The organism is Gillisella terrae (genome assembly GCF_004801395.1).
GTDB lineage: Bacteria > Pseudomonadota > Alphaproteobacteria > Rhizobiales > Rhizobiaceae > Allorhizobium > Allorhizobium terrae.
The window spans coordinates 1-57,671 of record NZ_SSOA01000015.1 but is presented as its reverse complement, the minus strand read 5'-3'; the positions used below and the strand labels follow the sequence as shown (position 1 = coordinate 57,671).

The 57,671-nt window shown below is 55.2% G+C and carries 52 protein-coding genes and 1 other RNA gene (1 of these 53 running past the window's edge); 37 read left to right on the top strand and 16 right to left on the bottom strand.

Annotation, left to right across the window (positions count from 1 at the left end; all coding sequences use genetic code 11):
- The 5 genes in view from E6C51_RS18905 to E6C51_RS18885 are tightly spaced (at most 53 nt apart) and all read right to left on the bottom strand, a layout consistent with a single transcriptional unit that may run on beyond the window.
- A protein-coding gene (locus E6C51_RS18905; RefSeq protein WP_190237144.1) for a glycosyltransferase crosses the window boundary here: on the bottom strand, window positions 1-466 show its 5' portion. 470 nt of this gene lie to the left of the window's left edge; only the first 466 of its 936 coding nucleotides appear in the window; it begins with the start codon at window positions 464-466; the stop codon falls past the left edge of the window.
- A complete protein-coding gene (locus E6C51_RS18900) occupies window positions 463-1,488 on the bottom strand; it encodes a glycosyltransferase family 2 protein (RefSeq protein ID WP_190237143.1) in 1,026 nt (341 codons plus the stop codon). The genes E6C51_RS18905 and E6C51_RS18900 overlap by 4 nt, the downstream gene beginning before the upstream one ends.
- On the bottom strand, window positions 1,478-2,728 hold the full coding sequence (locus tag E6C51_RS18895) for a glycosyltransferase family protein (protein ID WP_230987461.1): 1,251 nt from the start codon (window positions 2,726-2,728) through the stop codon (window positions 1,478-1,480). The genes E6C51_RS18900 and E6C51_RS18895 overlap by 11 nt, the downstream gene beginning before the upstream one ends.
- Window positions 2,729-2,781: 53 nt before the next feature.
- Window positions 2,782-3,576, bottom strand: coding sequence for an endo-1,3-1,4-beta-glycanase ExoK (gene exoK / locus E6C51_RS18890; protein ID WP_190237142.1), 795 nt, complete (start codon window positions 3,574-3,576; stop codon window positions 2,782-2,784).
- Between the two features lies 1 nt (window position 3,577).
- Entirely contained in the window at window positions 3,578-4,705 is a 1,128-nt protein-coding gene (locus E6C51_RS18885; RefSeq protein WP_230987459.1) for an acyltransferase family protein, read from the bottom strand.
- A 672-nt stretch (window positions 4,706-5,377) separates the two neighbouring features.
- Here E6C51_RS18885 and E6C51_RS18880 point away from each other — a divergent pair.
- The 4 genes from E6C51_RS18880 (at window position 5,378) to E6C51_RS18865 (ending at window position 9,788) form a co-directional block, all read left to right on the top strand.
- Complete coding sequence (locus E6C51_RS18880) at window positions 5,378-6,856, top strand: lipopolysaccharide biosynthesis protein (RefSeq protein WP_146937929.1); 1,479 nt, start codon at window positions 5,378-5,380, stop codon at window positions 6,854-6,856.
- An 85-nt stretch (window positions 6,857-6,941) separates the two neighbouring features.
- Complete coding sequence (locus E6C51_RS18875; RefSeq protein WP_190237152.1) at window positions 6,942-7,775, top strand: glycosyltransferase family A protein; 834 nt, start codon at window positions 6,942-6,944, stop codon at window positions 7,773-7,775.
- Between the two features lie 36 nt (window positions 7,776-7,811).
- Window positions 7,812-8,771, top strand: a complete 960-nt coding sequence (locus E6C51_RS18870) for a glycosyltransferase family 2 protein (RefSeq protein WP_190237141.1) — start codon at window positions 7,812-7,814, stop codon at window positions 8,769-8,771.
- Between the two features lie 57 nt (window positions 8,772-8,828).
- Window positions 8,829-9,788: a polysaccharide pyruvyl transferase family protein gene (locus tag E6C51_RS18865; protein WP_146937883.1), complete on the top strand. Its 960-nt coding sequence runs from the start codon at window positions 8,829-8,831 to the stop codon at window positions 9,786-9,788.
- A gap of 155 nt (window positions 9,789-9,943) precedes the next feature.
- On the opposite strand, the gene E6C51_RS18860 is transcribed toward E6C51_RS18865, so the two are convergent.
- Both E6C51_RS18860 and E6C51_RS18855 read right to left on the bottom strand, forming a co-directional pair.
- Window positions 9,944-10,957 carry a glycosyltransferase family 2 protein gene (locus tag E6C51_RS18860; protein ID WP_190237140.1) on the bottom strand — a complete coding sequence of 338 codons (1,014 nt, stop codon included), beginning with the start codon at window positions 10,955-10,957 and terminating at the stop codon, window positions 9,944-9,946.
- Between the two features lie 280 nt (window positions 10,958-11,237).
- Entirely contained in the window at window positions 11,238-11,525 is a 288-nt protein-coding gene (locus E6C51_RS18855; RefSeq protein ID WP_190237139.1) for an exopolysaccharide production repressor protein, read from the bottom strand.
- A 915-nt stretch (window positions 11,526-12,440) separates the two neighbouring features.
- Between E6C51_RS18855 and E6C51_RS18850 the strand changes: the two genes are divergently transcribed.
- The 3 genes from E6C51_RS18850 to E6C51_RS18840 all read left to right on the top strand — a co-directional run bounded on the left by E6C51_RS18850 (window position 12,441) and on the right by E6C51_RS18840 (window position 15,755).
- Entirely contained in the window at window positions 12,441-13,118 is a 678-nt protein-coding gene (locus tag E6C51_RS18850; RefSeq protein WP_190237138.1) for a sugar transferase, read from the top strand.
- A 65-nt stretch (window positions 13,119-13,183) separates the two neighbouring features.
- Window positions 13,184-14,461, top strand: coding sequence for a polysaccharide biosynthesis/export family protein (locus E6C51_RS18845; RefSeq protein WP_190237137.1), 1,278 nt, complete (start codon window positions 13,184-13,186; stop codon window positions 14,459-14,461).
- Between the two features lie 7 nt (window positions 14,462-14,468).
- Complete coding sequence (locus E6C51_RS18840) at window positions 14,469-15,755, top strand: O-antigen ligase family protein (protein ID WP_190237136.1); 1,287 nt, start codon at window positions 14,469-14,471, stop codon at window positions 15,753-15,755.
- An 80-nt stretch (window positions 15,756-15,835) separates the two neighbouring features.
- On the opposite strand, the gene iolG is transcribed toward E6C51_RS18840, so the two are convergent.
- Window positions 15,836-16,825, bottom strand: coding sequence for an inositol 2-dehydrogenase (gene iolG, locus E6C51_RS18835; RefSeq protein ID WP_190237135.1), 990 nt, complete (start codon window positions 16,823-16,825; stop codon window positions 15,836-15,838).
- A gap of 235 nt (window positions 16,826-17,060) precedes the next feature.
- Here iolG and E6C51_RS18830 point away from each other — a divergent pair, with 235 nt between their 5' ends.
- From E6C51_RS18830 to iolB, 6 genes are all read left to right on the top strand, one after another.
- The gene (locus E6C51_RS18830; protein WP_190237151.1) at window positions 17,061-17,885 is read left to right on the top strand and encodes a MurR/RpiR family transcriptional regulator; all 825 of its coding nucleotides are present in this window, start codon (window positions 17,061-17,063) and stop codon (window positions 17,883-17,885) included.
- Between the two features lie 131 nt (window positions 17,886-18,016).
- Complete coding sequence (locus E6C51_RS18825; protein WP_190237134.1) at window positions 18,017-19,921, top strand: bifunctional 5-dehydro-2-deoxygluconokinase/5-dehydro-2-deoxyphosphogluconate aldolase; 1,905 nt, start codon at window positions 18,017-18,019, stop codon at window positions 19,919-19,921.
- Window positions 19,922-19,949: 28 nt separating this feature from the next.
- Complete coding sequence (gene iolD, locus E6C51_RS18820; protein WP_190237133.1) at window positions 19,950-21,773, top strand: 3D-(3,5/4)-trihydroxycyclohexane-1,2-dione acylhydrolase (decyclizing); 1,824 nt, start codon at window positions 19,950-19,952, stop codon at window positions 21,771-21,773.
- Between the two features lies 1 nt (window position 21,774).
- Window positions 21,775-22,677, top strand: coding sequence for a myo-inosose-2 dehydratase (iolE, locus tag E6C51_RS18815; RefSeq protein ID WP_190237132.1), 903 nt, complete (start codon window positions 21,775-21,777; stop codon window positions 22,675-22,677).
- Between the two features lie 277 nt (window positions 22,678-22,954).
- Window positions 22,955-23,161, top strand: a complete 207-nt coding sequence (locus E6C51_RS18810; RefSeq protein ID WP_146937902.1) for a hypothetical protein — start codon at window positions 22,955-22,957, stop codon at window positions 23,159-23,161.
- On the top strand, window positions 23,158-23,967 hold the full coding sequence (gene iolB / locus E6C51_RS18805; protein WP_190237131.1) for a 5-deoxy-glucuronate isomerase: 810 nt from the start codon (window positions 23,158-23,160) through the stop codon (window positions 23,965-23,967). Before E6C51_RS18810 ends, iolB begins: the two co-directional genes overlap by 4 nt.
- A 5-nt stretch (window positions 23,968-23,972) precedes the next feature.
- Here the strand turns inward: iolB and E6C51_RS18800 are convergent, their stop codons facing one another.
- Entirely contained in the window at window positions 23,973-24,392 is a 420-nt protein-coding gene (locus E6C51_RS18800; protein ID WP_190237130.1) for a hypothetical protein, read from the bottom strand.
- Window positions 24,393-24,513: 121 nt separating this feature from the next.
- Here E6C51_RS18800 and E6C51_RS18795 point away from each other — a divergent pair, with 121 nt between their 5' ends.
- The 3 genes from E6C51_RS18795 to E6C51_RS18785 all read left to right on the top strand — a co-directional run bounded on the left by E6C51_RS18795 (window position 24,514) and on the right by E6C51_RS18785 (window position 26,590).
- Window positions 24,514-25,209 (top strand): SDR family NAD(P)-dependent oxidoreductase, encoded by a 696-nt coding sequence (locus E6C51_RS18795; RefSeq protein WP_190237150.1) that lies wholly within the window; start codon window positions 24,514-24,516, stop codon window positions 25,207-25,209.
- A gap of 65 nt (window positions 25,210-25,274) precedes the next feature.
- A complete protein-coding gene (locus E6C51_RS18790; RefSeq protein ID WP_146937905.1) occupies window positions 25,275-25,823 on the top strand; it encodes a DUF3833 family protein in 549 nt (182 codons plus the stop codon).
- The gene (locus E6C51_RS18785) at window positions 25,823-26,590 is read left to right on the top strand and encodes an SDR family NAD(P)-dependent oxidoreductase (RefSeq protein ID WP_190237129.1); all 768 of its coding nucleotides are present in this window, start codon (window positions 25,823-25,825) and stop codon (window positions 26,588-26,590) included. Before E6C51_RS18790 ends, E6C51_RS18785 begins: the two co-directional genes overlap by 1 nt.
- A gap of 233 nt (window positions 26,591-26,823) precedes the next feature.
- Here the strand turns inward: E6C51_RS18785 and E6C51_RS18780 are convergent, their stop codons facing one another.
- The 3 genes from E6C51_RS18780 to E6C51_RS18770 are packed head-to-tail and all read right to left on the bottom strand — an operon-like array spanning window position 26,824 to window position 30,187.
- Window positions 26,824-28,038 carry an SAM-dependent methyltransferase gene (locus E6C51_RS18780; protein ID WP_190237128.1) on the bottom strand — a complete coding sequence of 405 codons (1,215 nt, stop codon included), beginning with the start codon at window positions 28,036-28,038 and terminating at the stop codon, window positions 26,824-26,826.
- Entirely contained in the window at window positions 28,035-28,838 is an 804-nt protein-coding gene (locus tag E6C51_RS18775) for a DUF1365 domain-containing protein (protein ID WP_190237127.1), read from the bottom strand. The genes E6C51_RS18780 and E6C51_RS18775 overlap by 4 nt, the downstream gene beginning before the upstream one ends.
- Window positions 28,835-30,187 carry an NAD(P)/FAD-dependent oxidoreductase gene (locus E6C51_RS18770; protein WP_190237126.1) on the bottom strand — a complete coding sequence of 451 codons (1,353 nt, stop codon included), beginning with the start codon at window positions 30,185-30,187 and terminating at the stop codon, window positions 28,835-28,837. Before E6C51_RS18770 ends, E6C51_RS18775 begins: the two co-directional genes overlap by 4 nt.
- 264 nt (window positions 30,188-30,451) lie before the next feature.
- Between E6C51_RS18770 and E6C51_RS18765 the strand changes: the two genes are divergently transcribed.
- From E6C51_RS18765 to E6C51_RS18690, 16 genes are all read left to right on the top strand, one after another.
- On the top strand, window positions 30,452-31,036 hold the full coding sequence (locus E6C51_RS18765; protein ID WP_407920833.1) for a sigma-70 family RNA polymerase sigma factor: 585 nt from the start codon (window positions 30,452-30,454) through the stop codon (window positions 31,034-31,036).
- Window positions 31,033-31,719, top strand: coding sequence for a ChrR family anti-sigma-E factor (locus E6C51_RS18760; RefSeq protein WP_190237125.1), 687 nt, complete (start codon window positions 31,033-31,035; stop codon window positions 31,717-31,719). Before E6C51_RS18765 ends, E6C51_RS18760 begins: the two co-directional genes overlap by 4 nt.
- A gap of 15 nt (window positions 31,720-31,734) precedes the next feature.
- Window positions 31,735-32,136 (top strand): DUF2177 family protein, encoded by a 402-nt coding sequence (locus E6C51_RS18755; protein WP_146937939.1) that lies wholly within the window; start codon window positions 31,735-31,737, stop codon window positions 32,134-32,136.
- Window positions 32,137-32,327: 191 nt separating this feature from the next.
- Window positions 32,328-33,860, top strand: coding sequence for an acyl-CoA carboxylase subunit beta (locus E6C51_RS18750; protein WP_190237124.1), 1,533 nt, complete (start codon window positions 32,328-32,330; stop codon window positions 33,858-33,860).
- 83 nt (window positions 33,861-33,943) lie between these two features.
- Window positions 33,944-34,837 (top strand): glutathione-dependent disulfide-bond oxidoreductase, encoded by an 894-nt coding sequence (gene yghU, locus E6C51_RS18745; RefSeq protein ID WP_190237123.1) that lies wholly within the window; start codon window positions 33,944-33,946, stop codon window positions 34,835-34,837.
- Between the two features lie 131 nt (window positions 34,838-34,968).
- Entirely contained in the window at window positions 34,969-35,346 is a 378-nt protein-coding gene (locus E6C51_RS18740; protein WP_146937923.1) for a hypothetical protein, read from the top strand.
- 4 nt (window positions 35,347-35,350) lie between these two features.
- Entirely contained in the window at window positions 35,351-37,348 is a 1,998-nt protein-coding gene (locus tag E6C51_RS18735) for an acetyl-CoA carboxylase biotin carboxylase subunit (protein ID WP_190237122.1), read from the top strand.
- A 205-nt stretch (window positions 37,349-37,553) separates the two neighbouring features.
- A complete protein-coding gene (scpA, locus tag E6C51_RS18730) occupies window positions 37,554-39,692 on the top strand; it encodes a methylmalonyl-CoA mutase (protein ID WP_190237121.1) in 2,139 nt (712 codons plus the stop codon).
- Between the two features lie 78 nt (window positions 39,693-39,770).
- Window positions 39,771-40,535, top strand: a complete 765-nt coding sequence (locus E6C51_RS18725) for a DeoR/GlpR family DNA-binding transcription regulator (RefSeq protein ID WP_190237120.1) — start codon at window positions 39,771-39,773, stop codon at window positions 40,533-40,535.
- Window positions 40,536-40,658: 123 nt separating this feature from the next.
- The gene (gene glpD, locus E6C51_RS18720) at window positions 40,659-42,170 is read left to right on the top strand and encodes a glycerol-3-phosphate dehydrogenase (RefSeq protein WP_190237119.1); all 1,512 of its coding nucleotides are present in this window, start codon (window positions 40,659-40,661) and stop codon (window positions 42,168-42,170) included.
- Window positions 42,171-42,358: 188 nt separating this feature from the next.
- Window positions 42,359-43,444: an ABC transporter ATP-binding protein gene (locus E6C51_RS18715; RefSeq protein WP_190237118.1), complete on the top strand. Its 1,086-nt coding sequence runs from the start codon at window positions 42,359-42,361 to the stop codon at window positions 43,442-43,444.
- A gap of 4 nt (window positions 43,445-43,448) precedes the next feature.
- Window positions 43,449-44,534 (top strand): ABC transporter ATP-binding protein, encoded by a 1,086-nt coding sequence (locus E6C51_RS18710; RefSeq protein WP_190237117.1) that lies wholly within the window; start codon window positions 43,449-43,451, stop codon window positions 44,532-44,534.
- A gap of 4 nt (window positions 44,535-44,538) precedes the next feature.
- Window positions 44,539-45,426: a carbohydrate ABC transporter permease gene (locus E6C51_RS18705; protein ID WP_146932660.1), complete on the top strand. Its 888-nt coding sequence runs from the start codon at window positions 44,539-44,541 to the stop codon at window positions 45,424-45,426.
- 2 nt (window positions 45,427-45,428) lie between these two features.
- Window positions 45,429-46,241 carry a carbohydrate ABC transporter permease gene (locus E6C51_RS18700; RefSeq protein WP_230987457.1) on the top strand — a complete coding sequence of 271 codons (813 nt, stop codon included), beginning with the start codon at window positions 45,429-45,431 and terminating at the stop codon, window positions 46,239-46,241.
- Window positions 46,242-46,256: 15 nt separating this feature from the next.
- Window positions 46,257-46,538: a DUF2160 domain-containing protein gene (locus E6C51_RS18695; RefSeq protein WP_146932656.1), complete on the top strand. Its 282-nt coding sequence runs from the start codon at window positions 46,257-46,259 to the stop codon at window positions 46,536-46,538.
- Between the two features lie 51 nt (window positions 46,539-46,589).
- Window positions 46,590-48,314, top strand: coding sequence for an ABC transporter substrate-binding protein (locus E6C51_RS18690; RefSeq protein ID WP_190237115.1), 1,725 nt, complete (start codon window positions 46,590-46,592; stop codon window positions 48,312-48,314).
- 529 nt (window positions 48,315-48,843) lie between these two features.
- On the opposite strand, the gene E6C51_RS18685 is transcribed toward E6C51_RS18690, so the two are convergent.
- Window positions 48,844-49,395 carry a c-type cytochrome gene (locus E6C51_RS18685; RefSeq protein WP_146932652.1) on the bottom strand — a complete coding sequence of 184 codons (552 nt, stop codon included), beginning with the start codon at window positions 49,393-49,395 and terminating at the stop codon, window positions 48,844-48,846.
- A gap of 157 nt (window positions 49,396-49,552) precedes the next feature.
- On the opposite strand from E6C51_RS18685, the gene E6C51_RS18680 reads away from it, so the two are divergent.
- Window positions 49,553-50,323, top strand: a complete 771-nt coding sequence (locus tag E6C51_RS18680; protein ID WP_190237114.1) for a 3-deoxy-manno-octulosonate cytidylyltransferase — start codon at window positions 49,553-49,555, stop codon at window positions 50,321-50,323.
- An 8-nt stretch (window positions 50,324-50,331) separates the two neighbouring features.
- Window positions 50,332-51,183: a prephenate dehydratase gene (locus tag E6C51_RS18675; protein ID WP_186827689.1), complete on the top strand. Its 852-nt coding sequence runs from the start codon at window positions 50,332-50,334 to the stop codon at window positions 51,181-51,183.
- Window positions 51,184-51,324: 141 nt separating this feature from the next.
- Here the strand turns inward: E6C51_RS18675 and E6C51_RS18670 are convergent, their stop codons facing one another.
- From E6C51_RS18670 to E6C51_RS18660, 3 genes are all read right to left on the bottom strand, one after another.
- Window positions 51,325-53,295, bottom strand: coding sequence for a glycoside hydrolase family 3 protein (locus tag E6C51_RS18670; RefSeq protein WP_190237113.1), 1,971 nt, complete (start codon window positions 53,293-53,295; stop codon window positions 51,325-51,327).
- Between the two features lie 233 nt (window positions 53,296-53,528).
- Window positions 53,529-54,494, bottom strand: coding sequence for an NAD(+) diphosphatase (gene nudC, locus E6C51_RS18665; protein ID WP_190237112.1), 966 nt, complete (start codon window positions 54,492-54,494; stop codon window positions 53,529-53,531).
- Entirely contained in the window at window positions 54,472-54,897 is a 426-nt protein-coding gene (locus tag E6C51_RS18660) for an HIT family protein (RefSeq protein ID WP_190237111.1), read from the bottom strand. Before E6C51_RS18660 ends, nudC begins: the two co-directional genes overlap by 23 nt.
- A 197-nt stretch (window positions 54,898-55,094) precedes the next feature.
- Here E6C51_RS18660 and ffs point away from each other — a divergent pair.
- The 3 genes from ffs (at window position 55,095) to E6C51_RS18645 (ending at window position 57,485) form a co-directional block, all read left to right on the top strand.
- An RNA gene (gene ffs / locus E6C51_RS18655) (signal recognition particle sRNA small type) lies at window positions 55,095-55,191 on the top strand.
- Window positions 55,192-55,267: 76 nt separating this feature from the next.
- On the top strand, window positions 55,268-57,136 hold the full coding sequence (locus tag E6C51_RS18650) for a DNA polymerase III subunit gamma/tau (RefSeq protein ID WP_190237110.1): 1,869 nt from the start codon (window positions 55,268-55,270) through the stop codon (window positions 57,134-57,136).
- 25 nt (window positions 57,137-57,161) lie between these two features.
- A complete protein-coding gene (locus E6C51_RS18645) occupies window positions 57,162-57,485 on the top strand; it encodes a YbaB/EbfC family nucleoid-associated protein (RefSeq protein WP_190237109.1) in 324 nt (107 codons plus the stop codon).
- Window positions 57,486-57,671 lie beyond the last annotated feature (186 nt).

Sequence of the window (57,671 nt, the reverse complement as noted above, 5' to 3'; positions counted from 1 at the left end):
TTTCTCCCTTCACAAACACCGGAAAGGTCGAGTGGAAATCACCCTTGCGCATCCATTCGGGTGCGCTGTCCTGATAACCGGCCCGCACGGGCCCAAGCACAGCATCGGCCTTTGTCTGTTGGGCGATTGTCAAAAGCTGTGCAAGCCAGCTTTCAGTCGCCGTCTCATCATCATCGATAAAGGCCAGAAAATCGGCATCGCTGGTATCGAGACATGCATTGCGGGCTATGGAAATATTGCCAGCCGGGCAGTGCACGTAAGTCACCGGCCATGGCAGATTTGGCAAAAGGGCATTGACCAGCGGTTGGGCGCTTGGGGTTTGGTCATTATCGGCAATGATCACGCGCAGGCGCACATTCTGAGGCACATCCACCATGGCCAAAGACAACAAGGCCGCCTTCAACTCGGGCCGTCGAAAGGTGCAAATGCCAATATCGATCCGCAAGCTCGAGGTTGTTTGAGTCAAGATGTCACCTCCTGACGCGGGTGAAGAGACTGGGATTTGCGTGAGCGTACATCCAGCACCTCGCGCCAAAAGCCCGCCGACCAGGCAAAATGCATGATCATGGCTGACACAGAGGCCAAAAGCCCCAGCGGTTTTTGCGCGCCAAACGTCAGCCACGCGCCATAGGCGATACAGGCAAAGGCCCACAGGATGAAGGGAACGACGGCAAGCCAGCTGATCAGGCCCAGCAGGGCAAACAGCGTCACGGGTGCTACCGTCAGCGGAATAAGCTGGCGCAGGCTTGGGCGGGAATTGTGCTTGAGAAAATTCTTGGCGCGGCCCCGGCCGTAGCCAAAATATTGCCGAAACAGTGGCAGCGGACTGGAGCGCGGATAATAAGTCATCGAGGTTTCCGCCGTCATCCAGACGCGAAAGCCAGCCTTGTTCAACCGATAGTCAAACTCGGCGTCTTCATTGTGGCGAAAGGTTTCATCATAGCCATTGATGGCTTTGAAAGCTGAAATCCGCACCAGCGCATGATGCCCATGGTCTGTCCAATGACTTTTTGCGCCGACGCGATGACGTGAACCGCCATTGCCCAGCTTGGAATTTTGCGCAAGCGCCGTGGCTTTCTGGAAGGTACCAAAGCCCACCGTCAACATGCCCACCACCACGGAATCCGCGCTGGTTTCCAGCGCCTCTGAAATCAGCGTCTGGCAATAGTCTTGCGGGTAGGTGCCATGGGCGTCAATGCGGATCAGATAATCATAGCCATCACCAAATTGGGCAACAGCGAGATTGACCGCAGCACTCTGGATTTTAGCCGGATTGTTGATCAGATGAACCTTGGCATTGCGCGAAACGATTTTTGAAACAATCGCTTGCGTGCCATCCTTGCTGCCGCCATCAGCGACAACGATGTCGGCGTCCAGCTCAACAAGGGCGCGCTCCAGATTGGCAATCACGCCTTCTATGTGCTTTTCTTCATTGAGGCATGGGATCACAATAAGGCATCGTACGGATTTAAGCTTGTCAGCCATCATGAACGTTCACCTTTGTTGCTGGGGGTGTCGAGGTTGAACCTGTTGCCGGTCCGGAGCGGGTTGGCTTTTGCCGCGCCATGACCGAGCGTGAGGGCGAGGCAGGAAGGGCCGCAAGCCGGGCGACAAAATTCTCGCAATCGCTTTTGTTTAATGTGAAATGTCGCGGGTTCTGAGTATTGAGATGCTCGACTGCCTGGCGGTAGCGCTCGCTCGTCATGCTTTCAAACAGCGAGGTCAAGGCCGCAACGCTTGCATCGCCAATTTCAAAACCAATGGCTTTTCCATCGAGATAACGTGCGGTTTCCGTGCCTTTCAGCGCAATCGGAATGCCTGCGTGGCGGCAACCTTCGTACAATCGATTGGGCAACAGCCAAGAGGAGTTCTGACCCTCTTCATAGAAGTCAATCGCCCAGACAAAGTGGATCTGGCTGTAGATTTCGGCCAGATCCTCTGGATTGCGATAGGCACCATGAAAGGAAATATAAGGCTCGCGCGCAATCAGTGCGTCGAAATCGTCAAATTCACTATGCGCCGGACGACCGCGCATATCCACCACCACGCGCCCATCCATGGCGCGGGTAAATTCGGACAAAAGCTTGAGCGATTTTGCACAGCGCAATGCGCCGAACCAGCCGATTTTCCAGGGCTGTTCAGAGGTTGGCGGCCTATGTGAAACCGGCGCGGGATTTTGCGTGTTTTCAAGATCAAGCACTTTGTTTTCCAACAGCATGACCGGAAGATCCACTTCGGACAGAGGCTTGAAATAGTGCTCGACAAAAGCTGGTGAACTGGTGATCAGCAGGCTGGCATCGCGGCTGAAGCGCCCTTCAAGGCTGCGCAGGGCAGAGCCGATCACATCCTTGCGCAGCATCAGCCGATGAATGTCGAGACATTCATACACCATGGGCACCGCTGCTCCAAAGATATGGCGTGCCCGGTGCGCGACACTCAACATTTCCAGATTGCGGGCAATGATAACATCGGGTCTGGGCAGATGACCGAGCTTTGATTTCACCAACAGGCTGGCTTTGATGACGGAGGCCGCCCGTTGCACAAATTGCCCGTCAGATGTGGTGCCCAGTTCGATCGGCTGAACGCCTTCCACGGCGGCCAGCGCGTTTTCATCCCGGCGAAACCCGGCCAGCATGACCTCTGCACCACCGGCGCGCAGCATCAGCACCCGGCGGCGAATGGCCGGGTCTGCAAGGTCATGGGCTAGGTAAAGGACACGCAGGGTCATAAATCCTCTAAGTCAGTTTGGAAGCAGAGTGGCCGTCAGGCCCATGGCATGGCTTATTGCAGCTTGCAGGCAACCGAGGTCGGGAACTGGCATTTGTCGCCCAAGGCCGTAAATGCCACGCGCTCAACCGTCATGGTCTGGGGCGATGTGTAGGAAAACGGCCCCATCCAGTCGGTGAGGGTATCGGTGCCCCACAGGCTCAGGAAGATCTTCTGGCTATGGGAGGGAAGCTTGGCCGGATCGGTGACGTCCTGCACCATTTTGCCATTGACGTAAAAACGCAAACGGTCTTTTTCCCACACGAAGGCATAGTCATTGAAAGCTTTGTTGGCACCCCCCGGCACAGGCACCAGCTTTTCGTTGTCGCCCTTGGCAGAGATATATTGATTGACCTGCACCTCGTTCAGGTTCTTGCCCAAAATCTCAAAATCGATTTCATCGTGAGGCGATTTATCGACCGGGCCGATGAAGCTGAAAAAGGCAGAGTTCAAACCGGAAATATCGGCGGCTTTCATGCGCACTTCATAGGTGCCATAGCCAAACCGCTGTTTGGTCTGAATTTCGGCGCAGGAAAACTTGCGCTCTTTAAGGGGTGTATTGTTGAAGGTCAGTTGCAGATGACCATCCTCAACCTTGATATTGTTTTTGGTCCATGTGCAATTCTGATGTGCGCCATTGTTCCAGCCGTCGGAAATATACCAACGGGCCGAATCCAGCGTCTTGAAGGTGTCTACGAACGATTGTCCGGTCGGACCCTGCTGGGCGTGCGCAACAGAGAAGCTCATCGTGGCGGCGAAGACGCCGAGGATTGAGCGCGAAATGCTCCGAAAATGTGGGGTGTAGGTCATATTAGTCTCCTTTTCCGAGAACTAAACGCGCACGCTCAGTCATTTGGGGGCTTGTTGCAGATGATCGAGACGTGGTGCGCTGTCCTGTGGTGACGGCATAAAGGCGTGGGGCAAACTGTTGCACGAGGTAGTGCGAGGTCAGCGCTAGCGAAAAGGTGAGTGGAACGACTGCCACATAGAACAGCGGATAAAAATCGATGTTGATCTTGCCCCACACCAACCAGGCCATCATCATGATTGGATAGTGGGTGCAAAATATCCAGAAACTCAAGCCGTTTGGTGCCTGTACCAAGGCCTGTCCAAAGCGGGTATTCAGCAACAGCCGGGTCATGGTCCATGCCCCGAGGCCGCCTATGACCGCCACCAGCTTTTCGAAAGATTGAAGCCAGACAGGCCTGTCCTCCATGCCATTGCTGTAGAGGGCAATGAACAGGAGCAGCGCGCACACCCCGATGGCAGAGATCATCGGAAGCGCAAAGCGATCCAGCTTTTTGATGTTGATGCCATGCAGCGCAATGGCGGCTCCGGTTGAAAATCCAAAGACAATGGATTTCTTCAGGAAAATCAGATTTGGAACCGGCAGCACCGCATAGAGCAACAGCAGCGACAAAGTGATGATCGGATAGCGCTTGACCAACAGGCCGATCAAGGGTGCCATGACAATGCACAGCAGCAAATCACGCAGGAAATACAAAGGCAGGTTTATGGGCATGGTTTCTGTGGCAAAAACCAGATTAATCAGCTCCCGCAGGGATGTATCCGACATGTCCGGGAAATAGCCGAGCCCGAAATCCCAGATTTGCAAAAGAGCGATACCGGCCAGAAACACGGCATTCCAGAGCAAAAAGGGCAGAAACAGGCTGCTCAATTTGGACTTGAGGATTTTGCGATAACTCAGCGTCTCAAGCCCCTTGCGAAACAACAGAAGACCGGAAATCGCGCTCAGGCACGGCACACCAATACGAAAGAGCACGTCGTTCAGAAAAACCCGCATGCCATCAAATGCACCATATTGGCCGAGGTAGGCATTGGACTCCGGATCAAAAGGAACATGCACGAAGACAATACCGGCAATCAGCAAAAGCCGTGCAATATTGATTCGGGCAGATAACTCTTGATCGATCTTCACGATGCGGGTCTCTCCTGTCCTGACAGTCTCAAGGGCGATCCCAGAGCGGATGCGGCGGCGAGGTGATTTGAGGCACCTGCTCTTCGCATCAAGGGCGACCTTCCCATTGTGGTAATGTGAACTAAAAAATGTGGCAGCGCAGCAAAAAAATCACCTTGGACGGCGCAAAGCTGCATAAAAATCTGCACCCTTGGTTTCACCGCAAGCGGCATGACTGCGACGGTTTTCTGCAAATATGCCGTGATTTCAATCGTTTAAATGAAAATTGATGGCTTGAGCCTGCTATGCAAATAAGAGGTGATATTTCTGCAAATTTTCGCAAAATAAGCGCTAATCCATGCATTTAACGCGAGCCTCGTGCCATGGATGACAAAATATCGCCCAATTGATGCCGCCGTTGGGGAAGGGCGCTCCGAAAAACTCAAAGTGAGCAGGTGCAACAATTTTGCTTGCCAATTGAGCGACCATTCCCCTAAGTTCACTCAAACATTACCATCATGGTAAACTGAGATGGGAAACGGAAAAGCGCCTCATTGATTGTCCCCGATCGGATTTTCAGTGTGCAGCGGCGGCGGTGAAGTCACCAGCATTATGAACCGCTTTGAATGAGAAGTGAGTTGCTTTGGACAGGATTGATCTGTGAAAATCTGGCGACCTGACGAACAAGAGCAAATGTCCGATACCGATGAGGTGGTGTTTGCACATCTGACAGAAAACCGCTCGCGCGCCGCTGTGCGCGGCGCGTTCTGGTCGGCGCTTGATACGTTGATTCCCAATGCGTTGAACAGCGCGGTGTTCATCATCACCTCGCGTTATCTGGCTCCCCATGATTTTGGTTTGGTGGCCTTGGCCATGAGCGTTGTCAGCTTTGTGGCCAATATCGGCCCCACAGCTTTTGGCGAAGCGTTGATTCAGCAGCAAACCATTCGCAAAAGTCATCTTGATACGGTGTTCTGGCTGGCGCTGCTGTCCGCTGCCATTCTGTATGCAGTGTTGGCGCTCAGCGCGCCGTTTATCTCAAACGCTCTGGGGCAGGAATCCATTACCGCTTTGGTGATGGTGGTCGGTTTGAAAATATTTTTCGATATGACCGCCATTGTGCCCAATGCTCTGATTGGACGCACCATGTCCTTTCATCTGGCGGCCGTGCGCACCGCCATTGCCACGCTGATTTCCGGAACCATTTGCATAAGCTTGATCTTTGCCGGTTTTGGTCTTTGGTCACTGGCGATTGCCCAGGTTGCGGCTCCGATTGCCAGCTGCACGGCGGCTTTTTGGGGCGCTGGCTGGTTGCCGGGGTTTCGCATCAAGCTTGCGAGCCTGAAAGAGCTGCTGCATTACGGGCTTTTCGCCTCGGCCAATCGGTTTTTGACGGCCATGAGCCTTGATCAGCTGATTATTGGCTCTCTGATCAATCCGGCGGCGCTGGGGCTTTACAATTTCTCACGCCGTTTGTTCGAGATGATCAACGGCGTTGTGGCGGGCGGTCTGACACCAGTCACCCATGTGCTGTTGTCGTCCTTGCAACATGACCGCTCGAAGGTGCGCGATGCCTTCCTGATGGCTACATTTGGCTGCTCTTTGATTTCGTTTCCGGCCTTCATGGGTCTGGCGGCAGTGGCCGATGATGCCATTCCGCTGGTGTTTGGTGATCATTGGGCACCTGCCATCTGGCCAGTTCGTGCCTTTTGCGTGATTGGGCTGATGAGTGGTATCGGTGTTATTCAGGCCTCCCTGATCACCAGTCAGGGCAAGTCAAACTGGTGGTTCTACTATCAACTGCTGCGCAATGTCGTCACCATCGCAACGGTGCTCTGCCTCTACACCTACGGCATTACGGTGATCGCCATCGGCCTGATGCTGGGCACGCTTTGCCTTTGGCCCATCACATTGTGGATGGTGACGCGCATTATCAATATGAGCATCGCGGTCTATTTTGGTCAGTTTTTGCGGCCTGCGGCGGCCTATCTCGTCATGCTGGCGGCGGTGCTGGGCGTGGGGCATCTGCTTCAAGACTGGTCGGTGGTTGCACGGCTGCTGATCGAGATCGGCGTTGGGGCGGTGGTTTATCTGTCAATCATTGCGGTGTTGTGCGGTGACAGGATGATGTTTTTGGCCAAGACAATTCTGCGTCGTCGCCAAAGCGCATGAAACCTGTCTATGCGCTTGCATCCGGCCAGGATGCCGCAGCTCTCACGGGGCGTGGCAGCCGGAAACAACCAACTTGGGTGAGATTATCATGCTGTTGACCTTTATCATTCCCGTTCGACACCCGGATAACGCCCGTGACTGGGGGGCGTTGTGCGCGCGCCTGTCGCAGACCATTGCGTCCATTGCAGCACAAACCCATGATGATTGGCGCTGCGTTATTGTTGCAAACGAAGGGGCAAGCCTGCCGCCGATGCCAGAGCGGTTTTTTGTAGAGCGCGTCACTTTTGGGCCAAATCCGCATTATGATCTGCAACGTGATAATCTGGAAGCCGGCTATGATGCCGTGCGGCTGGACAAGGGGCGGCGCATTCTGTCCGGCATGCTGGCAGCCTCCGATAGCGATTATTTCATGGTGGTCGATGACGACGATTTTGTCAGTGCGCGGCTGGTGGAACATGTCGCGCAACATCGCGGTGCGAACGGATGGAAAATCAACCTCGGTTTTCTTTGGAATGAAGACGGCCAGATGATGATGGGCTATGACAATTTTGCCCATTTTTGCGGAACATCTCTGATTATCCGCTCTGATCTTTACGAGTTGCCGCAACGTTTTGAAGATTGCTCTGAGGCATTTATCAAATCCATGCTGGGAAGCCACAAGCGCATTGCCGATGCGCTGGCCGAGCGCGGCAAGCCGCTTTCGCCGTTGCCGTTTCGGGGCGCGGTCTATCGCATCGGCCACGCCGGTGCCCACAGCAAATCGGGCAGTATTTTGCGCGCCCATATCTTTTGTCGTGAGACACTGAAAGACGTGCGCAAGCTGGTGCACAATCTGCGGCGATTGCGCGTGGTGGATAGTGCCATGCGCCGGGAATTTGGCTTGCCGGGGCGCAAACGGTCTACGGCCCATGTCGGATAACAATTCAAAATCAGTTCATAGAGGCCAGGAGCGGATATGGCGAAAATAACGGTTATTATTCCCTTCTACCAAAAACAGCCGGGCATTTTGCGCCGGGCGCTGCAATCGGTGTTTGCTCAAAGTTTTCAGGACTTTGACATTGTGGTGGTGGATGACGAATCCCCCTACGCGATTGATCTGGAACTGGAGCCGCTGGGCGCTGAACAGCGCTCACGCATTCACGTGATCCGCCAGAAAAATGGTGGTCCCGGAGGGGCCAGAAACACCGGCCTCGACGCTGTGCCCGCCACCAGTGAATTTGCGGCTTTTCTGGATTCGGATGATGAGTGGACGCCTGATCATCTCAAAAATGCCTACGAGGCCATGACGCAATTTGGCGCGGATTGCTATTGGGCGTCTATTCGCGGTGGGGATGATTTTTATTATCATTTCGGCATGGCCGAGCTGCAAAAGACCGAGCAAAACACGATGCTGCAAGACAATCCCTTGGTGATTGAATTGCCTGAGATGTCCAGTGTCATGCTGAAAAACTGGAGCTTTCTGCATCTGTCATGCATGGTGATTGGCAGACCGCTGTTTGAGAACATTCGCTTTGAAGCCGAGCTGCGGCTGGCGGCAGAAGATGTTCTGTTTTTCTGTGATTGTGTTCTGGAGGCCAAGCGCGTCATTCTATGCGATGCTGCCGGTGCCGTACGCGGCGAGGGCGTCAACATCTTTCACAGCATTGATGCCGCATCACCGCAATTTCTCCAGCAACAATTCAATACCTGGGTGGCGCTTGATACATTGGAGCGTCGCTTTGCCAACAGGCCCGCCGAAATTGCTTCAATCCGTGATTATAAGACCGTGGCGCGAAAGCAGGCGCTCTGGAGCCAGGCCGGTCGGGCCAAAAGAGGCAAAATGCCTCAGTTTTCGGTGCTTTTTCGATGGTTCCGGCGTGATCCGGCCCTGATGCAAAGCGCTTTCTCTCTCGCCGTGGGTAAGTTTTCGCGCTGATACGCCAAGACTTTACCGTGCAGCCCTCTTTTGACCAATCGCCACAAAGGACCAGTCATGCAGCCTTATTATTGGGAATCCGCCCATGGAAACTTCGGTGACGATTTGAATCTTTGGCTTTGGGATTTTCTCCTGCCGGGTTTGCGCGATGTTCATCCTGAAACCCTGCTGGTCGGGGTCGGTACGGTTCTAAACCGTGCTCTTTTGCCCGAAGGCCAGCATAAGCTGGTGATCGGCAGCGGCTTCGGATACGGCAGCCTGCCGGATATGAGCGTCAAGCAGGAATGGGACATCCGCTGTGTGCGCGGACCATTGACGGCGCAAAAGCTTGGTCTTGAGCCGGATAAAGGTATTATTGACCCGGCCGTGATGCTGGCCGAGATGCCGGAATTTCAAAACCTTCCAAAACGCTATAAGAAGAGCTTTGTGCCCCATTGGGAATCGGCCATTGTTGGCATGTGGCCATCGGTTGCCGCTCAGGCAGGCCTCAACTATATTGATCCCTGCGGTGAGGCAAAAGCCGTGATCCGCCAGATTGCCCAGTCCGAATTGATCGTCGCCGAATCGATGCATGGTGCCATTTTGGCCGATGCGTTTCGGGTGCCGTGGGTTGCTGTCAGCACCTCAGCCAGCATCAACAGCTTTAAATGGAATGATTGGGCCTCGACTCTTGATGTGCGCTATCGACCCTTGCAGATCCCGATTTCCAGCCGGGCTGAGGCGAAAATGAAGAATGCCAATTTTTGGGGCATGCGCTTTGAAGCCTATGCACCTGCACCGGAAAATCCCAACGCGCGCGTGGTCGATGAGGCCGCTGTGCAAGAGGCACGAGGCCCACGCCAAACGCCATTGCGCCGGCTGATCAAGCATTCTTTGGCGCTGCCCTCTATGCTTTGTCTCCAAAAGGCCAGCCGCGCTACACCGCAACTGAGCCGCGATTCGGTACTCGCAGAGCGCAAGGCCCGTTTCATGGATGTGATTGAAGGCGTACGCCGCGATTACGGCCTGACGTCATAAGCTACTGCATAATTCCTTAAATCGGAGTGGATTTAAGGAGAAAATTATGCAGCAGCTTAAAAGTGCTACAGCGTCCTTTGTGCGCCATATTTGGCGCACGGCGCTGTCGGTGTTGTTTGTCAGATGTCGTATCCCGCCTATAAGGCGGGATATTTTTATGACCGTTCGGTTTCTGGCGATGCGGGCAGAAGATAGCGAAGGGTTGCCGGTGCGCTGGTATGTTTGGGCGCAGGCTTTGCCTTAAGTGCCGCAGTTTTATCAGCGGCAATGCCGCCAACAATGGCGGGAACCGCCAGCGGGTTTTTCACGGCATAGGCCAGCGCGGATAGCGGGCCGCGTTGATTTTTCAAATCCAGAAAGTGACGCAATTCATAGCGGTCGCGCACGTGCTTTTCGTGGCGCTCCAAAAGTCGGCGCTGGGCGTTGGTCAAAGCATGACTGGCGAGAATCGCCTGATCGGCCTCGTAAAGCCGCTTCAAATCATCCGTTCTGTGCTTGCCGCTTAAGGAATCGTGACGCACAACGGCACCATAGCCGCAGCTATGGATGACTTTATAGCGGGCACCGGCCACCAGTGCGCGGGCATAGAGGTCATAATCCTCTCCGAGGCGCAGGTCTTCCTTGTAGCGCAAGTGATGGCGGTCGAGAAATTCGCGACGCATCACCGGTTTGAGAAAACCGATCTCGCCGCGCTGTTTGCCGCGCTGTGAAATATTGCCGGTGATAAAAGCTTCGAGATCCAGCAGCCGCGCCTGCCGTTGAAATTTTTGCACGCCATTGCGGATCTGGCCCACACTTTCTTCTTTGACGAACACAATGTTGTCGGCAATGAAATCCCATTGATCCTCGGCCAGAATGTGGGTGAAGCGGCCGGGAAGAAAGAAATCGTCGGCATCCAGAATGGCGATAAGAGGGGCCGTCGAGGCCTCAATGGCATGATTGCGCGCAGCCGCCGGGCCACGGTTGCGGTCAAAGCGGATGAGCTTCAGTCGGCCAGTGCCGTCATCGGCAGATAAAACCTCTGCGCCTGTGGTATCCGTCGAGCCATCGTCAACAACGACAACCTCTGTTACCGCCTGTTCTGCCAGGGCCGAACGAACGGCTCTCGCAATTGTCGCTGCCGCATTTTTTGCAGCGATGATAACGCATACGGTGGAATTGGGCGTCATCACGGTCTCCCGTATTCTGGTCTCCTGAGCTTTAGGCCCCATCGGTGACTTTTCAGCTGAGGGCGCATCAAGGCCCGCGAATTTCGCTTGATCGAGAAAGTTAAATTCGAATTTTCACGTGCATCATTTCTGTTGATTTTCATGGGTTATCGCGTTGCATCGCGACCAACTTATGACATCCCAACAGACGAGGCAGACACACGGGAGCAAATCGCTCCGTGCGCTCTAACGCCTACATGGCTATATTGGCTGAAAAGAGACAAGGTGCAAACAGATTATCTCAACCGTTGCGAATGACGGTGTGATTGGTCTCGGGAAGGCCGGGAGCTTTGTTCGCGTCCTGCGGCGATGGGCGTGGCTGCTCCTGCTTGCCAAGCGCTGCTTTTCTCGCCTTTGCTTCCTTGGCAACATAATAAACAATCACCGCAAAATATCCCACCTGCACAACGATGGCAGCAATGATCGTTTTGATGATTGTGTCGGAGAGGGAACCAGACAGATAATAAGTTGTGGCCGCAAAAACCAGCAGCGCTCCAATCATACTGAAGAAGACTTTAGGCGCATGCATGGTTCAGAGCCTCCCCCAAAATGTTCGTCTGTCAATCATTGTTTGCGCTTTCTCCTCAAGGCCACTTTACCATAGTGGTCTTGTCTGTGTCTTACAATATTGAAGCGTTCTCTTCAGTGGTTCTGCGCATAGATTGCTTTCCATAGCGCAAGAGACTTTCCATACCGTTACACAGATGATTCAATTTATCTTGAATTTGAATGGATGCTCTGCGGATTTTATATCAGACTGACCAATGTCCAAGGGCAAACGGCAGATTGTAACACGCTCAATCTGCTATCTAATTTGGGTGCCTTGCCTTTTTGATGGTGTGACGACGGGAGACGAAATTCATCGGTTTTCCCGCGCGCAACAGATCTGATCCGTTTCCGTAAAAGCTGATTCCTGCCGGACTTTTCTTGGTTTTTGGCATTGTTAGGGCATGGCTTGGGGGCATGGTTTCGCTGATCGCGCCTGGCATAGGGGCGGTGTTCGGGCATGCGGAAGTTATCACAAATTGTTACAATATTAGACATAGGTAATTTTAAATGTGCGACGCAATATAATGATGCGATGCAACAGTTGTCTGAACTTTGCTCGCTGCCAGATATCGATCTATGAAAGTTCTATCAAATTTATGTGAAGCCATGAACAAGGCGGAAATTTTTGAATAACAAAGGTTACCAATTGGGAAAGGTTAATGATATTATCAATTCAAATTTACGAAGTTTATAATTCAGAGCGACAGAAATACTTATATTAGGATTTTTTTTACTATAATCTCAAACATATGGCAATCTCTATGATTCCTATCGTTGGAATGTTTTGTGGAGGGGGGATTGCGAAGGACAAATTCTCACCACACACTGTGGCAATGAATACGGACGCGCCCCGCCGGGGCCCGACCCAATCGCCCACGTAAATGGAGGCTCCTCTATGAAGTCCGCGACACGATCGGCCAATTCGCCGTTTTTTAATGCCGCCACATCGGCTTCCCAACCGATTGGTGGTGCAGCGAAACGAAGTCTGGATATTTTTATCGCCTGCATTGCATTGGTTGTTTTCTCCCCGCTCTTTCTGATGATTGCTGCCATGGTGAAGTTCACCGATGGTGGGAGTGTGTTTTATGGTCATCGCCGCATAGGCCACAATGGCCAGGAATTTCGCTGCATGAAGTTTCGCACCATGGTGCAAAATGGCGAAAAAGTTCTGCAAGATTACTTGCGCAACAACCCCGAAGCCTATGAAGAATGGCGCACAACACGCAAGTTGCAAAATGATCCACGCGTGACCGCCGTGGGTTCCGTGTTGCGCAAACTCAGCCTTGATGAATTGCCCCAGCTTCTCAATATCATAAAGGGCGAGATGAGCATTGTCGGACCCCGTCCGGTGGTTGAAGATGAGCTGGAAATGTACGAGGCATCAGCGTTTTATTATCTGCAAACGCGCCCCGGCCTCACAGGTCTTTGGCAGGTTAGCGGTCGCAATGATGTGTCATACGAAACCCGTGTTGCCATGGATACCATGTATGTCAAGAATTGGTCGATCACCAAGGATCTTCTGATCATCATGCGGACCGTTCCAGCGGTGTGCATGTCTCGCGGCAGCTATTAACACTGCGGTATGGGCAGAGCATCACGCTCTGCTTTCTTCGACAAAAACAGTGCTTAGGATTTGCCATGAAGGCTGAAATGATTGCCGGAGGAGGAAAGTCCTCCAGGCGTAGATTGAACGTATCTTCTCTTGCCCTCGCGGGCTTTTTATCTGTCCTGTCGCCCGCCTTTGCGTTTGCGGATGCTTATCATCTTGGGGTGATGGACAAGATCCGTGTGCGGGTTGCAGAGTGGCAAACGGCAGAAGGTGCCGTGCGTGATTGGAGCGCTGTCAGCGGAGATTACTCTGTCAGCGCCTCTGGCACTGTATCGCTGCCGTTTATTGGTGAATTGCCAGCATCGGGCAAAACCACAGCAGAGGTTGCCAGTGAAATTGGCCTCAAGATGCAGCAGTTGTTTGGTCTGAGTGACCGTCCATCGGCATCGGTGGAAATTTCGCAATATCGCCCGGTTTATATGGCCGGTGCCGTGCAAAATCCCGGCGAGTTTCCCTATGCGCCGGGCATGACGGTGTTGAAAGCGTTGAGTGTTGCTGGCGGATTGAAGCGCGCGGAAACCGGACAGTTTGCCCGCAATTTCATTCAGGCGCAGGGCGAAGGCTCTGTGCTGGTGTCCAACCGCAATCGCCTGTTGGTGCGGCGGGCGCGCATTCTGGCCCAGATCAACAACAAGCCAGAAATCGAGATCACCGACGATCTTAAAAAAATCCCGGATATCAAACAGCTTGTCGAATCGGAAACCGCCTTGATGAATTCGCAGCGCACCAATCTCAAGGTGACGCTATCGTCTCTTGCTGATTTGAAGACGTTGTTGACGGCGCAAATCGACGCCTTGGGCAAGAAGCTCGAAACCCAGACTCGCCAGCTTGCGATGGTGGAAGAAGACCGTGACAAGGTCAATAACCTCAGCGAGCAGGGGTTGGCGCTGAGTTCGCGGCGCCTGGCGGTTGAGCAGCAGGTGTCTGATCTCCAGTCAGGGCTTCTTGACATTGATACCGCCACCTTGAAGGCCAAGCAGGATCTCAATAAAGCCCAGCAGGACGAGACAACCACGCGCAATGCCTGGGATGCAAGACTGGCGCAGGAACTGCAAGACACAGAAGCACAGCTTGAAGAGCGGGCGCTCAAACTGGCAACGCAGCAAAGCCTGATGAGTGATGCCTTGCTGCAATCGGCAGAAAGTGCGGCGGCAAAAGATGGCGAGAACGGCTCAAACGTCTCGTACTCTATTGTTCGCGACAAGGACGGCAAGCCAACCGAAATCGCCGCCACCGAAAACACGGTAGTGTTGCCCGGTGATGTGGTGAAAGTGACGGTGAAACTGTCTCAACAAGCCATGCGATGAGGCATTGATGCGAATTGCCAAGGCGCAATTGATAGATCCGGCGCGCAATCAGATTTACGCGATAACGGCAATCACCTTGTCGTTTTTCGTGTTTGCCTATTCGCCTCGGTTTGGGCAGGTCTCCATTCTGCTGTTTTATGGGCTTTGGTTGCCCCTGATTGCGGTGGATTATCGGCGCATCATTGGCAGTCCGCGTGTTTTTCTGCCGATTATGGCGTTTAGCCTGTTTGCAATGCTGTCGGTGTTCTGGTCGGCAGCGCCGTCTGTCACGGCGCGGGCATCCGTTCAGTTCTTTACCCATGTTGTGTGCAGTCTGATTGCCATGCGGGTGGTAAGCAATGATTCCTTTGTCAAAGGGGCGTTGCTGGGCACTATTCTGGTGATGATCTACTCGCTGATGTTTGGCTACTACCTTTTTGATCCGCTGGATGGCACGGTCAGCTTTGTGGGTGCCTTTTCCTCCAAAAACCAGTTGGGGCTTTATGCATCGCTGGGCGTTTATTTCGTCTTCGCCGCCATTGTGATCCTCAAAATGCGTCGGCTGTGGCTGATGGTGGCGTTGGTGACTGCTGTTCTATCGGCCTATTGTTTGAAGCAATCTGAATCCGCCACTTCGGTTCTGACAGTGATTGTGGTGATCGCCGCATCAATGGTTTTGCGCGCTGTTGAGCTGTTGTCGCCCCGCCATCGGATTGTTCTGTTTATTGCTGGCACGGTGCTGGGCAGCCTGTCCATTGCCGCTTTTGTCTACAGCGGCGGGATCGATCTGGTTCTGGGGGCCTTTGGCAAGGATTCAACCCTGACCGGACGCACCTATCTTTGGCAGCAGGGTTTTGCCGCAGCCCTTCAACACCCCATCATTGGGGTTGGCTATCAGGCCTATTGGGTTCAGGGTTTTTCAGAGGCCGAACGGCTTTGGGATGAATTTTACATTCCAACCCGTGCCGGCTTCCATTTTCACAACACCTATATTGAAACAGCGGTTGAAACCGGCGTCATTGGCCTGTTTCTGATGGCTGCCATGCTGTTTACCGCCTTGCTTGGCAGCTTGAAGCGTTTGCTCGTCAATGTGAGAGATCCGGAAGCGGGCGTCTTGTTTGGGCTGGCAATGCTCTTGGTGGAGCGTTCCTTTGTCGAAATTGACGTGTTGTTTGCCTATCAGATTGGCTCGTTCCTGCTGTTCTTTATTCTCGGAAAGCTGGGCCAGCGCAGAAGCACAATCACGGCGGCAGCACCGCGCGTGGTGCGCTATTATGGCAGCGGCTCGATCCAAAGCATGGGTAAGGGGTATTAAGCCCACCTCTTGCACCCTATAAAAAGGCCGGGCATTTTGTGCCCGGCCTTTTTATCGGTTTTGTTGAGTGGGGCTTTTCGTTACAGCGTAACGACCGTCTTTTCCTTGGCGGCCTTGAGGGCTGCATCGGCCAGTTTCAGCGCAATCAAACCATCTTCAATCGACGGTGAAGGTGCCTTGCCGCTCTCGATGCAATCGAGGAAAGCCGAGATTTCAGCGGCATAGGCCGCTGTATAGCGGGTCATGAAGAAATCATGCAGCGGTGGGCGGGTGTAGCCGTCCTTGGTGGCGATTTCGATGGAGACCGGACGCTGGTTTTCTGCGGCCACCGAGCCTTCCGAACCATGCACTTCAATGCGCTGGTCGTAGCCATAGGTGGCGCGGCGGGAGTTGGAGATGATGGCTTGGCGACCGGACGCCGTTGTCAGCACCAGGCTGGCGCTGTCATAATCGCCCAGTTCGCCAATCTTTGGGTCAACCAGAACCGAGGCCGAGGCCATGACCGAGGTGATTTCTTCGCCCAGCAGGAAGCGGGCAATGTCAAAATCATGAATGGTCATGTCGCGGAAAATGCCGCCCGACACCTTGATATATTCTGGCGGCGGTGCGCCCGGGTCGCGGCTGGTGATGGTGACCATCTCGACCTTGCCGATTTTGCCATCATCAATCGCCTTGCGAACCGCCTGGAAATGCGGATCAAAACGGCGGTTGAAGCCAAGCATGACCTTGCCGCCGTTTTTACGCACCACATCTGCGCAAGCCTGCGCGCGGCTCACGTCCAGATCGATCGGCTTTTCGCAGAAAACCGCCTTGCCAGCATTGGTAAAGCGCTCGATCAAATCGGAATGGGTGTTGGTGGGGGTGCAGATCAGCACGGCATCAATCGAGGCATCGGCCTCAATCTCTTCGATTGTTTTGACCTCTGCGCCATAAGCATCGGCAATCGCCTTGGCAGCTTCGGGGAATGCGTCGGCAACGGCGACCAATTGGGCGCGCTTGTCTTCACCAATTGCTTTCGCATGCACTTTGCCAATACGGCCTGCGCCCAGAAGGGCCAGTTTTTTCACCATGATGTTTTCCTCCCGGCTTTGCCCCAGCGGGGCGAAAAGCACATGACACGTTAAAACCACGCAAACCGAACAGCGAAGGGGAGTCTCTCGGCCCTTGCGCCACCCGCGTTTGGAATATACGTTCCATTTTGCTAGAATGGGATCGTGGTGATGTCAAGGCAGGCTTTTGCCCGGTTGAGACAGGTTTCACCTTCACACCAACAGTTAAGGCCCTTTACCCGCCATGTCAGACACAATGTCGCAGGAAATCGCCGCCGCCCCCGATAGTATCAAGGCTTTTGATGAGCGTTTGGTGCAGGTTGCGGATACTCTGCCCAAGCGGCTGAAGCAATGCGCCGATTATGTGGCCAACAACAAGGACCGCATTGCCGTCTCCACCGTTGCCGAAATGGCAGAAGGGGCGGGCGTGCAACCTTCGGCCTTTATGCGCTTTTGCCAAATCCTTGGATTTTCTGGATTTTCTGAAATGCAACGGCTGTTTCGCGACTCATTTGTCGGCGGCTGGCCGGATTATTCCACCCGCCTGCATCATTTGCGCGAAACCGCATCGGGCAGTCCCTCGGCGCTTTTGGCGGAATTTGCTGAGGCTGGGCGCGTGTCGCTGGAAGGCCTGCTGCAAACGGTGGATTCGCAAGCGCTGGAACAGGCGGTGCAGACACTGAGCACGGCAAGAATGATTCATATTGTTGGCATGCGACGCTCCTTTCCCGTTGCCAGCTATATTGCCTATGCCTTTGAAAAAATGGCAGTTCCCGCCATGTTGCATAGCGCGGTTGGCAAGCTGGAAAGCCACCACGCCATCCGCGAGGGTGATGTGATGCTGGCCATTACCTTTTCGCCCTATTCGGCCGAAACCCTTGATCTTGTCGAGCAGGTGGCAGCCCGTGGCATTGAGGTGGTGGCGATAACCGATAAGAATTTCAGTCCCTTACAAAAATTTGGAGCCCTGACGCTCACCGTGTCCGAGGTGGATTTTGGCGCGTTCCGCTCGCTCTCTGCCACGCTCTGTCTGGCCATTGCGCTGTCGGTGGCGGTGGGAACTATGCGACAAGATGACTGAACATTTGTGTTGAAGTCTGAAAAATAGAATATATAGTCCATTTTAATGCAAATTTAGAACGGCCTGCCGGGAGAAAGGCTGTTGTGGCGCGAAGTGCGGATCTGTGCTTCCCGCCATCTAAGGAGGGTGTTGTGCCGAAACTTGATCTGATTACCATCGGCCGTTCCTCGGTCGATCTTTACGGCGCGCAAGTGGGTGGCCGCCTCGAAGATATGGCCTCTTTCAACAAATATATCGGCGGCTCCCCCACCAACATCGCGGCTGGCACGGCGCGTCTTGGCCTGAAATCGGCTCTCATCACCCGCGTCGGCGATGAGCATATGGGCCGCTTTATCCGCGAACAGCTGGTGCGCGAAGGTGTGGATGTGCGCGGCGTCAAGACCGATCCCAAACGGCTGACGGCGCTGGTTTTGCTCGGTATTCGCGATGAGCACCAGTTTCCGCTGATTTTCTACCGTGAAAACTGCGCCGATATGGCGCTGTGCGAGGATGATATTGATCCGGCGTTTGTGGCCGAGGCTGGCTGTGTTTGCGTCACAGGAACGCATCTGTCGCATCCCAACACGGAAGCAGCGGTGCTGAAAGCGCTGCGTTTGGCGCGCGACAATGGTGCAAAAACCGCGCTGGATATTGATTATCGCCCCAATCTCTGGGGCTTGGCTGGTCACGGCGATGGCGAAAGCCGATTTATCGAATCCCAGGCCGTCACCACCAAGCTGCAATCGACCCTGCATTGGTTTGACCTGATTGTCGGCACGGAAGAAGAATTCCACATTGCTGGTGGCTCGACCAACACCATTGAGGCGCTGCGCGCAGTGCGCAAGGTGTCCAAGGCCACATTGGTGTGCAAGCGCGGTCCCATGGGGGCTGTGGTGTTTGAGGGTGATATTCCAGACAGCCTCGATGATGGCCAGACCGGCCAAGGCTTTCCGATTGAAGTCTTCAATGTGCTGGGCGCGGGCGATGGTTTTATGTCTGGCCTTTTGAAAGGCTGGTTGACGGGCGAGGATTGGCCCACGGCCTTGAAATTTGCCAATGCCTGCGGTGCCTTTGCCGTATCGCGCCATGGCTGCACCCCTGCCTATCCCAGCCTTGAAGAGCTGGATTATTTCTTCAAAACCGGCATTCGCAACAAGGCGCTGCGCAAGGATGCAGCGCTGGAACAGGTGCATTGGTCCACCAACCGCGATGGGGAATGGCCGCAGATGCGGGTGTTTGCCTTCGACCACCGTATGCAGTTGGAAGCTATGTGCGATGAGGCTGGCGTTTCCCATGAGCGGATCGGCGCTTTCAAGCAGCTTTGCCTCAAGGCGGCGCAGCAGGTGTCCAATGGTCAACCCGGTTATGGCATTTTGTGCGATAGTCGTCTGGGTCGTGATGCGCTATATCAGGCCTCCGGGTCTGGCCTTTGGATTGGCCGTCCTGTCGAATGGCCCGGTTCTCGCCCGCTGACACTGGAGCCGGAACTGGGTGAGGATTTTGGTGGTCTTACCGAATGGCCGGTGGAAAATGTCGTCAAGGTTCTGTGCTTCTATCATCCTGATGATGATGCAGCGATGAAGGAACACCAAGAAAATACGGTAAAACGTCTTTTCACGGCGGCCCGCCGTAACCGACTGGAAATGCTGTTAGAGATTATTCCCTCTAAGGTCGGTCCAACCGATGATGATACCGCCGCCACCATCATTCAGCGCTTTTACGACATTGGTGTCTATCCCGATTGGTGGAAGCTTGAGCCGATGAAGACGAAAGCCGCCTGGGCCAATGCGTGTGACGCGATTTCCCGCAATGATCCCTATACGCGGGGCATTGTCGTGCTGGGTCTGGATGCGCCCGCAGCCGAGCTGGAAGAAAGCTTCAAAACGGCAGCCAGCTTTGATCTGGTCAAGGGTTTTGCCGTTGGGCGCACCATTTTTGGTGATGCGGCCCGCAAATGGTTGGGTGGTAACCTGTCGGATGACGATGCGATTGCTGACATGGTGAGCAAATACACATCGCTGTGTCAGGTCTGGGATAAAGCGCGCGCAAGCGTCTGATGACTAAAAAGTTTCAGGGAGAGAGATAATGAAGACGGTGCGTTTGACTGCCGCTCAGGCCTTAGTGCGCTACCTTGCCAATCAGATGACGCCGGAAGGCGTGCCGTTCATTGCCGGTGTCTGGGCGATTTTCGGCCATGGCAATGTCGCAGGTCTCGGCGAAGCCTTGCAAGGCGCGCAAGACAGCGTCACCACATGGCGCGGGCAAAATGAGCAATCCATGGCCCACGCAGCCATTGCCTATGCCAAGCAGCTCGGCCGCCGCCGCGCTATGGCGGTGACCTCCTCGATTGGTCCCGGCGCTTTGAATATGGTGACGGCAGCAGCGCTTGCCCATGTCAATCGCCTGCCGGTTCTGCTGTTGCCGGGCGATGTGTTTGCCAATCGCGGACCCGACCCGGTGTTGCAGCAGGTGGAAGATTTCAACGATGGCACGGTCTCTGCCAATGATTGCTTCCGGCCTGTCAGCCGCTATTATGACCGCATTTCGAGGCCAGAACATCTGCTGACCGCGCTGCCGCGCGCCTTTCGCACCATGACCGATCCCGCAGATTGTGGCCCGGTGACACTGGCCTTTTGTCAGGATACACAGGCGGAGGCCTATGATTATCCCGAAAGCTTCTTTGCACCGAAAATCTGGCATATCCGCCGCCCACAGCCGGATGCATTTGAGCTGGAAGCGGCGATTGCCGCGATTAAAGCTGCCAAAAGCCCGGTGATTGTCGCAGGCGGCGGCGTGCATTTTTCCGGTGCCACGCAAACGTTGAAGGATTTTGCGCACAAGCACCAGATTCCGGTGGTGGAAACACAGGCCGGAAAATCGGCTCTGCCCTGGGATGATGCGCTGAATTTCGGACCCGTTGGTGTTACGGGGGCGGCCAGTGCCAACACGGTTTGCGAGAAAGCTGATCTCGTGATCGGTGTTGGCACCCGCTTTCAGGATTTTACCACCGGATCGTGGGCGCTGTTCAAGAATCCAAACCGCAAGATTCTGGCACTCAATGTTCAAGCCTACGATAGCGCCAAGCATGACGCCTTACCGCTTGTGGCGGATGCAAAAATTGGTCTGGAACTGATCTCGAAAGCCTTAGACGACCACCGTTTTGCGGCACCGGATGCGGGCTTAAAAGCCGACTGGTTTGCAAAGGCCGATGCCGTCACCGCCGCGCCGAAGGATGGTAACAGTCTGCCCACCGACATGCAGGTGATTGGGGCTGTGCAGCGCGCTTCGCGTGACAACACCGTGGTGATGTGCGCCGCAGGCACCATGCCCGGAGAGTTGCATCAGCTTTGGAAATCCAAACTGCCGCTGTCCTACCACATGGAATATGGCTTTTCCTGTATGGGCTATGAGATTGCTGGCGGCATGGGCATCAAGATGGCCGAGCCGGAGCGCGACGTGATCGTCATGGTCGGCGACGGCTCTTACATGATGATGAATTCCGAGCTGGTGACTGCCTGCGCTTTGGGTGTGAAAATCACCGTGGTGATCACCGATAACCGGGGTTACGGCTGCATCAACCGTCTGCAAATGGGCACGGGCGGGGCCGAGTTTAACAATCTCTACGCCCACACCTCGCATATCCACGCGCCACAGATTGATTTTGCGGCCCACGCGGCTGCCATGGGGGCCGATTCCAGCAAGGTGACGACCATTTCTGAGCTGGAAGCAGCGCTAGAGAGTGCCCGCTCAGCCACCAGACCCACGGTGATTGTCATCGACACCGACCCATACCCCACGCCGGAGGCTGGCGGTTACTGGTGGGATGTGGCGGTGCCGGAAGTATCCAACAGACATGAAGTGCAACAGGCTCGCGCCCGCTATGAGGCAGCGCTCAAGGAAAGAAACTAAGATGATTCTCTACGGAACCAACCCGATTGCCTGGTCCAACGATGATGACCGCACGCTGGGTGCCCATATCAGCCTCGACCAATGCCTGGATGAAACATCCAAAATCGGTTTCGACGGCATTGAAAAGGGCCACAAATTCCCGCAGGAGCCTGCGGCCCTGAAGGCTGTTCTGGAGCCGCGCGGGTTGCGCTATGTCTCTGGCTGGCACTCGCTGAACCTGCTGACCAACAGCATTGAAGACGAAAAGGCCGCGATGCAGCCCGCCCTCGACCTGCTCAAGGCCATGGGCTGCAAAGTCATTATCGTCTGCGAAACATCGAATGCTATTCATGGTGATGATGGCAAGCCGGTGAATGATCGCCCGAAACTGGCGGATTCGGAGTGGGCAAGCTTCGGTGCAGGCGTGGAAGCGCTGGCCGAATATGCGGCTTCTCAGGGCATTGCGCTTGTCTATCACCACCACATGGGCACAATTGTCGAGAGTGAAGAAGAAATTGACAAGCTGATGGCCAACACTGGCCCACATGCCAAGCTGCTGCTGGATACCGGCCATTGCCTGTTTGGCGGCGGCGATCCTGAGCAGGTTGCCAAAAAGCACATGGGCCGCGTGGGGCATATCCATGCCAAAAATATTCGCCCGGTGATCACCAAACAGGTGCGTGATGAAAAGCTCTCCTTCCTTGAAGGCGTGCGCCGTGGTGCCTTTACGGTGCCGGGCGATAGCGAAGGCGGCGTGAACTTTTTGCCGGTTTTGAAAGTGGCCGCCGAGCACAGCTACGAGGGCTGGCTGGTGATTGAAGCCGAGCAGGATCCAGATGTGCGCAATCCTTATGATTACCAAAGCCTCGGCCTTGCTTCGTTGAAGGCCATGGCCAAGGCGGCGGGGTTGGATAAGACGGCTTAATCGATCTGAGCAAGTGGGTTACCCCCCTCTGTCCTGCCGGACATCTCCCCCACAAGGGGGGAGATCGACCTGGGGTTTACCTCTCGTTCTCTTTTGTTTTTAGTGGCATACCTAAGGAGTTAGCCGTTGAAGTGGATGGGTAACTCCATCTGATCTCCCCCCTTGTGGGGGAGATGGTCGGCAGACCAGAGGGGGGTGAACTGGCGCAAACCTATGCTATGTCACTCCCTCCACAGCCTGAATGGTAAAGAGCGAGACCCGAACACAAGGTAGGTCCATGAAGTTTCTCAATCCCCACGACCCGTTTTTCAAGCCGCTCTGGGTGCGCATTCTGGTCGTGCTGGTGCCGCTGGTCTGGGCGGGGCTTGAGCTTTATTCCGGCTCACAAACCTGGGCAATAATTTCTCTGGCGCTTGGTTTTTACGCCGGTCTGCAACTGTTCTGGGTGTTTTACAAAACACCGGAAAAGGGAGATAAAGAATGACCAATCTTTTGCGCAAACCCGTCGCCGCCGCGGGAAAAGTCCATGATATTACGCCGCAAAGCGCCAATTGGGGCTATGTCGGCTTTGGCCTTTACAAGCTGAAGGCAGGCGAAAAGGCTGAGGAGCAGACCGGTGACACGGAAGTGATTCTGGTGCTGGTCGAGGGCAAGGCCGAGATTTCCAGTGCTGGCAAAAGCTTCGGTGAGCTTGGCGAGCGCATGAACGTGTTTGAACGGACCCCGCCCCATTGCGTCTACATTCCGGCGGGCAGCGCGTGGAGCGCGACGGCCACCACCGATGTAACCTTGGCCGTCTGCACCGCCCCAGCCAAACCGGGTCGCGAGGCGCAAGTGATTGGCCCTGCCGGTATTGCGCTCACCGAGCGTGGCAAGGGTGCCAACACCCGCTACATCTTCCCCATCGCCATGGAAGAGCGCGATGTGGCCGAGAGCCTGCTGGTGACAGAAGTGTTTACCCCGCAAGGCAACTGGTCCTCCTATCCGCCACACCGGCATGATGAGGATAACTTCCCGAATATGACCTATCTGGAAGAGACCTATTATCACCGCCTCAATCCGGCTCAAGGCTTTGGCTTCCAGCGCGTCTTTACCGAAGATGGCAGCCTCGATGAAACCATGGCCGTCTCGGATGGGGATGTGGTGCTGGTGCCAAAGGGTCACCATCCATGCGGTGCGCCCTATGGCTATGAGATGTATTATCTCAATGTCATGGCCGGACCGATGCGCAAGTGGCGCTTCCAGAACCATCCCGACCACGACTGGATTTTTAAGCGGGATAATCCCTAAGAGTTTTAAAGGGATTGCCCGATCCGGGCAGTCCCTTTCTGGCCGTTGTTGCGGATCCAGTTCAGGCTTTTATCGCCGGTTTTATACAGCTCAAAGCACATCGGCGCGCCCTTGTACCAGGTGGTAAAGCGCTGGCAGAGCTGATCATCCTTGATCCACCATTTGCCGGTGTCATTGGGTTTGACAAAGCGTCCAAGGCCCAGTGCCTCGCCATCTCCATCCACAACGCCGTTTTTGCGATAGTTGAGCGGAAACTCCCCGCCCATCGGGGTTGCGAGATAAATGCGCTTTCCCACAATGTCTTGACGAATTTCTCTCGACGTATAGCGGCTTTCGCCTGCGGCAAGTGCCGCTCCGGCGCTGATCACTGCCATAAGCAGTGCAGAAATGAGTACGCGACCAGAAATTTCCAAATGAGATGTCATTACCTCGGCCCTCTTGTGATCCATGACCTTATTTTCAGTCGTAGTAACGTTACGACCGACACAAAGGTTCAGATTACAATCGCCGGAATTTTTCCGATAAAAGGGGGTAGACATGACCGGCATGACGTCGTTGGAACATCCTTATCGTGCTTTGGTGGTTGGAGGATCTGGTGGCATTGGCTCCGCCTTTGTTGAGGTTTTGCGCTCAGACCCTGCGTGTGCGGCTGTTGTTACCCTCTCGCGCAGTGTGGACGGCTTTGATGTCACCAATGAAGACAGCGTGGCGGCTGCCGCTGAGCGTCTCTCGCAGCAGGCCCCTTTCGATGTGGTGATCTGCGCAACGGGCGCTTTAACGATTAACGGCATTGGTCCAGAAAAAGCGATCAAAGCCGTAACTGCCGACGGCATGGCGGCGCAATTTGCGCTCAATGCCATCGGCCCGGCTCTGGTGCTGAAATATTTTCTGCCGCTGGTGGTTAAAGACCGACGCGCCATGATGGCGTTTTTATCGGCGCGTGTTGGTTCGATTGGCGATAACCGGCTGGGTGGCTGGATATCCTACCGCGCCTCAAAGGCGGCCTTGAACCAGATTGTTCGCACCGCCGCTGTCGAGATTACCCGCACGCGGCCACATGCGGTGGTGGCCGCCTTGCATCCCGGCAGCGTTGCCACATCGCTGTCGGCCAATTTTGCGCCCAACCATGAGCGGTTCACGCCGCATGACAGTGCAACGAGGCTTCTCGAGGTGCTTGATCATCTCTCGACAGCGCAATCTGGCGGTTTCTTTGCCTATGATGGATCAACCATTGAATGGTAGCCACCAATCCAGCGAGGCGTTGGTTGCGTATTGGCGTATAGTGAACATTAAGAGCGGAGAGCGCCATGCATGTGTTGAAATCAGCCTTTGCCAGCCTGACCATGGGTCTTCTATCGACCGTCAGCACAGCTAAGGCGGCGGATTTTGCGTTTGAGACTTATTTCCTCGGAAAAACCGTGGCGGAAGGGCATTTTGCAGCCATTAACGGTGTCAGTCGCTCATTCACGGTTGATCTCACGGGCAAGTGGGATGGTCATGTGCTGACGCTACGCGAGGATTTTCGCTTTGATGATGGCACCAAAGACCGCAAAACCTGGCGCTTCGTCAAAACCGGCCCGACCTCCTACATCGGCACCCGCGAAGATGTGATTGGCGATACCAAGGTGCGCATTGATGGCGATACCGCGCATTTCAACTATCTTGTCTATCTTGATCCGCAAAAACAGGCGAACAAGGTCCGCTTTTATGACAAGATGGTTTTGAACAAGGATGGAACGGTGTTGAACACAGCACTGGTGACAAAGTTCGGTTTTCCGGTGGCGAAAACCACCGTAAAATTCAAAAAGCCAGCTCTGCACCACTCCGCCCATAACCACGAAAAGGCGTTTCAGTAATGGTCATGTCGTCGTCAAACCTGCGTGTGGCCTGGATCACGGGGGCCAGTTCCGGCATTGGCCGCGCGCTGGCGCTAAAACTCGCCCGTGATGGCTATCGGGTGGCCGTCAGCGCCCGCAATGCTGATGAATTGCAAGCGCTCGCCTTGGAGAGCGGTGGTGTCATCCAGGCTTTTCCTCTGGATGTGACTGATCGTGATGCCGTGCATCGGGTGATGTCGGAGATTGAAGTTGCCCTTGGCCCGATCGACATGGCGGTATTTTCGGCAGGTACCTATGTTCGGGAATCGATCAGCAATTTCAACGCCGATCAATTCCGCACGATGATTGAGCTGAACCTGATGGGTACGGCCTATTGTTTAGAGACCATCATGCCGCGCATGGTTGCACGCGGCAAAGGCCGCATCGGGCTTTTGGGGTCGGTGTCGGGCTACACCGGTCTTCCCGGTGGCGGTGTTTATGGTGCCACCAAATCCGCCCTGATTACACTTGCCGAGGCGCTCCATCCCGGTCTTGCCAAAAAGGGTGTGACGCTCAGCATCATCAATCCGGGCTTTGTCAAAACGCCGCTGACTGATAAAAATGACTTTCCCATGCCGTTTATTGTTACCGCGGAAGAGGCGGCCGAGCATATCGCCAAGGGCATGGAAGCGGGAAAATTCGAAATTGCCTTTTCGTGGAAAATGGTGCTGCTTTTAAAGAGTCTGCGGCTTTTGCCCTATCCTCTGTATTTCAAGCTCACCGAGAAAATGCTGCGCAAATCCTGAGCGGCGAAAATTGAGTGTAAAAAGGAGGCTTTCGCCTCCTTCAGACTGCTGACAAACCCTAAATTTATCCTCGACGTCATGCTCGGCACAGGGCCGAGCATCTAACCACGCTAATTTCATAAGCAAAGTCAATTTCTTATCCAGCCACGGCAGACCCTCGGGACAGGCCCGAGGGTGACGAAACGTCGAGCGAGAGGTTTGTCAATAAGCTGAAGGAGGCTTACGCGTCCTTTTTACACGCTCAGTTCAAATTGCACCACATCCAGACGTTTGGTGCGGAAACCTGCGGCGCAGTAATGCAGGTAATAGCGCCACATGCGAAAGAAGCGTTCGTCAAAGCCAAGCGGCGCAATGCGTGACCAATGGGCGGTGAAGCTCTTGTCCCATTGCAGCAGGGTGCGCTCGTAATCCGCCCCAAAGCGGAAGGTGTCTAGCACCTTCAGGCCGGATTGTCTGGCCGATGCCTCAAACCGCTCCACTGAGGGCAGCATGCCGCCGGGGAAGATATAGGTCTGGATGAAATCGGCATGGCTTTTATAGTGCTCGAACCTGCCTTCATCGATGGTGATCACCTGCACAATTGCTTTGCCCTTGGGCGCAAGCAGGCTGCGGACACGATCAAAATAGATGCGCCAGTTTTCTTCACCAACCGCTTCGAACATTTCGATCGAGACGATTTTGGTAAACGTGCCTTGCACGTCGCGGTAATCTTCCAGACGAATATCGGCCTTGTCGGACAAACCTGCTTTGCTTAACCGGGCGCGGGCAAAACCCGCCTGTTCCTTGGAGAGCGTCAGGCCGGTGACCTTGCAGCCGGTGGCGCGAATGGCGTGTTCGGCAAAGCCGCCCCAGCCGCAACCAATTTCCAGCACATGGTCGTCGGCGGTTAAGTTGAGTTCCCGCACGATGCGTTGATATTTGGCCGCTTGCGCTGCTTCCAGCGATTGATGCGGTTGCTCAAACAGCGCAGAAGAATAGGTCATGGTGCCGTCGAGCCAATGACGATAGAAGTCATTGCCGAGATCATAGTGAAAGGCGATGTTGCGTCGGCTTCCTGCCTTGGAATTGCGCCGCAGCTTGTGGCGGATCAGGGCCAGTTTGCCGAGAAGGGTGGAGGGGGCCATCAGCTTTTGCCAGTTTCTTTCATTGGCAATCACCAATTCCAGAAAACTTGCAATATCGGGGCTATCCCAATCACCATCCATATAGGATTGCGAAAAACCGAGGCTGCCGCCGCTGATCACCCGACGCACTGGCCGCGCATTGTTAAAACGCAGCACCGCTGATGGGCCAAGATTTGGGCCTTGAACATGGTGCTCACGTCCGCCGGGAAACAGCAGCGTGAGATGGCCGTGGCTCAGGCGGTCTGCCCAGCCGCACAGGATGCGCTGCCAAAGCGGTGCCGAGCGAAAAGAAGGTGCAATGGTTTGCTGTTCGGCATGACTCATGATGGGGCCTTTGCGCTGATGGCGTCGGAATGGATGATAGAGCTGGCAATGGGCTTCTCAGCCTTGCGGTGCCGATGCACCGGCACGCCTTTTGCCCAAAGCTTGAGGGCTTCCCAATGGATGGCCCCCATGACCTTCAAGGTCATCAAGGGATAGGCAACAAGCATTTTCAAAAGGGCTTTGTCGCTTAGGGTCTGGCGCTTGCCGCTGAAACTGGCATAGAGCAAATCACCTTCGTGGTCGGTTTCGTTGATCGCCACCAAAACCTTGTCGGTGGGCGGCGTGATCTTGAAATGATACTGGCACTCCATGGGTACAAACGGCGAGACATACATTTCTTTCGCGCAAGAATGGCGAAGGGTGCCGTCCGAATTGGGCGAGGCGGGGATGATATAGGTGTGCCGCTCATGAAAGGTGTTTTCCACCTCATAGAGAATGGCTTGGAGATCACCTTCGCCGCTGTGGCAGAAATAGACCGTCAAGGGATTGAAAACATAGCCAAAAATACGCGGATAGCACAGCATGGTGACGCGCAGGTCAGCGACTGTGATACCCGCATCAGCCAGATGCTGCGCCACCCAGTTTTTCAGCTCTGCCGTTTCGCCAAGACCATGGTCTTTGTCGTAGACGCTGAAGAGTGCCCGGCGGTTGTGGCCAAACAGTCGCAATTTCTGATCCAGCGCCGACAGTTCATCGAGATCGATCAGCAGCGTGAACACCTTATATCGTAAACTATGTTTTTTCGGGCGGTGGCGGTGATGCACCACGTCTCCTTCGAAAAGCGCAGATTTCCAGCTCATATTGCCGCCGTCAGCGGAGTTTTCAGAAAAATCCGTCCCGATTCGTCTTTGACTGTCCATGGGCGGCGAAGGCCTGAAAGATGTTCGGCACAGGCCAAGCCCGCTTGCAGGCCATCCTCGTGAAAACCGCTGCCGAAATAGGCTCCACAGAACCAGGTGTTGCGCTGTCCCTGCAACTGGCAAAGCTGCTGCTGGGCCGCCATTGCCTTGGTGTCAAACAGCGGATGTTTATAGTCGAACACCTGATGAACCTTGGCGGGATTGACATCCCGTGACGGGTTGAGCGTCACAAACAGCGGCAGGTTGTTGTCGAGACCTTGCAGCTTGTTCATCCAATAGGTCACACACAGCGCGCTTTCGCCCGCCTCGCGCGCTTCGCCAAGATAATTCCAGCTTGCCCACACGCGCTGACGCCTGGGCATGAGACTGACATCGGAATGCAGCACGGCGACATTGTTGGTATAATCAAAAGCGCCGAGAATGCTGCGTTCCTGACTGCTCGGATTGTCCAGCAGCTTCAACGCCTGATCGGCATGGGTGGCCACAACGACATCATCAAACCGGTCCTGATGGCCGCTTGCCGTGATGATTTTGACGCCGAATTCGTCGCGCTTGATGGCAACAACCGGATCATTGCTGCGAAAATCTGCATTGGTTGCCGCCCGCAACCGGCTGACATATTCGCGGCTGCCGCCCGTCACGGTGCGCCATTGCGGGCGATCGTTCAAAGACACCAGTCCATGATTGACAAAGAAGCGGATAAAGGCATGCAGCGGATAGGCCCGCATATCGGCAGCCGTTGTCGACCAGATAGCGGCCCCCATGGGCAATAAATGGTCTTCAATAAAGGCGGCGCTGTAGGCCTCAAGGTCGAGATAATCGCCGAGCGTGGTGGTGGCCAGATCCTGACGGTCCAGAAGCGCCGGTGCTTCGCGATAAAACCGCATGATATCCGCAACCATGCGCCAGAAGCGGGGGCGAAGTGCATTGCGGCGCTGGCCGAGCAGGCCAGACAGGCCAGATCCGGAATATTCAAAGCTGCCCGCATTCAACGATGCGGCAAACGACATGTTGGATGGCTGGTTTGGCACCTTCAGATGCTCAAAAAGTGCGACCAGATTGGGATAATTGCGATCATTATAAACGATAAAGCCGGTATCAACCGCAATGCTGCCTTTCGGGCCGTCAACGGTGACCGTATTGGCATGTCCGCCCAGCCTGGGCTCTGCTTCATACACCGACACGATGCATTCTGACGACAGGAGCCATGCGGCAGAAAGGCCGGAGATTCCTGCACCCACAACGGCGACACGGCGTTTATTGCCATTAAAAGGGGTCTGCACGCTCATATCCATCCTGTCCCCGCCTCTTCTGTTGGTGTTGTGAGAGCTATTACGCATAGATTACCCCGTTGGATTGGTGCAGAGATGCGGAAGACACTATTTTTTCGATCTGTGATCCACGCTGACCGGCGCTGCGTAGTGGAGCGCATGACAATAACCATTTCCCAACCGGCCCCAGAATGCCACAATAGTCGAACGCAGCGTCTGCGCCATTTGCCGCGCAATGTTGTTCAGCGCAAATCTGTGCCTTTGGGCGCGAATGGGATGGTTATGGACATTGAAACGGAAGATATGCCTCGCTTGCTGGCGGCCGTGGGTCGCGATCGGGACGTTGAGGCATTCGAAACATTGTTCCGCCATTACGGCCCGCGCGTGAAAGCCTATATGGCCAGACAATCGCGTGACGCCCAGGCGGCAGAGGAACTGATGCAGGAAACCATGATGGTGGTCTGGAACAAGGCTGCTTTATTTGATCCCGCTCGGGGCAATGTCTCCGCGTGGATTTTTACAATTGCCCGGAACCTGCGTGTCTCGGCCTATCGTAAGGAGAAGCGGCCGGAGTTTGACCCGACCGATCCCGCTTTTGTTCCCGATGATGTTGCGCCCGCTGATCTGGAACTGGAAAGCCGTGAAGACGCCGATCGTCTTCATAAAGCCATGCGCGAATTGCCCAAGGAGCAGATGGAGTTGTTGCAGCGCTCATTTTTCCACGACATACCGCACAGTGTTTTGGCCAAGGAATTCAATCTGCCGCTCGGAACGATCAAGTCCCGCATCCGACTGGCCTTTGCCAAATTGCGGGCAGCTCTCGACGATACGGTGCTCGGTGATCGCAGCGGGGAGGGTCGCTCATGACTGTGCAGCATCATGTGAGTGACGCGCTCCTGTTGGATTACGCCTCCGGCAGTCTGGCAGAAGGTTGGAGCCTTGCAGTTGCCACCCATCTGGCACTCAACCCGGAAAGCCGTAAACGTCTTGCCTGTCTTGAGGCCGCAGCCGGTGCCTTGATGGATATGGATGAGGTGGAGCAGCCCGACAATCTCGATCAATCCTGGCAGTCGATGCGTGAACGCCTTGCTGCGTCCAGCGATCTTCTGGTTGCCAAAAAGCCCGTGGCGCTGCCTGTTGCGACGAAAGCACCTTCTGCGGATGTTCCCGTTTTGCCAGAGCCACTGCGCTCTTATCTGGGGCGCGATGCCGCTCAATTGCGGTGGAAATCGCTGGGGCGAGGTGCATATCACATTCCCATCAAGACCAATGATGGCGAAACCAGCGTGCGGCTGTTGCGCATTCCGGCTGGAAAGCCGGTGCCGGAGCACAGCCATGGTGGTCGCGAGCTGACTTTGGTGCTGAAGGGCAGCTTTCATGATGGCTATGCCCGCTTTGCCCGTGGCGATCTGGAAGAGGCCGATGAAACGATGCAGCATCAACCGATTGCCGATGTGGGCGAAGATTGCATCTGTCTGGCGGTAACAGACGCGCCGCTGCGTTTCAAAAGCAGGCTCTTGCGTATGGTTCAACCGTTTCTAGGCATTTAAAGGAAATCGCCCATGCTGCGTTATATCATTGCCTATGTCGCAACCGCCGTCGTGTTTTTTGGTCTGGATTACCTCTGGCTCAGCCGGGTCGCGATTGGCTTTTACAAGTCGCAGATGGGCGAAATCATGCGGCCCCAGCCCAATTTCACCGCAGCGGGGGTGTTTTACCTGTTTTATATCGCGGGCATTGTTTATTTTGCGGTCTCGCCATCCTTGCAAAATGGCAGTGTGTGGACGGTCTTGCTCAGTGGCGCGCTTCTGGGCCTGTTTGCCTACGGCACCTATGACATGACCAATCTGGCAACGCTGAAAGCGTGGACCGTGTCGCTCAGTGCCGTTGATATGATTTGGGGCATGTGTTTGACCGCCATTTCAGCGGCGGCGGGCTATCTGGCCGTCACCCGTTTTTTGGCGTGAAATGTGCAACTCCCGCATGTTTCACGTGAAAAATCTGCATAAAATTGGGCTGTTACGGCGCTTTTGCCAAAGGCGTTGAAGGTGAAACGGGGCGGGTGTGCCTCTAACGTCTAACAGGCCTCTTTGTTATTTTTCCTTGCATAATCCACCATTTGGCGCAAGTCTCGCATCCGTAACGACTGGGAGGCCTCATGCTCACAATATTGGATCAGCTGGAAAACCGGCGCGCACAGGCGCGTCTGGGCGGTGGAACCAAGCGAATCGAAGCCCAGCACGCCAAAGGCAAGCTGATAGCCCGTGAGCGCATTGATGTGCTGCTGGATGAAGGCTCGTTTGAAGAATATGACATGTATGTCACTCACCGCTGCACCGATTTTGGCATGGAAGGCCAGAAGGTAGCCGGTGATGGCGTGGTGACAGGCTGGGGCACCATCAATGGCCGTCAGGTCTATGTGTTTTCTCAGGATTTCACCGTTCTCGGCGGTTCGCTCTCAGAAACCCATGCCCAGAAAATCTGCAAAATCATGGATATGGCCGCCCGCGTCGGCGCGCCGGTGATTGGCATCAATGATTCCGGTGGAGCGCGCATTCAGGAAGGCGTGGCCTCACTCGCCGGCTATGCCGAAGTGTTTCGCCGCAATGCTGAAGTGTCAGGCGTGATCCCGCAGATTTCCGTGATCATGGGGCCTTGCGCGGGCGGCGCGGTTTACTCGCCTGCCATGACCGATTTTATCTTCATGGTGCGCGATTCATCCTACATGTTCGTCACCGGCCCGGATGTGGTGAAAACTGTCACCAACGAAATCGTCACCGCCGAAGAATTGGGTGGCGCTGGCACGCACACCAAAAAATCATCCGTCGCCGATGGTGCCTATGACAATGATGTCGAGGCGCTGGAAAACGTGCGCCTGCTGTTTGATTTTCTGCCGCTGAACAACCGTGACAAGCCACCGGTGCGGCCGTTTTTTGATGATCCGGCCCGTCTCGACATGCGGCTGGATACGCTGATTCCCGACAGTTCCAACAAGCCCTATGACATGAAGGAACTGATTCTGGCGCTGGCTGATGAGGGCGATTTTTTCGAATTGCAAGAGGCCTTTGCCAAGAACATCATCACCGGTTTTATCCGGCTGGAGGGCCAGACGGTGGGCGTGGTGGCTAATCAGCCGATGGTGCTGGCCGGGTGTCTGGATATTGACAGTTCGCGCAAAGCCGCCCGCTTTGTGCGCTTTTGCGATGCCTTTTCCATTCCGATTCTGACGCTTGTGGACGTGCCGGGCTTTTTGCCGGGTGTGGCGCAGGAATATGGAGGCGTGATCAAGCACGGGGCCAAGCTGTTGTTTGCTTACTCTGAAGCCACCGTGCCGATGGTAACGCTGATTACCCGAAAGGCCTATGGCGGGGCCTATGATGTGATGGCCTCGAAACACATTGGTGCTGACGTGAACTATGCTTGGCCCACTGCCGAAATTGCCGTGATGGGAGCCAAGGGCGCGACCGAAATTCTCTACCGCTCCGAGCTGGGCGATGCCGAGAAGATTGCCGCCCGCACCAAGGAGTATGAAGAGCGGTTTGCCAATCCGTTTGTGGCAGCCGAGCGCGGCTTTATCGATGAAGTGATCATGCCGCATTCATCGCGCAGGCGCATTGCCCGCGCCTTTGCGTCTCTGCGTAACAAGCAGGTGACGACGCATTGGAAAAAGCACGACACCATCCCACTTTAATCGGGCCACTTTAAACAGGCCCACTTTAACGCAATTGCGCAACGACACTCCCAATGGTCGCGCAGCTTGCTCAGGAGATGATCATGACGGATTCAAAATTCCCACCGGAAAACAATTTGCCCGCTGGCTATGAGCCACCCAAGGTATGGACGTGGGAGCAGGGCAATGGCGGCGCTTTTGCCTCGATCAACCGGCCGATTGCCGGTCCCACCAGCGAAAAAGAACTGCCGGTTGGCAAGCATCCGCTCCAGCTTTACTCTCTCGCCACGCCCAATGGCCAGAAAGTCACCATTCTTCTGGAAGAGCTGCTGGCCGCAGGCCACAAGGATGCCGATTATGATGCATGGCTGATCACCATCGGCAAGGGCGAGCAATTCGGCTCCGGCTTTGTTGATGTGAACCCAAATTCGAAAATTCCGGCCCTGATGGACCATAAGCCCGCGGATGGCGGCGCACCTCTGCGCCTGTTCGAATCCGGCTCGATTCTCACCTATCTCGCCGATAAGTTTGGTGCCTTCCTGCCCAAGGATGCCCGTGCCCGCGCCGAAGCGCTCAACTGGCTGTTCTGGCAGATGGGCTCTGCGCCTTTTGTCGGCGGTGGTTTTGGCCATTTTTACGCTTATGCGCCGATCAAGATTCAATACGCCATTGATCGCTTTGCCATGGAAGCCAAGCGCCAGATGGATGTGCTGAATCGCCAGCTTGCCAACCATGAATTCGTCGCCGGTGCTGAATACACCATTGCCGATATGGCGATCTGGCCCTGGTATGGCCGCCTCGCGCTGGATCAATCCTATCCCGAGGCTGGCACATTCCTGTCCACCCATGAATATGAGCATGTGGTGCGCTGGGCCAAACAGATCGCCGAGCGTCCAGCGGTGAAGCGCGGCATCATCGTCAATAAGGCGTCTGGTGATCCGGGCACCTTCCTGCCAGAGCGTCACGATGCCTCGGATCTCGATGCGCTTCTGAAATAAACAGAAAAGGTTCTGTATTTGAGGGAAAACAGGTACAGAACTTTTCTTTGCCTTGGAGCCGTTCTCTCCTGAAACAAGAGAGAATGGCTTGAGGCCGCTAAAAACCAAAAGACATAATTCTGGAGACAAAAATGGCCAAACTGCCCGACATGACCAAACACCGGGGTTTCCCCTCCGGCCTGACCGGAACGGGCTGGCAATTCACCATCCGCCGTGCCAACCCCAATGGCGTGGCCCCCATTGTTGAGCGCCCACGCCACCGCACCAGCGAGAACAAGGAAGGTATCGCCGATGCTGCCTTCATGCACGCGCTCTGGCACCATTTTGGCACCGAGCCATTTGAGCGCGGCAATCTCGATGCCGGTCGCCTGTCGCGCCTGTTTGGCCGCGAAGTGGTGCCTGCCGAACGCCCGTTTGATCCTGCATCCTACGAGGCGATGTTACAGATCAATGAAACCGTTGCCCGCAAGAGCTTTCCCCAATCCTTCGATGATATTTTCGAGGTCTGACGCCATGATCACCAAAATCCTCATCGCCAATCGCGGAGAAATCGCCTGCCGGGTGATCAAAACCGCGAAAAAGCTCGGCATTGCCACGGTTGCGGTTTATTCCGATGCCGATGCCAATGCGTTGCATGTGAAAATGGCCGATGAGGCGGTGCATATTGGGCCGTCGCCCTCCAATCAGTCTTATATCGTCATCGATAAAATTCTCGATGCGATCAAGAAGACCGGGGCCGATGCCGTGCATCCCGGTTACGGCTTTTTGTCGGAAAATGCCGCTTTTGCTGAAGCGCTGGACAAGGCAGGGGTGATTTTCATTGGTCCACCGGTTGGGGCCATTCAGGCCATGGGCGACAAAATCACCTCCAAGAAACTGGCGGCAGAAGCGGGTGTTTCCACCGTTCCCGGCCATATGGGCCTGATTGCCGATGCCGATGAAGCTGTGAAAATTGCCAGCGAAATTGGCTATCCGGTGATGATCAAGGCCTCTGCTGGCGGCGGCGGCAAGGGCATGCGCATTGCGTGGAATGAAGCCGAGGCACGGGAAGGGTTTCAATCGTCGAAAAACGAGGCGATGAATTCCTTTGGTGATGATCGTATTTTCATTGAAAAATTTGTCACCGAGCCGCGTCATATCGAAATTCAGGTGCTGGGCGATCAGCACGGCACGGTGCTGTATTTGGGTGAGCGCGAATGCTCAATCCAGCGGCGCAATCAAAAAGTGATCGAGGAAGCGCCATCGCCGTTTCTGGATGAGGCCACCCGCAAAGCCATGGGTGAACAGGCCGTGGCGCTGGCCAAGGCCGTGGGTTATTTTTCGGCTGGCACGGTGGAATTCATTGTTGATGGTCAGCGCAATTTCTATTTTCTGGAAATGAACACCCGCTTGCAGGTGGAGCATCCGGTGACCGAGCTGATCACCGGGTTGGACTTGGTGGAACAGATGATCCGGGTGGCGGCAGGCGAAAAACTGGCGTTTGCGCAAGAGGATGTGGTGCTGAACGGCTGGGCGATTGAGAGCCGTCTCTATGCCGAAGACCCTTACCGCAATTTTCTGCCCTCGATTGGTCGCCTCACGCGCTATCGCCCGCCCGCAGAAGGGGTGGCAGCGAGCGGCACGCTGGTGCGCAATGACACCGGGGTGTTTGAGGGCGGCGAAATCTCGATGTATTACGACCCCATGGTGGCCAAGCTTTGCACCTGGGGGCCTGATCGCCTCACCGCCATTGATGCCATGAGTGCAGCGCTGGATGGCTTTGAGGTGGAGGGCATTGGTCATAACCTGCCGTTTCTCTCAAGCGTGATGCAGCACCCGCGCTTTCGCTCGGGCAAGATCACCACGGCGTTTATTGCCGAAGAATTCCCGGACGGTTTTTCGGGTGTCGAGCCAACGGCGGCGGATGCCAAGGTTCTCGCGGCAATCGCGGCTCTGGTGCATCAAAAACGCGAACGCCGCGCCAGCCAGATTTCCGGCACCATGGGCAATCATGCCCGCAAAATCGGCAGCGATTGGGTGGTAATGCTGGGCCGCAAGAGCTACCCGCTGGTGGTTGCCGATGAATCCACGGCGGTGATGTTTGAAGATGGCGATGTTTTCCCGATCAGCGGCACATGGAACCCCGGCGAAACATTGGCGAAATTCATGATCGCTGGACAGGTGCTTCCTATCAAGATCGAGCTGAAAGGTCCGTCCATTCGCCTGCGCTGGCGCGGCATGGATGTGATTGCCCATGTGCGAAGCAATCGCGTGGCGCAATTGGCCGCTTTGATGCCGGAAAAACTGCCGCCCGATACCTCAAAAATGCTGCTGTGCCCCATGCCGGGTGTGGTCACCGGCATTGCTGTCAGCGAGGGCGAAACGGTGGAGGCAGGCCAGCCACTCGCCACCGTGGAAGCGATGAAAATGGAAAACATTCTCAAAGCCGAGCGCAAGGGCGTGGTGAAAAAGCTGGTGGCAACGGCGGGCCAAAGTCTGGCCGTGGACGAGCTGATTATGGAATTTGAGTGATGTTGGAGTGTGGAGGTTTTCCCTCTCTGCCCTGCCGGGCATCTCTCCCGCACGAGGAGAGAAAAGATAGGGTTGATCTCGGCGTTGCTTCCATGGAGCGGCGCATACGAAGCAAGGCCAAGGGTGGTGATTTTCGTTTCTCCCCCCTTGTGGGGGAGATGGTCGGCAGACCAGAGGGGGTATTCACAGATAGGGAGGTCCGACCATGACCAAGAAAACCATTGAGGATTGGCAGGCTCTGGCCGAGAAAGAGCTGAAAGTATCGCCGGATACACTGACATGGCAGACACCCGAAGGCATTGCCGTCAAGCCGCTGTATACCGAAGATGACTTGCAAGGGGTCGATCACCTCGGCTCGCTGCCCGGCTTTGCACCCTTCACCCGAGGCCCCCGCGCCACCATGTATGCCGGACGGCCATGGACCATCCGCCAATATGCAGGCTTTTCCACCGCTGAAGCATCGAACGCCTTTTACAAACGCAATCTGGCCGCTGGCCAAAAGGGCCTGTCGGTGGCTTTCGATCTCGCCACTCATCGCGGTTACGATAGCGACCATCCCCGTGTTGAGGGTGATGTGGGCAAGGCGGGTGTGGCGATTGACAGCGTGGAGGATATGAAAATCCTCTTCGATGCCATTCCGCTCGATCAAATGTCGGTGTCGATGACCATGAATGGCGCGGTCATTCCGATTCTGGCCAATTTCATTGTCGCTGGTGAAGAGCAGGGCGTGTCGCGCGACAAGCTCTCTGGCACCATCCAGAACGATATTCTCAAAGAGTTCATGGTGCGCAACACCTATATCTATCCGCCAGAACCATCGATGCGGATCGTGGCCGATATTATCGAATACACGGCGAAGGAAATGCCGAAATTCAATTCGATTTCCATATCCGGCTATCATATGCAGGAGGCGGGTGCCACACTGGTGCAGGAACTGGCATTCACCTTGGCCGATGGGCGCGAATATGTCCGTGCCGCCCTTGCCAAGGGGCTCGATGTCGATGAATTTGCGGGAAGATTGTCGTTTTTCTTTGCCATTGGCATGAATTTCTTCATGGAAGCCGCCAAGCTTCGCGCGGCACGTCTATTGTGGACGCGGATCATGCAGGAGTTTGCGCCGAAAAAACCGTCCAGCCTGATGCTGCGCACCCACTGTCAAACCTCTGGTGTGTCGCTGGCCGAGCAAGACCCCTATAACAACATCATCCGCACCGCCTTTGAGGCAATGTCGGCGGTGCTGGGCGGCACCCAATCGTTGCACACCAATTCCTTTGATGAGGCGATAGCGCTGCCCACCGAGTTTTCCGCCCGCATTGCTCGTAACACGCAGCTGATCTTGCAGCATGAAACCGGCGTGACCAAGGTAGTCGATCCCTTGGCAGGCTCTTATTATGTCGAAAGCCTGACAAAGGAATTGGCAGATGCCGCCTGGGCCTTGATTGAAGAGGTGGAAAGCCTCGGCGGCATGACCAAAGCGGTGGATGAAGGCCTGCCGAAACGGCTGATTGAAGAAGCCGCTACCCGTCGCCAAGCGGCTGTGGATCGCGGCGAAGAGGTGATCGTTGGTGTCAACAAATACCGGCTGGAAACCGAAGACGAGATCGATATTCTCGATATTGATAACACTGCGGTGCGCCTCAGCCAGATCAAGCGGTTGGAAGAGACCAAACGCCGCCGGGACGCAAAGGCTGTTGAGACCGCACTGGCGGAACTCACCCGTGTTGCCCAAACGGGAGAGGGCAATCTTCTGGCGGCGGCTGTCGAGGCTGCCCGCGCCCGTGCAACGGTCGGCGAAATATCAGATGCCATGCGGGCTGTGTTTGGCGACCATTCGGCGGAGCCAAAGGTGGTATCGAAGGTTTATGGTGACAGCTATCACGATGATCCCGAATATCAGATGATTGTCAGCCGGCTCTCCGAGTTCAAAACCGCACTGGGTGCGAAACCAAAAATCATGGTGGCCAAGCTGGGGCAGGATGGGCATGATCGCGGTGCCAAGGTGATTTCGTCAGCCTTTGGTGATCTTGGGTTTGAAGTGCTAGCTGGGCCACTGTTTCAGACGCCGGAAGAAGCGGCTGATCTGGCGATTTCGCAAAAGGTGCATGTGGTTGGCATGTCCTCGCTGGCGGCAGGCCATAAAACGCTGGCTCCGCAATTGGTGGAAGCGCTGAAAGCCAAGGGTGCCGACAACATTATCGTTGTGGTCGGCGGGGTTATTCCAAGGCAGGATTATCAATACCTGCTCGACCACGGCGTTGCCGCTGTCTTTGGCCCCGGCACCAATGTGTTAGAGGCCGCCCGCGCTGTGATGGATTTGATGCAAGGCCGCTTGCGCAACGTCTGAGTGTGGGGTTTTTTATCCCCATTGCTCCCCTTTCGTTTTTCGCTATGATGAAAGAAAAACGAAAACAGGGAGGGTGCGATGCTTCTGTCGGCTCGGCAGTCGGAGATTTTGGACATCGCCAAGGCTGAGGGCCGGGTGCAGGTGGAGGATCTGGCGCTGCGCTTTACCGTTACGCCGCAAACCATTCGCAAGGATCTCAACGACCTGTGCGAGGCGCGGCAGCTGACCCGCGTGCATGGTGGCGCAATTTTTCCAAGCGGTGCCGAGAATGTGCATTATGAGGCGCGGCGCTCCATTGCTGCACCTGAAAAACAGGCGATTGGCCGGGCTGCCGCAGAGCTTATTCCCAATAATGCATCTCTGTTTATCAACATCGGCACCACCACAGAAGCGGTGGGCGAAGCACTTCTGGACCACAAAGACCTGATGGTCATTACCAATAATATCAATGTTGCCAATCGCTTGCGGGTTTTTCCAGCGATTGAGGTGGTGATTGCCGGTGGCGTGGTGCGTGGGGCTGATGGCGGTATTGTTGGCGAAGCGGCTGTCGATTTCATTCGCCAGTTCAAGGTCGATTATGCGGTGATCGGCGTTTCCGCCATTGATCACGATGGCGCGCTGCTGGACTATGATTATCGCGAAGTGAAAGTGGCGCAGGCCATTATTGCCAATGCCCGCCATGTGGTTCTCGTGGCGGATTCGTCCAAATTTGAGCGCACCGCACCGGTCCGGATTGGTCATCTCAGCCAGGTTCACACCTTTATCACCGACAAATGCCAAATTGCAGCCATCACGCAGACCTGTCGTGAACATGATGTTCGCTTGATAGAAACATTTACGTGAGTCTGGAGCGAGCGACTTTCACTTTCCTGTGAACTTTCGTTTGACATTCGCTTTGATTTCGTTTTACTCTTATATAGGTTCGCAACTGCAATAATTTGCTGCATTGCGAAGGGAGAGCAAAGCGTGTCCGACAATTCTGTGTTCGATATTTTCGTAATCGGTGGCGGCATCAATGGCTGCGGCATCGCGCGTGATGCTGTGGGGCGTGGCTATAAGGTTGCGCTGGCGGAAATGAACGATTTCGCCTCCGGCACATCGTCTGGCGCGACCAAGCTTATTCACGGTGGTCTGCGCTATCTCGAACATTATGAATTTCGTCTGGTGCGTGAGGCATTGATGGAGCGTGAAACGCTCTGGGCCATGTCACCGCATATCATCTGGCCAATGCGTTTCGTTTTGCCCTTCCATAAGGGCGGTATTCGCCCTGCGTGGATGATCCGGCTTGGCCTGTTTCTGTACGATCACTTGGGTGGTCGCAAGCTTTTGCCAGCCACCAAGACGCTGGACATGCGCAAAGACAAGGCCGGAAAACCGCTAAAGCCGCTGTTTACCCGCGCTTTTGAATATTCCGATGGCTGGGTCGATGATGCGCGTTTTGTAGTGTTGAACGCGCGTGACGCGGCAGACCGCGGCGCAAAAATTCTAAGCCGCACCCGTGTTCTCAGTGCGCGCCGCGATGGTGGTCTTTGGACCATTGAGGTGGAAGATCGCACGACGCGCAGTCGCACGACCTATCAGGCCCGGATGCTGGTCAATGCGGCCGGTCCATGGGTAGACAATGTTCTGTCGAGCGCCATGGGCAAAAACAATGCCCATAATGTGCGTCTGGTGCAGGGTAGCCATATCATTGTGAAAAAGAAGTTTGACGATCCGCGCGCTTACTTTTTCCAAAACCCTGATAATCGCATCATTTTCGCCATTCCTTACGAGACAGACTTCACCCTGATTGGCACCACCGATCAGGATTACAAGGGTGATCCGAAGGATGTGAAGATTTCGGATGGGGAAATTACCTATCTGTGCAATGCAGCCAGCGAATATTTTGCCGAACCCGTGAAGCCGGAAGATATCGTCTGGTCTTATTCTGCCGTGCGGCCGCTGTTTGATGATGGTGCATCCAAGGCGCAGGAAGCAACGCGCGATTACGTGCTGAAGCTGGAAGCGCAAGATGGTGCAGCCCCGCTGCTCAACGTGTTTGGCGGCAAGCTCACCACCTATCGCCGTCTTGGCGAACATGCGCTTGAAAAAATTGGCGAGGCGATTGGCGTCAAGGGCAAGCCTTGGACCGCGAAAAGCCGCCTGCCCGGCGGGGATTTTCCAGCCACCGGCTATGAGACGGAAGTGGCGAAGCTGAAAACAGCCTTTCCGTTTCTGGATGATCGCTGTGCCAGACGCTTGATCCGCTGCTACGGCACTTTGGCCCACACATTGCTGAATGGCGCGAAAAGCCTGGAGGGGCTTGGGCGGCATTTTGGCGGCACGCTCTATCAGACGGAAGTCGACTGGCTGATTGCGCGCGAATGGGCCACAACAGCAGAAGACATTCTGTGGCGTCGCACAAAACAGGGCCTGTTCCTGAGCCGCGAGGAGGCGAAGGGACTGGAAGATTATATCGAGGGAGCGCGCGCGGCCTGACGTGTTTTAGGGAGGGGCTGTTGCAGCTTCTCTCTTGCGCAAGGGGAGCGCGCAGAGAGTAGCAGACTGCGGTTATGTAAAGCCAAAACTGGCTTTGAAACAGCAACCGCAGCAACATGAAGCACTACGGTCAGCCTTTTGGTGAAGGCTTGCTGTAAGTGTCGCCGGGTTGGGAGGCCTGACGCACAATGCTGGAATTGCAAAACCTGTCCAAGGTGGTTGCGGGGGATGTTCACATTCATCCCACCAACCTGACATTGCAGCGGGGCACGCTGAATGTCCTGCTGGGACCAACGCTGTCTGGCAAAACGTCGTTGATGCGGCTGATGGCCGGGCTGGATAAGCCGACATCTGGCAGATTGATGTTTGATGGCAAGGATGTGACCGGTGTGCGAGTGCAGGACCGCTCGATTGCCATGGTCTATCAGCAATTTATCAATTATCCGGCCCTGACGGTGTATGAAAACATCGCATCCCCCATGCGGGTGCGAAAAGTGGACAATGCCACCATTGACCGCGAGGTCAAAAAGGCCGCTGACCTTTTGAAATTAACCCCTTATCTGGATCGTACCCCGCTCAATCTGTCTGGTGGCCAGCAACAGCGCACGGCGCTGGCCCGCGCCATTGTCAAACAGGCCAGTCTGGTGCTGCTGGATGAGCCGCTGGCCAATCTGGACTATAAATTGCGGGAGGAATTGCGCGAGGAACTGCCGAAAATCTTTGCCGAACTGGGCGCGATTTTCGTTTACGCCACCACCGAACCCTCTGAAGCGCTGTTGCTTGGCGGATATACAGCGACCTTGAGTGAGGGCCGGGTGACACAATATGGCCCGACCATTGATGTCTACCGCAAGCCTGCGGATCTCAAAACGGCCAGAACCTTCGCTGATCCGCCGTTGAACACGGTGCAGGCGGTGCGAAAAGGCGAGCATTTCGCCATTGGCGATCACGCAACGATTGCTGTGCCTGCGCATTTGCAAAACGTGCCGCAAGCGCCCGTGACACTTGGTTTTCATCCGCATCACCTGTCTTTCAAGCCAAAGGGCAGTCATGCGGATGCCCTCATTGCCCGCTCGATGATTTCAGAAATCTCAGGCTCGGAAAGCTTCATCCATCTCGATTACGCCGGTGAGCGCTGGGTGATGCTGGCCCATGGCATTCACGACATTGAGCCGGGTAAGGATGTTGGTGTCTATCTTGATAGCCGTCATCTGATGGCCTTTGATGGTCAGGGCCGCGCGCTTGCCAGCTCTGAAACAGGTATGGGGGCATAAGATCATGGCACGTATTTCACTTGATCATATTCGTCATGCCTATGGGCCAAAGGGGCAGGCCAATCCAATCTATGCGCTGAAAGAAGTGCATCACGATTTTGATGATGGCGGGGCCTATGCGCTGCTGGGACCTTCCGGCTGTGGCAAGACCACGCTTTTGAACATCATGTCCGGTCTGTTGCAGGCTTCCGATGGGCGCATTCTGTTTGATGGCAAGGATGTCACCAATCTCTCGACAGAGGCGCGCAACATCGCTCAGGTTTTTCAGTTTCCGGTCGTTTACGACACCATGAGTGTTTACGATAACCTGGCCTTTCCACTTCGAAATCGGCGGGTGCCGGAGGCGGACGTGGATAAGCGGGTCCGCGATATTCTGAAAATGATCGATCTGGAAAGCTGGGCCAAGCGCAAGGCGCAAGGGCTGACGGCAGATCAGAAACAGAAGATCTCGCTGGGTCGCGGGCTGGTACGTTCAGATGTCAACGCCATCCTGTTTGACGAGCCGCTGACGGTGATTGATCCGCATATGAAATGGGTGCTGCGCACCCAGCTAAAGCAATTGCACCGCCGGTTTGGCTTCACCATGGTCTATGTCACCCATGACCAGACCGAAGCGCTGACCTTCGCCGACAAGGTGGTTGTGATGTATGACGGCCAGATTGTGCAGATTGGCACACCCGCTGAGCTGTTTGACACGCCAAAACATACATTTGTTGGCTATTTCATTGGCTCGCCGGGCATGAATGTGCTGGCGGCAGGCATTGATGGTGCAACCGCGATTGTCGGTAATGAGCGCGTCGCTCTTCCGGGCCGCCCGATCATTCCCGGTGAAGCACGAACCGAATTGGGTATCCGCCCGGAGTTTGTCTCGCTGGGGCGTGAGGGCATGCCCACCCAGATCTCCAAGGTGGAAGATATTGGCCGCCAGAAGATTGTCCGCGCCAGTTTTGCCGGTCAGCCGATTGCGGTGGTGATTGCCGAGGATGCGGACATTCCATCCGAGCCAAAGCTGCAATTTGATCCCGCAGGCATCAATATCTACGCCAATTCCTGGCGGGTTGATTTTGCGCCAACAGGCATGGGGGGCTGAGACCATGGATAGACCATTCAACAACAAAGCCTGGTTTCTGGTGTTGCCGGTGCTGCTGCTCGTGGCGTTTTCAGCCGTTATCCCGCTGATGACTGTGGTGAATTATTCGGTGCAGGATACATTCGGCAACAATGAATTCTTCTGGGCCGGTACCGACTGGTTTACGCAAACCCTGCATTCCCAACGATTCTGGGATGCGCTGTGGCGCAATCTGGCCTTCTCGCTGATTATTTTGGCCATTGAAGTGCCGCTTGGTATTTTGATTGCGCTCAACATGCCCAAAAAAGGTCTCGGCGTGCCGGTCTGCCTGGTGTTGATGGCGCTGCCGCTGCTCATTCCATGGAATGTGGTGGGCACCATTTGGCAGGTGTTTGGCCGTGGCGATATCGGTCTGCTGGGTCACACTCTGGAGGCCATGGGCATCAACTATAATTACGTGCAAAGTGCACGTGATGCCTGGATCACCGTGATTGTCATGGATGTCTGGCACTGGACCAGCCTTGTGGTGTTGCTGTGCTATGCCGGTCTGGTGTCGATCCCGGATGCCTATTATCAGGCAGCCCGCATTGATGGCGCATCCCGCCTGTCGGTGTTTCGCTATATCCAGCTGCCAAAGATGAAGCGGGTGCTGCTGATTGCTGTTCTGCTGCGCTTCATGGACAGTTTCATGATCTACACCGAGCCCTTTGTGGTCACAGGCGGCGGGCCGGGCAATTCCACCACCTTTCTGTCGATTGATCTGGTCAAGATGGCGGTAGGGCAGTTCGATCTTGGCCCTGCGGCGGCGATGTCGCTGATCTACTTCCTGATTATTCTGCTGCTGTCGTGGGTCTTCTACACCGTCATGACCATTGGCGATGCCGCCGCAACATCTGCACCGAAGGGAGAATGACCATGAACCAGACCCGTTCTCTTCGATCCGCGCTGATTGTTACGCTGTATATCGTGTTTCTGCTTTTGCCGATTTATTGGCTGGTCAATATGAGTTTCAAGGAAAACTCTGAGATTTTGGGTGCCTTTTCACTCTGGCCGAAAAATCCGACGCTGGCCAATTATGCGGTGATCTTTTCCGATCCGGCCTGGTATAATGGCTATATCAACTCCATCACCTATGTGGTGATGAACACGGTCATTTCGGTGCTGGCGGCCCTGCCTGCGGCCTATGCCTTCTCGCGCTATCGGTTTTTGGGCGACAAGCACCTGTTTTTCTGGCTGTTGACCAATCGCATGGCACCGCCTGCGGTGTTTGCTCTGCCGTTTTTCCAGCTCTATTCGGCCTTTGGCCTGATCGATACCCATATCGCTGTTGCTATCGCCCATTGCCTGTTCAATGTGCCGCTGGCGGTGTGGATTCTCGAAGGCTTCATGTCGGGCATTCCGAAAGAGATCGATGAAACGGCTTATATCGACGGCTATTCATTCCCACGCTTCTTCGTGAAAATCTTCGTGCCGCTGATTGCCAGCGGTATCGGCGTCGCGGCCTTCTTCTGCTTTATGTTTTCGTGGGTGGAACTATTGATTGCCCGTACCTTGACCACCACTGATGCCAAGCCCATTGCCGCCACCATGACCCGCACGGTCTCGGCCTCTGGTATGGATTGGGGCGTTTTGGCGGCGGCCGGTGTGCTGACCATCATTCCCGGCGCTTTGGTGATCTATTTTGTTCGCAACTATATTGCCAAGGGCTTTGCCCTGGGCCGCGTGTAAGGAGGGCTTTCGCACATGAACCTGTCATGGATGGCCTGGACCGGCCCAACAGCTCTGTTTTTTCTAACCATTCTCGCGCTCTTGGTGGCCATGGCCGTGTGGGAATATTTCGCGCCGGGGGGAAATCCGCGCATTGGCGTTTTACGGTTTGAGACGACGCGGGGCGACCGCCTGTTTTTGTCGCTGCTCGGCTCTGCCTTTATTCATCTTGCCTGGCTGGGCTTTGGCGGCCCAAGCCTGTGGTGGGCTCTGGCTCTGTCTGTCGTGTACGCAATCGGAGTGTTCCGGTTCGTTTAACCCGCGACAGGCTGATCATTTCTATGCAATCGCAAACTCTGGGAGGACATAATGCGAAAGCAATTTCTGACAACAACGGCAGTGATGCTGCTGGCAATGGCTGGTGCAGCCCATGCCGGTATGGACGAGGCCAAGCAGTTCCTGGATAAGGAAATCGGGCCGCTCTCGACGCTCAGCCGCGCCGAGCAGGAAAAGGAAATGCAGTGGTTTATTGATGCCGCCAAGCCTTTCAAAGGCATGGACATCAAGGTGGTCTCCGAAACCCTGACCACCCATGAATATGAATCCAAGGTGCTGGCCCCTGCCTTTACCGCCATCACCGGCATCAAGATCACCCACGACCTGATCGGCGAAGGGGATGTTATCGAAAAGCTGCAAACACAAATGCAGTCGAAAGAGAATATCTATGACGCCTATGTCAACGACTCCGACCTGATCGGCACCCATTGGCGCTACAAACAGGCCCGTAACCTAACCGACTGGATGGCAGGCGAAGGCAAGGATGTGACCAATCCCGGCCTGGACATCAAGGATTTCATCGGCACATCCTTCACCACCGCCCCGGATGGCAAGCTTTATCAGCTGCCGGACCAGCAGTTCGCTAACCTCTATTGGTTCCGCTATGACTGGTTCAACGACGAGAAAAACAAGGCCGACTTCAAGGCCAAGTATGGCTATGACCTTGGCGTTCCGGTCAACTGGTCGGCCTATGAGGATATCGCTGAATTCTTCACCGGTCGCGATGTCGATGGCAAAAAGGTCTATGGCCATATGGATTATGGCAAAAAAGACCCATCACTCGGCTGGCGCTTTACCGATGCCTGGCTCTCAATGGCTGGCAATGGTGACAAGGGCCTGCCAAACGGTCTGCCGGTTGATGAATGGGGCATCAAGGTTGACAAGAACTCCCGTCCAGTTGGCTCTTGCGTTGCCCGTGGCGGTGATACCAACGGCCCGGCTGCGGTTTACTCGATCGAGAAATACCTCAAATGGCTGAAGGACTATGCGCCACCAGAAGCCCAAGGCATGACCTTCTCTGAATCCGGCCCCGTGCCAAGTCAGGGCAACGTGGCACAGCAGATCTTCTGGTACACCGCCTTTACCGCCGATATGGTGAAAGACGGTCTGCCGGTTGTGAATGCCGATGGCACGCCAAAATGGCGCATGGCCCCAAGCCCGCATGGTGTCTACTGGAAAGACGGCATGAAGCTTGGTTATCAGGACGTTGGCTCCTGGACCTTGATGAAATCCACACCTGTGGATCGCGCCAAGGCAGCATGGCTCTATTCGCAGTTCGTCACCTCGAAAACCGTAGACGTCAAAAAGAGCCACGTGGGTCTGACGTTTACACGCGAATCGACCATTCAGGACAAGAGCTTCACCGAGCGCGCACCAAAGCTGGGCGGTCTGGTTGAGTTCTACCGCTCACCGGCTCGCGTCCAGTGGTCGCCAACCGGCACCAATGTTCCTGATTATCCAAAGCTGGCTCAGCTGTGGTGGCAGGCGATTGGTGATGCTGCATCGGGTGCAAAAACCCCACAGCAGGCTATGGATTCGCTGTGCAGCGAGCAGGAAAAGGTCATGCAGCGTCTGGAGCGCGCCAAGGTGCAGGGCGATATTGGCCCGAAACTGGCCGAGGAGCATGACATCAACTATTGGAACGCTGATGCTGTCAAAAATGGCCACCTTGCGCCTCAGCTGAAGATTGCCAACGAAAAAGAAAAGCCAATCACCGTCAACTACGACGAGTTGGTCAAGAGCTGGCAGAAGAAGTAAGCCGCATGACAGCGCCGTGGACCAAATAGGTCCACGGCGCTGCAACAATGAAAATCCGCTGCATACAGCGTCCTTTGTGCGTTTTATCCCAGTACACGACGCAAACGCCTTTATGTGCCGTTTACCCCCCTCTGGCTTGCCAGCCATCTCCCCCACAAGGAGGGAGATCGGATAGGCGCTCCCGCTCGTTTCTCACAATGAACTCGTGATTTCCGACACATAGGACGTATGCTGTTGAGCAAGAGGGCTGCTTTTGTCGATCTCCCTCCTTGTGGGGGAGATGCCCGGCAGGGCAGAGGGGGGTGAGCTATACGGTAAAACCTATGCGTCGTGTACTGTGCTAAAACGCACAAAGGATGCTGTAACACTCTAAATCTGCTGCATAATTCCTTAAATCGATTCCGATTTAAGGAATTATGCAGCAGCAACTTTTCGATCCGAAAACCCGTTCCCACGTATCGGTCAGATGCTTCAAACACAAAACGCCCGGAAGTCTTTCCGGGCGTTTTGTGTTTTTAATCCTAAAAGATCAATTGGTTGGCAGTGGCACCGGGCTGTCGGCCTGAGTGTTGAGATAGGCGATAAGATTGGCGCGGTCCTCTTCTTTTGGCAGACCTGCAAAGCCCATGGCCGTCCCCGCCACAAGCTTTTTCGGTGCTTTCAGGAAGTGGTTGAGGTTTTCAAAAGTCCAGTGCTCCGTACTGCCTTTTGAAAAATCCTTCATGCTGGCCGAATAGGCGAAGCCTTCATGGCTGGCGATGGGCCGATCCACAACACCCCAAAGATTTGGCCCCACCTTGTTGGCCCCATCCTTGGTGTCGTTATGACAGGCGGCACATTTCTTGAAGATTGTCGCTCCTGCCTTCACGTCGGCCTTTGCCAGCAATTCTGCAATAGGCTTGTCTGCGGCGGCAGCCTCTGTGCCTCCGCCGCTTGGTGCTGCTTCTGCGGCGGCAATCATATAGCCTTCTTTCTCCGGTGCCGGAGAATGAAATATGCCCTCAGACGCGATTGACACGGACATCAGCACGAATACCGTACCCAGCAGCGCGCCCGCCCCCATATTAATGTATGAACTCATTCTTGACTGCTCCCCATGCGGTCCGGCTCACTGAAACCGGACGAGCCTCCATGATGCAAAAGGCTAAGACTTTTGCTTGACAGTTGCAACCTGATTGTGCACCCCGAGCCTGAGACCTTTTGCCACTTATATCCCTTGTTTCAAAGGCTAGTCCTCCATGGCTGATCCACATATCGCAAACACGCTGGTTTTGATCCCGGCCCGCATGGCCTCAACCCGCCTTCCCGGCAAGCCGCTGGCCGATATTGCCGGTCTGCCGATGATTGTGCAGGTGGCAAAGCGTGCGAGCGAGGCCAATGTTGGCCGGGTTATCGTGGCGGTTGATGATCAGGCGGTGTTTGATGCGGTCAAAGCGGCGGGCTTTGACGTGGTTATGACCGGCCAGCACCATCAGTCCGGCTCAGACCGGATTTATGAAGCGCTGACCAAGGCCGACCCGGAAGGAAAAGCTGAGGTGATTATCAATGTGCAGGGCGATCTGCCGACCATTGATCCGGAAAGCATCCGCGCCTCGCTCAGACCTCTGCAAGATCCAGCCGTTGATATTGCCACGCTGACGGTGGAGATCGAGGATGAGGCGGAAAAGGCCAATCCCAATGTGGTGAAAATTGTCGGCTCGCCTCTCACAAAGTCTCGCCTGCGGGCGCTCTATTTCACGCGCGCCACAGCCCCGCATGGGGTAGGGCCGCTGTTTCATCACATCGGTCTCTATGCCTATCGCCGCGCGGCGCTGGAGCGCTTTGTGAAGCTTTCACCATCCACCCTTGAAAAGCGCGAATCGCTGGAGCAATTGCGGGCGCTGGAAGCGGGCATGCGCATTGATGTCGAGATTGTCAAAACCGTGCCGCTGGGTGTTGATACGCCCACTGATCTGGAAAAAGCCCGCGCCATTCTTGGCGCAAAACTTCTTGGCGCAAAACAAGGATAATGATCGTGGTGACCCTTACCAACAAAATCTCGTTCCAAGGCGATTTCGGTGCCAATTCGGATATGGCCTGCCGCGATATGTTTCCATCTATGGAGCCGCTGCCCTGCGCGACGTTTGAAGATGCCTTCATGGCTTTGGAAAACGGCGATGTTGATCTGGCGATGATTCCGATTGAAAACACGCTGGCTGGCCGTGTCGCCGATATTCACCACCTGCTGCCGTTGTCGGGCCTGCATATCATTGGCGAATATTTCATGCCAATCCGCTTTCAGCTGATGGTGCTGCCGGGCGTCACACGCGATGAAATCCGCACGGTGCACAGCCATATCCACGCGCTGGGCCAATGCCGCAAGATCATTCGCAACAATGGCTGGAAGGCCGTGGTGGCAGGCGATACCGCAGGAGCCGCCAAGCTGGTGGCGGAAAAAGGCGATCGCACCATGGCAGCGCTTGCGCCTCGGCTGGCGGCCCCGCTGTATGGTCTTGATATTATTGCCGAAAATGTTGAGGATTCGGAAAACAACGTCACCCGCTTTGTGGTTTTGTCGCGCGATGCAGTGGAGTTGAAACGCAAAAGCGATGACGAGGCTTTCATCACCACCTTTGTGTTCAATGTGCGTAATATTCCGGCAGCGCTCTACAAGGCCATGGGCGGCTTTGCCACCAATGGTGTCAACATGACCAAGCTGGAGAGCTACCAGATTGGCGGCAAGTTCATTGCTACCCAGTTTTATGCCGATATTGAAGGCCATCCCGATGATGCGCCGGTCAAGCGCGCACTGGAAGAACTGCGGTTCTTCTCGGAGAAGGTCAATATTCTCGGCGTTTATAAAGCCCATGCCATGCGCGGTAAGTTTTAGAGTTTGTCAGGGAAAAGTGGAATCCGGTTTTCCTGTAAAGACAAACGAAAATATAGAAATTTAGAAGCTGTCAGGTTCAATCTGAACCTGACAGCTTCTAAATAGAAATGGCGGCGGCAACGCCGCCATTTCTCTTTTGTCTCAATATTTCAAAGAATAGCCGATCTTATAAAGCGGATTTTTTGAATCATGCGGTGTGCTCGGCGATTGTGCTTCTACTGCGGCCATGGAAGAGGGCAGCTCAAACGGCAACTTGCCACGCGCTTTTTCCCTGCCCTCAATTACATTGAACAGCGCCTCGTCATCTGCGCCAAAATTGCCAATCAACGCCTTGGTCTTGTCCTTCACATTGGTCAGGATGGCCGGACGGGAGAGGAAGATGGTGGCAATCGTCGGTGTCTTGGCGGCAATGGCGGTGAGCGCATCGAAATCGGCATTGCCGGGCTTGAATGACAGGTCGCCTTCTTCCTGGCGCGCGCCGAAGAAATAATTGGGGTGCAGGCGCTCAAAGGGAGCCATCAGGCGCACCAGCGCAAAATCGGCCTCTTCCGGCTTGCTCACCACCTGATAGCCGCGCTTTTGCGCGATTGCGGCATCGACATTGAGAAGATAGATTTTTTTGCCGGGTTTCACGGGCAGGATTTTGCCTTGATTTTGCAAAAGAACCATGGACCGCGCTTGTGCAGCCTCGCCCTCACGCACAAACTCGGCATTGCCCACAATCTCCTTGGCTTTTGCCGGATCCGCATAGGGATTTTCAAACAGGCCTTGCTGGAATTTTTGAATCAGCAACCGGCGGGCCGATTGATCGATCCGCTTTTCGCTGATCTTCTTTTCCTCAACCGCCTTGACCAGCAGATCAGAGTTGGACACACCACCAAATTGGTCAATCCCGGCGTTCACCGCTTTGGCAAAGCGATCAACGCGGCTCATATCTTCCACACCCCAGGGCATGCCAAAAGTGTCGGGCCGGATGATGGGCTTGTCACCGGGCTTTTCGCCATTCAGGCATTCGTCCTTGCAGTCATTGGTGATCAGCCAGTCGCTCACCACCACGCCATCGAATTTATAGCGCTTGCGCAAAAGATCGGTCAGCAATTGCTTGCTATAGCCAGCGGCCACCGGCTCCAGCGGTTTGCCATTGAGTTTCACGCCATCGATAATCGAATAGGTTGGCATGATGCCGGCAACCTTGGCATCGAAAGCACCTTCAAACGGAATGATATGCTTTTGAAAATCCTTGCCCTTGAAAACCACATGTTTGCCGTAGGAGTTGTGGCCATCAAACCCGTTGGGCGTTGCGCCATAACCCACCCAATGCTTGGCAACCGCGCTCACACTGCCCGGCTTCAAACCCTTGGTGCCGTTTTGGAACCCTGCCACATAGGCTTCCGCCATGCGCTTGGAAATTTGCGGATCCTCGCCAAATGTGCCGGTGGAGCGCGACCAGCGTGGCTCACTGGCCAGATCGATTTGCGGGGATAGCGCCTGCTGAATGCCAACGGCCAGATATTCCTGCCTTGCGACATCGCCAAAGCGGCGCATCAATTTGGTATCGTTCAAAGCGCCAAAGCCCAGGCTTTCCGGCCATTTGGAAAAACCGCCGCTCTGGGCCGATGCCCCCAAGACATATTGAAAGTGATTGCGCGGGTCGGTGCTGATGGTCAGCGGAATACCGAGCCGCGTTGCCTCAGCAAGCTCTTGCAGCTTGTTGTTTTCGTCTGCCAACACTTCAGGCGGCAATGATAGCCGGGTAATATAGGTTGCCACTTTGGCGTCATTGATCAGCGGTTTGATCTTTTCCAGATCATAACCGCTGCCGCGCCCTTGATTGCCCTCGGGCGACGATGACAAAGCGGGTGCTGTGCCATGCATCATCAAGCCTGCCTTTTCGATCAATGTCATCTGCTTGACGAGATCGTCGGCGCGGCTTGATGCGGGTTTGCGCCAATCCTCATAGACGTCGAGGCGACCATTGCGGTTGAGATCCTTGAAGGTCAAACCATCGATCTTGAGCAGAGGTGCAGAGCGCACGACAATGGGTGGCTGGCTCTGCGCAAAGGCAACAGATGCCGTCAGAATGGCGCAAGACGCCAAGCTAAATAATTTCATGAATGTTTTCCTGCAAGATTTGATTGAGCAAGCCTGTGCAAAGGCGAAGGTGAAGAAGCCTCAGGGGAATTGGCCGACTGCTTCGTTTTCACGTTCAATCAATTGACGAATAAGCAAATCTCTATCCTCCCTCAAAGCAACAGCTTCGCCCGAGGTTCCTCCCAACGGGCGATCTGTCTATACCAGAGCGAGCATAGCGACACACGCGGGCCGCGTAAACCGGTTGCAGTTGCTTACGATTTTTTATTCCAATCCAGCCAATCGCTCATCAGCCGGTGAGCGATGGTGCCGGGGGCAGGGGCTTTCACCTCTTCCGTCTCCAGATCAATCATCGCCTGCACCTCTTCGCGGCTAAACCAGCGGCAATCGGCCAGCTCATCCTCATCGCGCGTGATGTCGAGGCTCAGCGCTTCGGCATAGCAGCCAATCATCAGCTGATGGGGCATGGGCCATGGCTGCGAGGCATGATAGCGCACCCGGCCAATGGAAATGCCGGATTCTTCCAAGGTTTCGCGGCGCACGGCATCTTCAATGGTTTCTGCCGGTTCAATAAAGCCCGCGAGGCAGGAATACATGCCGACCGGAAAATGTGCACCACGCCCCAAAAGGCAGCGGTCATTGGCCTCATCAATCGTCATCATGATCGCCACCGGATCGGTGCGCGGGAAACTGATGCGGCCACACCCCGGACATTCGCGCTTATAGCCGCCAATGCGCGGCTCCATCTTATGGCCGCAGGTGCCACAAAAGCGGTTTTCGCTGTTCCAGTGCAGCAGGCTGAAGCCTTGGGCTGCCTCGCCCAACAATTCCTGATCAATTGCGGCATCGCGAAACAGCTCGCGCGCGGTCAGCGCCTTGTAGCCATCCAGCAATCGATCTTCATCAATCTGCACGGGCACGGCAATGCGCGGCTCACCATTGGCTTTATGGCCCAGCAGCACCGCATTGTCGAAATCCGGCTTCAACTCTGCCAGCTCATAGGCGGCAAACAGCGGATCCAGAACCTGACCTTCATGCTTGAGCACCAGCCGGTTGCCGCTAAACGGCAGGCAATGAGCCCCTTCGGTTTTCAATGCATCGCTGAGGCTGTCTTCAGTGCGGTGCTCGGCATCGCGGTTGATGGCATTGCCGGAAAAGGCGGTGAGGGCGCTGGCTTCGGGGTGGGGAGCAAGCGTGTCAAAGAGAGATGGTTTGGTCATGCAATACACCCAGAATTTTTGTTTTCATCGCGTCAAAAGCTATGTCCGAATAAGGCTCAGCCACGCCAAAGCCCCAAATCGGCCCCGGCCAATTGGCATCGCCCTCAAAGCGGGCAACAACATGAACATGGAGCTGGCGCACCACATTGCCAATAGCCGCGATGTTAATCTTGGTGGCTTGGGTCACGGATTGAAGCGCTTTTGCCACCATCACCTGCTCAGCCCACAGCAATTGTTGATCTTCCTGCGATAGATCAAACACTTCGCTGACATTGGCGCGTCTTGGCACCAGAATAAGCCAGGGCCAGCGGCTGTCCTTTGAGAGCCGCACATCGCACAGCGACAGCTCTAAAATCGACTGGCTATCGCGCGCCAGCCGTTCATCCAGCAAATAAAGGTTCAAGTTTCTGGTCTCCACCCGATTGTTTTTTGAAAGGCTTAGAGCATTTCAGCGTGTCATGAAAATGCAGAAATGCTCTCTCTCTTTGTTGAACGCATTTTCGGACGCAAAACCGCTGCGCACTTTTGCTGCAAATGCTTTAACAGTTTTTTTTTCGTTTGACTTGCATTTGCCGACAGAATTGCCGATATGTCGCCTCGGGAGGTTGGTGGTGGACGATCCACTCGCCAACCGGGTCAGGTCCGGAAGGAAGCAGCCCTAACGAGCTCGGCGCGGGTCACTGTTCCAGCCTCCCACCTTTTATTTTGCGGCCAGCATGTTTGCATGGCCGCCCTATGCCCCTAGCCGGGCAAGCGGGGAAGCTGGCAGCGCGATGAGCGATTTGGAGCCGACAGCAAAAACCAGTGATGCACCCGGCGGTTACCGGGTTTTGGCGCGCAAATACCGCCCCAAGGATTTCTCAGACCTCATGGTCGGCCAGGAGCCGATGGTGCGCACGCTGACCAATGCGTTCGAGACCGGCCGTATTGCCCAGGCCTATATGCTGACCGGCGTGCGCGGGGTGGGCAAAACCACCACGGCGCGTATTCTGGCCCGCGCCCTCAATTATAAAACCGACACGATAGACCGGCCCACCATTGATTTGAAAATCCCCGGTGAGCATTGTCAGGCGATCATGGAAGGCCGCCATGTCGATGTGATCGAGATGGACGCCGCCTCGCACACCGGCATTGATGATATCCGCGAGATCATCGAGCAGGTGCGCTATCGTCCGGTGTCGGCGCGCTACAAAGTCTATATCATCGACGAAGTGCACATGCTCTCGACGGCTGCCTTCAACGGGTTGTTGAAGACGCTGGAAGAGCCGCCGGAACACGTCAAATTCATCTTTGCCACCACAGAAATTCGCAAAGTGCCAATCACGGTGCTGTCGCGCTGTCAGCGGTTTGATTTGCGCCGCATCAGCGCTGGCGATCTGGTGGGCCTGTTTACCGCCATTTTGTCCAAGGAAGGCATTGAAGCCGAGGATGAGGCGCTGGCCATGGTGGCCCGTGCTGCCGAAGGCTCGGCCCGTGATGGCCTCTCCTTGCTCGATCAGGCCATTGCCCATGGCGCTGGCCGGGTTGAGGCCGAGGCTGTGCGCGCCATGCTGGGCCTGGCCGACCGCGCCCGCGTGGTCGATCTGTTTGGCCATATCGTTCTGGGCGATGTGGCGGCAGCTCTTGCCGAGTTCAACAGCCAGTATGAGGCCGGTGCCAATCCCACGGTGGTGCTGACCGACCTTGCCGATTTCACCCATCTGGTCACGCGCCTGAAATATGTGCCCAATGGCGCGAATGATCCCTCGCTCAGCGAGGTTGAGCGGGTGCGCGGCTCTGAATATGCAGAAAACGTTGCTGTGACCACGCTGTCGCGCATGTGGCAAATGCTGCTCAAAGGCATTCCCGAGGTGGAAAATGCCTCGCGGCAGGCCGGTGCCGCAGAAATGGTGCTGATCAGGCTGGCCCATGCCGCCCATTTGCCCTCGCCGGAAGATGCGGCAAGACGGCTTTTGGAAATGGCGCAGGATGGCGGAGCCGCACCGCAAGGTGGCAGCCCCAGAGGTGGCAGCAACGGCGGCGCATCGGCCAGCTACAATACGCAAGCGGTGGCGCGGGCCTCCAGCGATCCAGCACCTCGGATGATGGGCCAGCCGCAGCCGACATCACATTTACAGGTGGTGCCGAGTGTGGCGCGTGCGCCAGAAATGGCTCCAAAGCCCGAAGTGCAGGCGGATGTGCCAGAGCCAAAGGTTCCGGTGCGCTCGATCAATGATATTGTTGAGCTTTGCGCTAAAAACCGCGATCTGAAGCTGCGCACCCTGACCCGCGCTTATGTGCGGCTGGTGAGGGTCGAAAACGGACGGCTGGAGATCAATCTGCCGCCGGATGCGCCAAAGACGCTGGTGGGCGATTTGCAAACCCGGCTGGAAGAATGGACCGGCATTCGCTGGATGGTCATTCTTAGCCGCGAAGAGGGTGGCAAAACGCTGGTGGAGCAGGAAGCCAGCGAACGGCAAGCCCATTTCACCGATGCGGCGGCTGATCCCGATATTGTGGCGATCCTGTCGCGCTTTCCCGGTGCCAAAATCACCGACGTGCGCATTCGGGCCGCCATTGAAGAAGATGAAACCCTGCCGCCACCAGCGGCAGCGGAATCCGCCGAGGGCGATATTCTGCCCGGCGATGATATTGAATTTTAACGGTTATTCAGCTTAGGAGACGGTAATGCGCGACATCATGGGCATGATGGGCAAGGTCAAGGAAATGCAGGCCAAGATGGAAAAGATGCAGGAAGAAATTGCTGCACTGGAAGTCGAAGGCAAATCCGGCGGCGGCCTCGTGACTGTTACCATGACCGGCAAGGGCGAGCTGAAGGGCGTAAAAATCGACCCATCGCTGTTCAAGGAAGACGAGGTCGAAATCCTCGAAGACCTGATCGTCGCGGCCCACAAGGATGCCAAAGACAAGGCCGAAGCCATTGCGGCAGAAAAGACCAAGGAAATGACGGCTGGCTTGCCCATTCCTCCAGGGTTTAAGATGCCGTTTTGATGCGGTTTGAATGATTTCTGGTGAGAAATCCTGCGCTGGCGGTGGATGCGACAAACTCCCTCCCCCTTGTGGGCAGGCGAATCGCATATGGAGCTGCATGTTTGGCGCGATATTGTTGTTGCCAGCAGCCCACTTTTGGATTCTTGAGATGATCCACCCGTTATGGAGAGGATCACGGATTGGAAC

Excerpts from the sequence above, each read along its gene's own strand:
- E6C51_RS18900 (WP_190237143.1), bottom strand. The coding sequence starts at position 1,488 with ATGATGGCTGACAAGCTTAAATCCGTACGATGCCTTATTGTGATCCCA.
- E6C51_RS18895 (WP_230987461.1), bottom strand. The coding sequence starts at position 2,728 with ATGACCCTGCGTGTCCTTTACCTAGCCCATGACCTTGCAGACCCGGCC.
- exoK (WP_190237142.1), bottom strand. The coding sequence starts at position 3,576 with ATGACCTACACCCCACATTTTCGGAGCATTTCGCGCTCAATCCTCGGC.
- E6C51_RS18880 (WP_146937929.1), top strand. The coding sequence starts at position 5,378 with ATGTCCGATACCGATGAGGTGGTGTTTGCACATCTGACAGAAAACCGC.
- E6C51_RS18870 (WP_190237141.1), top strand. The coding sequence starts at position 7,812 with ATGGCGAAAATAACGGTTATTATTCCCTTCTACCAAAAACAGCCGGGC.
- E6C51_RS18865 (WP_146937883.1), top strand. The coding sequence starts at position 8,829 with ATGCAGCCTTATTATTGGGAATCCGCCCATGGAAACTTCGGTGACGAT.
- E6C51_RS18860 (WP_190237140.1), bottom strand. The coding sequence starts at position 10,957 with ATGACGCCCAATTCCACCGTATGCGTTATCATCGCTGCAAAAAATGCG.
- E6C51_RS18855 (WP_190237139.1), bottom strand. The coding sequence starts at position 11,525 with ATGCATGCGCCTAAAGTCTTCTTCAGTATGATTGGAGCGCTGCTGGTT.
- E6C51_RS18850 (WP_190237138.1), top strand. The coding sequence starts at position 12,441 with ATGAAGTCCGCGACACGATCGGCCAATTCGCCGTTTTTTAATGCCGCC.
- E6C51_RS18845 (WP_190237137.1), top strand. The coding sequence starts at position 13,184 with ATGAAGGCTGAAATGATTGCCGGAGGAGGAAAGTCCTCCAGGCGTAGA.
- E6C51_RS18840 (WP_190237136.1), top strand. The coding sequence starts at position 14,469 with ATGCGAATTGCCAAGGCGCAATTGATAGATCCGGCGCGCAATCAGATT.
- iolG (WP_190237135.1), bottom strand. The coding sequence starts at position 16,825 with ATGGTGAAAAAACTGGCCCTTCTGGGCGCAGGCCGTATTGGCAAAGTG.
- E6C51_RS18830 (WP_190237151.1), top strand. The coding sequence starts at position 17,061 with ATGTCGCAGGAAATCGCCGCCGCCCCCGATAGTATCAAGGCTTTTGAT.
- iolD (WP_190237133.1), top strand. The coding sequence starts at position 19,950 with ATGAAGACGGTGCGTTTGACTGCCGCTCAGGCCTTAGTGCGCTACCTT.
- iolE (WP_190237132.1), top strand. The coding sequence starts at position 21,775 with ATGATTCTCTACGGAACCAACCCGATTGCCTGGTCCAACGATGATGAC.
- E6C51_RS18810 (WP_146937902.1), top strand. The coding sequence starts at position 22,955 with ATGAAGTTTCTCAATCCCCACGACCCGTTTTTCAAGCCGCTCTGGGTG.
- iolB (WP_190237131.1), top strand. The coding sequence starts at position 23,158 with ATGACCAATCTTTTGCGCAAACCCGTCGCCGCCGCGGGAAAAGTCCAT.
- E6C51_RS18800 (WP_190237130.1), bottom strand. The coding sequence starts at position 24,392 with ATGACATCTCATTTGGAAATTTCTGGTCGCGTACTCATTTCTGCACTG.
- E6C51_RS18795 (WP_190237150.1), top strand. The coding sequence starts at position 24,514 with ATGACGTCGTTGGAACATCCTTATCGTGCTTTGGTGGTTGGAGGATCT.
- E6C51_RS18790 (WP_146937905.1), top strand. The coding sequence starts at position 25,275 with ATGCATGTGTTGAAATCAGCCTTTGCCAGCCTGACCATGGGTCTTCTA.
- E6C51_RS18785 (WP_190237129.1), top strand. The coding sequence starts at position 25,823 with ATGGTCATGTCGTCGTCAAACCTGCGTGTGGCCTGGATCACGGGGGCC.
- E6C51_RS18780 (WP_190237128.1), bottom strand. The coding sequence starts at position 28,038 with ATGAGTCATGCCGAACAGCAAACCATTGCACCTTCTTTTCGCTCGGCA.
- E6C51_RS18775 (WP_190237127.1), bottom strand. The coding sequence starts at position 28,838 with ATGAGCTGGAAATCTGCGCTTTTCGAAGGAGACGTGGTGCATCACCGC.
- E6C51_RS18770 (WP_190237126.1), bottom strand. The coding sequence starts at position 30,187 with ATGAGCGTGCAGACCCCTTTTAATGGCAATAAACGCCGTGTCGCCGTT.
- E6C51_RS18765 (WP_407920833.1), top strand. The coding sequence starts at position 30,452 with ATGGACATTGAAACGGAAGATATGCCTCGCTTGCTGGCGGCCGTGGGT.
- E6C51_RS18760 (WP_190237125.1), top strand. The coding sequence starts at position 31,033 with ATGACTGTGCAGCATCATGTGAGTGACGCGCTCCTGTTGGATTACGCC.
- E6C51_RS18750 (WP_190237124.1), top strand. The coding sequence starts at position 32,328 with ATGCTCACAATATTGGATCAGCTGGAAAACCGGCGCGCACAGGCGCGT.
- yghU (WP_190237123.1), top strand. The coding sequence starts at position 33,944 with ATGACGGATTCAAAATTCCCACCGGAAAACAATTTGCCCGCTGGCTAT.
- E6C51_RS18740 (WP_146937923.1), top strand. The coding sequence starts at position 34,969 with ATGGCCAAACTGCCCGACATGACCAAACACCGGGGTTTCCCCTCCGGC.
- E6C51_RS18735 (WP_190237122.1), top strand. The coding sequence starts at position 35,351 with ATGATCACCAAAATCCTCATCGCCAATCGCGGAGAAATCGCCTGCCGG.
- scpA (WP_190237121.1), top strand. The coding sequence starts at position 37,554 with ATGACCAAGAAAACCATTGAGGATTGGCAGGCTCTGGCCGAGAAAGAG.
- E6C51_RS18725 (WP_190237120.1), top strand. The coding sequence starts at position 39,771 with ATGCTTCTGTCGGCTCGGCAGTCGGAGATTTTGGACATCGCCAAGGCT.
- E6C51_RS18715 (WP_190237118.1), top strand. The coding sequence starts at position 42,359 with ATGCTGGAATTGCAAAACCTGTCCAAGGTGGTTGCGGGGGATGTTCAC.
- E6C51_RS18710 (WP_190237117.1), top strand. The coding sequence starts at position 43,449 with ATGGCACGTATTTCACTTGATCATATTCGTCATGCCTATGGGCCAAAG.
- E6C51_RS18705 (WP_146932660.1), top strand. The coding sequence starts at position 44,539 with ATGGATAGACCATTCAACAACAAAGCCTGGTTTCTGGTGTTGCCGGTG.
- E6C51_RS18700 (WP_230987457.1), top strand. The coding sequence starts at position 45,429 with ATGAACCAGACCCGTTCTCTTCGATCCGCGCTGATTGTTACGCTGTAT.
- E6C51_RS18695 (WP_146932656.1), top strand. The coding sequence starts at position 46,257 with ATGAACCTGTCATGGATGGCCTGGACCGGCCCAACAGCTCTGTTTTTT.
- E6C51_RS18690 (WP_190237115.1), top strand. The coding sequence starts at position 46,590 with ATGCGAAAGCAATTTCTGACAACAACGGCAGTGATGCTGCTGGCAATG.
- E6C51_RS18685 (WP_146932652.1), bottom strand. The coding sequence starts at position 49,395 with ATGAGTTCATACATTAATATGGGGGCGGGCGCGCTGCTGGGTACGGTA.
- E6C51_RS18680 (WP_190237114.1), top strand. The coding sequence starts at position 49,553 with ATGGCTGATCCACATATCGCAAACACGCTGGTTTTGATCCCGGCCCGC.
- E6C51_RS18670 (WP_190237113.1), bottom strand. The coding sequence starts at position 53,295 with ATGAAATTATTTAGCTTGGCGTCTTGCGCCATTCTGACGGCATCTGTT.
- nudC (WP_190237112.1), bottom strand. The coding sequence starts at position 54,494 with ATGACCAAACCATCTCTCTTTGACACGCTTGCTCCCCACCCCGAAGCC.
- E6C51_RS18650 (WP_190237110.1), top strand. The coding sequence starts at position 55,268 with ATGAGCGATTTGGAGCCGACAGCAAAAACCAGTGATGCACCCGGCGGT.
- E6C51_RS18645 (WP_190237109.1), top strand. The coding sequence starts at position 57,162 with ATGCGCGACATCATGGGCATGATGGGCAAGGTCAAGGAAATGCAGGCC.